The sequence below is a fragment of the Streptomyces sp. NPDC057280 genome, assembly GCF_042668605.1.
Taxonomy (GTDB): Bacteria; Actinomycetota; Actinomycetes; order Streptomycetales; family Streptomycetaceae; genus Streptomyces.
In genome coordinates this window covers 56,800-111,290 of the sequence record NZ_JBHUYR010000013.1, presented here as the reverse complement: position 1 = coordinate 111,290, position 54,491 = coordinate 56,800, and the positions used below count along the sequence as shown (strand labels likewise).

Annotated in this window: 55 protein-coding genes and 1 pseudogene (2 of these 56 only partly in view); 23 read left to right on the top strand and 33 right to left on the bottom strand. The window is 71.5% G+C overall.

Features of this window, described 5'->3' with window-relative positions:
* Window positions 1-753, top strand: the 3' portion of a protein-coding gene (locus ACFUO4_RS41420) for an SURF1 family protein (protein WP_079309369.1). 33 nt of this gene lie to the left of the window's left edge; the window shows 753 of its 786 coding nt (coding positions 34-786); the start codon falls outside the window, past its left edge; the stop codon is at window positions 751-753.
* An 86-nt stretch (window positions 754-839) separates the two neighbouring features.
* Here ACFUO4_RS41420 and ACFUO4_RS41415 read toward each other — a convergent pair whose 3' ends face one another.
* The 4 genes from ACFUO4_RS41415 to ACFUO4_RS41400 form a co-directional block, all read right to left on the bottom strand.
* Window positions 840-1,991 carry a hypothetical protein gene (locus ACFUO4_RS41415; RefSeq protein ID WP_383495255.1) on the bottom strand — a complete coding sequence of 384 codons (1,152 nt, stop codon included), beginning with the start codon at window positions 1,989-1,991 and terminating at the stop codon, window positions 840-842.
* A complete protein-coding gene (locus ACFUO4_RS41410; RefSeq protein WP_079309383.1) occupies window positions 1,988-2,563 on the bottom strand; it encodes a SigE family RNA polymerase sigma factor in 576 nt (191 codons plus the stop codon). The genes ACFUO4_RS41415 and ACFUO4_RS41410 overlap by 4 nt, the downstream gene beginning before the upstream one ends.
* Before the next feature lie 444 nt (window positions 2,564-3,007).
* On the bottom strand, window positions 3,008-4,066 hold the full coding sequence (locus tag ACFUO4_RS41405; protein ID WP_079309371.1) for an aspartate-semialdehyde dehydrogenase: 1,059 nt from the start codon (window positions 4,064-4,066) through the stop codon (window positions 3,008-3,010).
* Complete coding sequence (locus ACFUO4_RS41400; protein WP_079309372.1) at window positions 4,063-5,340, bottom strand: aspartate kinase; 1,278 nt, start codon at window positions 5,338-5,340, stop codon at window positions 4,063-4,065. Before ACFUO4_RS41400 ends, ACFUO4_RS41405 begins: the two co-directional genes overlap by 4 nt.
* Before the next feature lie 277 nt (window positions 5,341-5,617).
* On the opposite strand from ACFUO4_RS41400, the gene ACFUO4_RS41395 reads away from it, so the two are divergent.
* The 4 genes from ACFUO4_RS41395 to ACFUO4_RS41380 are packed head-to-tail and all read left to right on the top strand — an operon-like array spanning window position 5,618 to window position 9,622.
* Window positions 5,618-6,346: a tRNA-dependent cyclodipeptide synthase gene (locus tag ACFUO4_RS41395; protein ID WP_383495251.1), complete on the top strand. Its 729-nt coding sequence runs from the start codon at window positions 5,618-5,620 to the stop codon at window positions 6,344-6,346.
* A complete protein-coding gene (locus tag ACFUO4_RS41390; RefSeq protein ID WP_383495248.1) occupies window positions 6,336-7,523 on the top strand; it encodes a cytochrome P450 in 1,188 nt (395 codons plus the stop codon). The genes ACFUO4_RS41395 and ACFUO4_RS41390 overlap by 11 nt, the downstream gene beginning before the upstream one ends.
* 60 nt (window positions 7,524-7,583) lie before the next feature.
* Window positions 7,584-8,270: a response regulator transcription factor gene (locus ACFUO4_RS41385; protein ID WP_079309374.1), complete on the top strand. Its 687-nt coding sequence runs from the start codon at window positions 7,584-7,586 to the stop codon at window positions 8,268-8,270.
* Window positions 8,267-9,622: a sensor histidine kinase gene (locus ACFUO4_RS41380; RefSeq protein ID WP_383495244.1), complete on the top strand. Its 1,356-nt coding sequence runs from the start codon at window positions 8,267-8,269 to the stop codon at window positions 9,620-9,622. Before ACFUO4_RS41385 ends, ACFUO4_RS41380 begins: the two co-directional genes overlap by 4 nt.
* Here the strand turns inward: ACFUO4_RS41380 and ACFUO4_RS41375 are convergent.
* Window positions 9,588-10,097 (bottom strand): SgcJ/EcaC family oxidoreductase, encoded by a 510-nt coding sequence (locus ACFUO4_RS41375; RefSeq protein WP_383495241.1) that lies wholly within the window; start codon window positions 10,095-10,097, stop codon window positions 9,588-9,590. The genes ACFUO4_RS41380 and ACFUO4_RS41375 overlap by 35 nt on opposite strands.
* A 155-nt stretch (window positions 10,098-10,252) precedes the next feature.
* On the opposite strand from ACFUO4_RS41375, the gene ACFUO4_RS41370 reads away from it, so the two are divergent.
* Entirely contained in the window at window positions 10,253-10,981 is a 729-nt protein-coding gene (locus tag ACFUO4_RS41370; protein WP_383495238.1) for a sulfite exporter TauE/SafE family protein, read from the top strand.
* Window positions 10,982-11,029: 48 nt separating this feature from the next.
* Here the strand turns inward: ACFUO4_RS41370 and ACFUO4_RS41365 are convergent, their stop codons facing one another.
* The 3 genes from ACFUO4_RS41365 to ACFUO4_RS41355 form a co-directional block, all read right to left on the bottom strand.
* Entirely contained in the window at window positions 11,030-11,689 is a 660-nt protein-coding gene (locus tag ACFUO4_RS41365) for a DUF5063 domain-containing protein (RefSeq protein ID WP_079309377.1), read from the bottom strand.
* On the bottom strand, window positions 11,682-12,281 hold the full coding sequence (gene recR / locus ACFUO4_RS41360) for a recombination mediator RecR (protein WP_059194093.1): 600 nt from the start codon (window positions 12,279-12,281) through the stop codon (window positions 11,682-11,684). The genes ACFUO4_RS41365 and recR overlap by 8 nt, the downstream gene beginning before the upstream one ends.
* A gap of 91 nt (window positions 12,282-12,372) precedes the next feature.
* The gene (locus ACFUO4_RS41355) at window positions 12,373-12,711 is read right to left on the bottom strand and encodes a YbaB/EbfC family nucleoid-associated protein (protein ID WP_383495233.1); all 339 of its coding nucleotides are present in this window, start codon (window positions 12,709-12,711) and stop codon (window positions 12,373-12,375) included.
* 263 nt (window positions 12,712-12,974) lie between these two features.
* Here ACFUO4_RS41355 and ACFUO4_RS41350 point away from each other — a divergent pair, with 263 nt between their 5' ends.
* Window positions 12,975-13,727, top strand: a complete 753-nt coding sequence (locus tag ACFUO4_RS41350) for an SLATT domain-containing protein (RefSeq protein WP_383495230.1) — start codon at window positions 12,975-12,977, stop codon at window positions 13,725-13,727.
* Between the two features lie 90 nt (window positions 13,728-13,817).
* Here the strand turns inward: ACFUO4_RS41350 and ACFUO4_RS41345 are convergent, their stop codons facing one another.
* Window positions 13,818-14,444, bottom strand: a complete 627-nt coding sequence (locus ACFUO4_RS41345; protein WP_383495227.1) for a hypothetical protein — start codon at window positions 14,442-14,444, stop codon at window positions 13,818-13,820.
* Window positions 14,445-14,474: 30 nt separating this feature from the next.
* On the opposite strand from ACFUO4_RS41345, the gene ACFUO4_RS41340 reads away from it, so the two are divergent.
* Together ACFUO4_RS41340 and ACFUO4_RS41335 are read left to right on the top strand one after the other, a co-directional pair.
* Entirely contained in the window at window positions 14,475-15,653 is a 1,179-nt protein-coding gene (locus tag ACFUO4_RS41340; protein WP_383495224.1) for a sensor histidine kinase, read from the top strand.
* 112 nt (window positions 15,654-15,765) lie between these two features.
* Window positions 15,766-16,371, top strand: a complete 606-nt coding sequence (locus tag ACFUO4_RS41335) for a DNA-binding response regulator (RefSeq protein WP_383495221.1) — start codon at window positions 15,766-15,768, stop codon at window positions 16,369-16,371.
* A gap of 6 nt (window positions 16,372-16,377) precedes the next feature.
* On the opposite strand, the gene ACFUO4_RS41330 is transcribed toward ACFUO4_RS41335, so the two are convergent.
* Together ACFUO4_RS41330 and ACFUO4_RS41325 are read right to left on the bottom strand one after the other, a co-directional pair.
* Window positions 16,378-17,766, bottom strand: coding sequence for a M28 family metallopeptidase (locus ACFUO4_RS41330; protein ID WP_383495218.1), 1,389 nt, complete (start codon window positions 17,764-17,766; stop codon window positions 16,378-16,380).
* A 144-nt stretch (window positions 17,767-17,910) separates the two neighbouring features.
* Entirely contained in the window at window positions 17,911-20,052 is a 2,142-nt protein-coding gene (locus tag ACFUO4_RS41325) for a serine/threonine-protein kinase (RefSeq protein WP_383495215.1), read from the bottom strand.
* A 243-nt stretch (window positions 20,053-20,295) separates the two neighbouring features.
* Here ACFUO4_RS41325 and ACFUO4_RS41320 point away from each other — a divergent pair, with 243 nt between their 5' ends.
* The 3 genes from ACFUO4_RS41320 (at window position 20,296) to ACFUO4_RS41310 (ending at window position 23,240) form a co-directional block, all read left to right on the top strand.
* Complete coding sequence (locus ACFUO4_RS41320) at window positions 20,296-21,651, top strand: aspartate aminotransferase family protein (RefSeq protein ID WP_079310862.1); 1,356 nt, start codon at window positions 20,296-20,298, stop codon at window positions 21,649-21,651.
* Window positions 21,652-21,768: 117 nt separating this feature from the next.
* Window positions 21,769-22,464, top strand: a complete 696-nt coding sequence (locus tag ACFUO4_RS41315; protein ID WP_079310861.1) for a GntR family transcriptional regulator — start codon at window positions 21,769-21,771, stop codon at window positions 22,462-22,464.
* A gap of 125 nt (window positions 22,465-22,589) precedes the next feature.
* The gene (locus ACFUO4_RS41310) at window positions 22,590-23,240 is read left to right on the top strand and encodes a hypothetical protein (protein ID WP_059194100.1); all 651 of its coding nucleotides are present in this window, start codon (window positions 22,590-22,592) and stop codon (window positions 23,238-23,240) included.
* Window positions 23,241-23,252: 12 nt separating this feature from the next.
* Here ACFUO4_RS41310 and ACFUO4_RS41305 read toward each other — a convergent pair whose 3' ends face one another.
* A complete protein-coding gene (locus tag ACFUO4_RS41305) occupies window positions 23,253-23,543 on the bottom strand; it encodes a hypothetical protein (RefSeq protein WP_383495211.1) in 291 nt (96 codons plus the stop codon).
* A 161-nt stretch (window positions 23,544-23,704) separates the two neighbouring features.
* Here ACFUO4_RS41305 and ACFUO4_RS41300 point away from each other — a divergent pair, with 161 nt between their 5' ends.
* Window positions 23,705-24,553 carry an NAD(P)H-binding protein gene (locus tag ACFUO4_RS41300; RefSeq protein ID WP_383495208.1) on the top strand — a complete coding sequence of 283 codons (849 nt, stop codon included), beginning with the start codon at window positions 23,705-23,707 and terminating at the stop codon, window positions 24,551-24,553.
* Window positions 24,554-24,556: 3 nt separating this feature from the next.
* Here ACFUO4_RS41300 and ACFUO4_RS41295 read toward each other — a convergent pair whose 3' ends face one another.
* Both ACFUO4_RS41295 and ACFUO4_RS41290 read right to left on the bottom strand, forming a co-directional pair.
* Entirely contained in the window at window positions 24,557-26,353 is a 1,797-nt protein-coding gene (locus ACFUO4_RS41295; RefSeq protein ID WP_383495205.1) for a bifunctional metallophosphatase/5'-nucleotidase, read from the bottom strand.
* Between the two features lie 158 nt (window positions 26,354-26,511).
* Window positions 26,512-27,795, bottom strand: coding sequence for an adenylosuccinate synthase (locus ACFUO4_RS41290; RefSeq protein WP_383495202.1), 1,284 nt, complete (start codon window positions 27,793-27,795; stop codon window positions 26,512-26,514).
* A 219-nt stretch (window positions 27,796-28,014) separates the two neighbouring features.
* Here ACFUO4_RS41290 and ACFUO4_RS41285 point away from each other — a divergent pair, with 219 nt between their 5' ends.
* Both ACFUO4_RS41285 and ACFUO4_RS41280 read left to right on the top strand, forming a co-directional pair.
* Window positions 28,015-28,875 carry a diacylglycerol kinase family protein gene (locus tag ACFUO4_RS41285; RefSeq protein WP_079310858.1) on the top strand — a complete coding sequence of 287 codons (861 nt, stop codon included), beginning with the start codon at window positions 28,015-28,017 and terminating at the stop codon, window positions 28,873-28,875.
* Window positions 28,876-28,923: 48 nt separating this feature from the next.
* Complete coding sequence (locus tag ACFUO4_RS41280; RefSeq protein WP_383495198.1) at window positions 28,924-29,340, top strand: DUF6086 family protein; 417 nt, start codon at window positions 28,924-28,926, stop codon at window positions 29,338-29,340.
* 28 nt (window positions 29,341-29,368) lie between these two features.
* Here ACFUO4_RS41280 and eutC read toward each other — a convergent pair whose 3' ends face one another.
* Window positions 29,369-30,112, bottom strand: coding sequence for an ethanolamine ammonia-lyase subunit EutC (gene eutC, locus ACFUO4_RS41275; protein ID WP_383495195.1), 744 nt, complete (start codon window positions 30,110-30,112; stop codon window positions 29,369-29,371).
* Complete coding sequence (locus ACFUO4_RS41270) at window positions 30,109-31,494, bottom strand: ethanolamine ammonia-lyase subunit EutB (protein WP_383495192.1); 1,386 nt, start codon at window positions 31,492-31,494, stop codon at window positions 30,109-30,111. The genes eutC and ACFUO4_RS41270 overlap by 4 nt, the downstream gene beginning before the upstream one ends.
* Window positions 31,495-31,664: 170 nt before the next feature.
* Here ACFUO4_RS41270 and ACFUO4_RS41265 point away from each other — a divergent pair, with 170 nt between their 5' ends.
* Window positions 31,665-33,173, top strand: coding sequence for an APC family permease (locus ACFUO4_RS41265; RefSeq protein ID WP_383495189.1), 1,509 nt, complete (start codon window positions 31,665-31,667; stop codon window positions 33,171-33,173).
* Here ACFUO4_RS41265 and ACFUO4_RS41260 read toward each other — a convergent pair.
* The gene (locus ACFUO4_RS41260) at window positions 33,170-33,661 is read right to left on the bottom strand and encodes a GbsR/MarR family transcriptional regulator (RefSeq protein ID WP_383495186.1); all 492 of its coding nucleotides are present in this window, start codon (window positions 33,659-33,661) and stop codon (window positions 33,170-33,172) included. The genes ACFUO4_RS41265 and ACFUO4_RS41260 overlap by 4 nt on opposite strands.
* 73 nt (window positions 33,662-33,734) lie before the next feature.
* On the opposite strand from ACFUO4_RS41260, the gene ACFUO4_RS41255 reads away from it, so the two are divergent.
* The 3 genes from ACFUO4_RS41255 to ACFUO4_RS41245 are packed head-to-tail and all read left to right on the top strand — an operon-like array spanning window position 33,735 to window position 36,460.
* Window positions 33,735-34,625: an ABC transporter ATP-binding protein gene (locus ACFUO4_RS41255; RefSeq protein ID WP_079310853.1), complete on the top strand. Its 891-nt coding sequence runs from the start codon at window positions 33,735-33,737 to the stop codon at window positions 34,623-34,625.
* Window positions 34,626-34,684: 59 nt separating this feature from the next.
* A complete protein-coding gene (locus tag ACFUO4_RS41250; RefSeq protein WP_383495428.1) occupies window positions 34,685-36,193 on the top strand; it encodes an ABC transporter permease in 1,509 nt (502 codons plus the stop codon).
* A gap of 48 nt (window positions 36,194-36,241) precedes the next feature.
* Entirely contained in the window at window positions 36,242-36,460 is a 219-nt protein-coding gene (locus tag ACFUO4_RS41245; RefSeq protein ID WP_079310852.1) for a hypothetical protein, read from the top strand.
* Here ACFUO4_RS41245 and ACFUO4_RS41240 read toward each other — a convergent pair.
* Window positions 36,450-37,652, bottom strand: a complete 1,203-nt coding sequence (locus tag ACFUO4_RS41240; RefSeq protein WP_383495182.1) for a cytochrome P450 — start codon at window positions 37,650-37,652, stop codon at window positions 36,450-36,452. The genes ACFUO4_RS41245 and ACFUO4_RS41240 overlap by 11 nt on opposite strands.
* A 146-nt stretch (window positions 37,653-37,798) precedes the next feature.
* Here ACFUO4_RS41240 and ACFUO4_RS41235 point away from each other — a divergent pair, with 146 nt between their 5' ends.
* From ACFUO4_RS41235 to ACFUO4_RS41225, 3 genes are read left to right on the top strand one after another with little or no spacing between them, the layout of a single operon-like run.
* Window positions 37,799-38,263, top strand: coding sequence for an SRPBCC family protein (locus tag ACFUO4_RS41235; protein ID WP_383495180.1), 465 nt, complete (start codon window positions 37,799-37,801; stop codon window positions 38,261-38,263).
* Entirely contained in the window at window positions 38,260-38,652 is a 393-nt protein-coding gene (locus ACFUO4_RS41230; RefSeq protein ID WP_383495177.1) for an ArsR/SmtB family transcription factor, read from the top strand. The genes ACFUO4_RS41235 and ACFUO4_RS41230 overlap by 4 nt, the downstream gene beginning before the upstream one ends.
* Window positions 38,645-39,085 (top strand): SRPBCC domain-containing protein, encoded by a 441-nt coding sequence (locus ACFUO4_RS41225; protein WP_079310848.1) that lies wholly within the window; start codon window positions 38,645-38,647, stop codon window positions 39,083-39,085. Before ACFUO4_RS41230 ends, ACFUO4_RS41225 begins: the two co-directional genes overlap by 8 nt.
* Before the next feature lie 20 nt (window positions 39,086-39,105).
* Here the strand turns inward: ACFUO4_RS41225 and ACFUO4_RS41220 are convergent, their stop codons facing one another.
* The 8 genes and pseudogenes from ACFUO4_RS41220 to ACFUO4_RS41185 all read right to left on the bottom strand — a co-directional run bounded on the left by ACFUO4_RS41220 (window position 39,106) and on the right by ACFUO4_RS41185 (window position 47,292).
* On the bottom strand, window positions 39,106-39,678 hold the full coding sequence (locus ACFUO4_RS41220; RefSeq protein WP_383495174.1) for a dihydrofolate reductase family protein: 573 nt from the start codon (window positions 39,676-39,678) through the stop codon (window positions 39,106-39,108).
* Window positions 39,679-39,805: 127 nt separating this feature from the next.
* Entirely contained in the window at window positions 39,806-40,471 is a 666-nt protein-coding gene (locus ACFUO4_RS41215) for a response regulator (RefSeq protein ID WP_383495171.1), read from the bottom strand.
* Window positions 40,468-41,829 carry a sensor histidine kinase gene (locus ACFUO4_RS41210; protein WP_383495168.1) on the bottom strand — a complete coding sequence of 454 codons (1,362 nt, stop codon included), beginning with the start codon at window positions 41,827-41,829 and terminating at the stop codon, window positions 40,468-40,470. Before ACFUO4_RS41210 ends, ACFUO4_RS41215 begins: the two co-directional genes overlap by 4 nt.
* A 112-nt stretch (window positions 41,830-41,941) precedes the next feature.
* A complete protein-coding gene (locus tag ACFUO4_RS41205; protein WP_079310844.1) occupies window positions 41,942-42,619 on the bottom strand; it encodes a response regulator transcription factor in 678 nt (225 codons plus the stop codon).
* Window positions 42,616-44,012: pseudogene (locus ACFUO4_RS41200) on the bottom strand (sensor histidine kinase). The gene ACFUO4_RS41205 and the pseudogene ACFUO4_RS41200 overlap by 4 nt, the downstream one beginning before the upstream one ends.
* On the bottom strand, window positions 44,005-45,207 hold the full coding sequence (locus ACFUO4_RS41195) for an acyltransferase (RefSeq protein ID WP_383495163.1): 1,203 nt from the start codon (window positions 45,205-45,207) through the stop codon (window positions 44,005-44,007). The pseudogene ACFUO4_RS41200 and the gene ACFUO4_RS41195 overlap by 8 nt, the downstream one beginning before the upstream one ends.
* The gene (locus tag ACFUO4_RS41190; protein WP_383495425.1) at window positions 45,200-46,189 is read right to left on the bottom strand and encodes an alpha/beta hydrolase; all 990 of its coding nucleotides are present in this window, start codon (window positions 46,187-46,189) and stop codon (window positions 45,200-45,202) included. Before ACFUO4_RS41190 ends, ACFUO4_RS41195 begins: the two co-directional genes overlap by 8 nt.
* Window positions 46,190-46,380: 191 nt before the next feature.
* Window positions 46,381-47,292, bottom strand: coding sequence for an alpha/beta hydrolase (locus ACFUO4_RS41185; protein ID WP_079310842.1), 912 nt, complete (start codon window positions 47,290-47,292; stop codon window positions 46,381-46,383).
* 208 nt (window positions 47,293-47,500) lie between these two features.
* Here ACFUO4_RS41185 and ACFUO4_RS41180 point away from each other — a divergent pair, with 208 nt between their 5' ends.
* Window positions 47,501-48,139: a TetR/AcrR family transcriptional regulator gene (locus ACFUO4_RS41180; RefSeq protein ID WP_383495160.1), complete on the top strand. Its 639-nt coding sequence runs from the start codon at window positions 47,501-47,503 to the stop codon at window positions 48,137-48,139.
* On the opposite strand, the gene kynU is transcribed toward ACFUO4_RS41180, so the two are convergent.
* From kynU to ACFUO4_RS41145, 7 genes are all read right to left on the bottom strand, one after another.
* A complete protein-coding gene (gene kynU, locus ACFUO4_RS41175; RefSeq protein ID WP_383495157.1) occupies window positions 48,136-49,323 on the bottom strand; it encodes a kynureninase in 1,188 nt (395 codons plus the stop codon). The two genes, ACFUO4_RS41180 and kynU, sit on opposite strands and share 4 nt — an antisense overlap.
* The gene (locus tag ACFUO4_RS41170; RefSeq protein WP_079310840.1) at window positions 49,316-50,155 is read right to left on the bottom strand and encodes a tryptophan 2,3-dioxygenase family protein; all 840 of its coding nucleotides are present in this window, start codon (window positions 50,153-50,155) and stop codon (window positions 49,316-49,318) included. Before ACFUO4_RS41170 ends, kynU begins: the two co-directional genes overlap by 8 nt.
* 158 nt (window positions 50,156-50,313) lie before the next feature.
* Window positions 50,314-50,727 carry a DUF3151 domain-containing protein gene (locus ACFUO4_RS41165; protein ID WP_059194130.1) on the bottom strand — a complete coding sequence of 138 codons (414 nt, stop codon included), beginning with the start codon at window positions 50,725-50,727 and terminating at the stop codon, window positions 50,314-50,316.
* Between the two features lie 78 nt (window positions 50,728-50,805).
* Window positions 50,806-52,254 (bottom strand): MFS transporter, encoded by a 1,449-nt coding sequence (locus tag ACFUO4_RS41160; RefSeq protein WP_383495153.1) that lies wholly within the window; start codon window positions 52,252-52,254, stop codon window positions 50,806-50,808.
* Between the two features lie 68 nt (window positions 52,255-52,322).
* Entirely contained in the window at window positions 52,323-53,345 is a 1,023-nt protein-coding gene (fbaA, locus tag ACFUO4_RS41155) for a class II fructose-bisphosphate aldolase (protein WP_079310838.1), read from the bottom strand.
* A gap of 166 nt (window positions 53,346-53,511) precedes the next feature.
* On the bottom strand, window positions 53,512-54,060 hold the full coding sequence (pyrE, locus tag ACFUO4_RS41150) for an orotate phosphoribosyltransferase (protein ID WP_079310837.1): 549 nt from the start codon (window positions 54,058-54,060) through the stop codon (window positions 53,512-53,514).
* A 10-nt stretch (window positions 54,061-54,070) separates the two neighbouring features.
* Window positions 54,071-54,491: the 3' portion of an aldose 1-epimerase gene (locus tag ACFUO4_RS41145; RefSeq protein WP_383495149.1), read on the bottom strand. Its footprint extends 377 nt past the window's final position; 421 of the gene's 798 nt are visible here — the last part of the coding sequence; the start codon falls outside the window, past its right edge — the gene reads right to left on this strand; the stop codon is at window positions 54,071-54,073.

The window sequence follows — 54,491 nt, the reverse complement described above, 5'->3', positions numbered from 1 at the left end:
GGGATCAACGTCTTCGTGCTGCTCGCCATCCCCTTCTGCGTGTTCATGGGGTCCTGGCAGCTGAGCCGCTTCGAGGAGCGGATGCAGGACCACGACCGGGCGACCACGCAGGCCGCGGCCAATGAGCGGGAGGCCGCCGCGCCGCTGGCCGAGCTGCTGCCGGTGGACCAGGAGACCTCCGGACGGCAGGCCACGGTGAGCGGGCGATACGGCAAGCAGTTGCTGGTGCCGGGCCGGGAGCTGGACGGCCGGCGCGGGTTCTATGTGCTGACGCTGCTGCGCACCGACGGGGGCAAGGCGCTGCCGGTGGTGCGGGGCTGGCTGCCGGGGGACGCCGACCCGGCGAAGGCGCCGGCCGCGCCGAAGGGTGAGGTCACCGTCACGGGCGCCTTGCAGGCGTCCGAGCAGCCCGGTGAGAACGGGGTCAGCGCACGGGGCGGGCTGCCCGCGGGGCAGACCTCGGCGATCAGCGCGGCCTCTTTGGTGAACCTGGTGTCGTACGACGTGTACGACGCCTGGGTCACCCTGGACAAGGCCGATGCCGGGATGAAGGCGGTGCCCGCGAGCGCGCCGGCCGACAGCGGGCTGAACCTGAAGGCCTTCCAGAACCTCGGCTACACCGGCGAGTGGTTCGTGTTCGCCGGGTTCGTCGTCTTCATGTGGTTCCGGTTGCTGCGGCGCGAGGTCGAATTCGCCCGGGACGCGGAGCTGGGCCTGGTGCCCGAGGTGAGCGAGCAGCGAGCGGCTGTCTGACGCCGACCGGCATCAACCACGATCACCGGCATCGTCAAAGGCCTCCGCGGACCACGCGCATACGCACGCGCAGGCCGTCGGCGACGTCACGACGCCGCCAGCACGCCCGTCCAGTAGACCGTCCCCGCGCACGCGTTGTTCACCGTCGTCGTGGCCGCCGCCACCCCGCCCTCGGCGGAGTTGGTGATGGTCACGCTGCCGTCCGCTGTGCCGCCGTCCTCCCTGACGAGCTGGGTGGTGGTGCCGGTGTCGCCGCCGGTGGAGGTGCCCTCCGTGGTGGTGCCGGTCTCGCTCGGGGTCGGGTCCGGGGTCGGGTCGGGATCCGGGGACGGGTCGCCGCCCTCGACGGGGCAGGTCTCCGAGGGGACCCAGGCGAACTTCACGTCGTAGGAGGCGCCGGGCTGGAGGACCAGGGAGGCGAGTTCCGTGGACGGGTCCGGGAGGGAGGCCGCGGCGTCACCGGCGGTGTGCCGGGCCTGGCCGACCTTGGAGTAGTCCGCCGCTCCCGCCACCGCGAGGGTGATCGAGCCGGGGCCCGCGATCGTGCAGGCGGCCGTGGCGGTGTTGGTGTAGCGGAACGTGCCGTAGACCACGCCGGAGGCGTCCGGGGCGGCGGAGGTGGCCGTCGCCGAGCCGAGGTCCGTGGCCGTACAGACGGGGACGCCGACGGTGCTGGCCGCGGACGGGTCGCCGGCGCCGGCGCTGCCGCCGCCGGTGGAGGAGCCCTTGCTGTCCTTGTCGCCCTTGTCCTTGTCCTCGGCCTTGCCGGAGCCGCCTCCGGAGGTGGACTCGCCGCCGTCGGGGTTCTTGCCCTGGCTCGCGCCCCCCTGGGCCTGTGAGGAGAGGCCGGCGTTCTGCGGGTCGGCGCCGGAGCCGGTGGCCCCGGAGACGTGCAGCAGGGCCGGGACGGCGGTGCCGATGAAGAGCGCCGCGGCGGCCATGCCCACGAGGGCCTGTCGCTTGCGGGCCCGGCGGGCGGGCACCGCCAGCCGCAGATGGTCCAGCGTGCCGTCGCGCGGTTCGATCTCCTGGACCGCCTGGTGCAGCATGCGGCGCAGTGCCAGCTCGTCCGAGTCGAACCCTTCGTGGGGGCTCTGGTCGTCGAGGCCGTGGTTCACAGTTCCGTTCCCAGCGTGTGATTGCTTCGGGGTGTCCTGCCCGTCCCCGCCCGGCTCGTGCCAGTCGAAGGGGCGGTGCAGGTGGCGCCGCCCGTCCCGGCCTTCGTGGTCCCCGCTCATGCCGGTGCCTCCATGGCGACGCGCAGCGCGGCGATGCCGCGGGAGCCGTACGCCTTCACCGAGCCCAGGGAGATCCCGAGGGTCTCGGCGACCTGTGCCTCGGTCATGTCCGCGAAGTAGCGCAGGACGAGGACCTCACGCTGGCGGCGCTGGAGTCCCTTCATCGCCTTGATGAGGGAGTCGCGCTCCAGCTGGTCGTACGCCCCCTCCTCGGCGCTCGCCATGTCCGGCATCGGCTTGGACAGCAGCTTCAGTCCGAGGATGCGGCGGCGCAGGGCCGAGCGGGAGAGGTTGACGACCGTCTGGCGCAGGTACGCGAGCGTCTTGTCGCGGTCTCGGACGCGTTTGCGCGCGGAGTGGACGCGGATGAAGGCCTCCTGGACGACGTCCTCGCAGGAGGCGGTGTCGTCGAGGAGGAGGGCGGCGAGACGCAGCAGGGAGCTGTAGTGCGCCCGGTAGGTCTCGGTGAGGTGGTCGACGGTCGTGCCGGCCGCCGTGACGTCCTCGGCGCCGTCGCGCTGGTTCGGAATGCGGGCGGGCCGCGCTGCGGGCATGGGCGCGATCACCGGCATGCCGCCGGGCGCGCCGGGCATGCGGGGTCGTAGGGCTGCGGGGCGGGGCCGAAGGGCCGTACCGCCACGTGCCGCGCTGAAGTCGAGTACCTCTGCCACGCCAGTTGGACACGCTTCCCCCCGGCAGGGTTGTACGTGCCGCGTGTCACTTTTGCGTCATCTCTCGCGACCGGCCCTCTGGTGTCAGGCAGCACAACCGACCGTGCCTCGAACGCCCTCATGCCTACCCGCTCTTCCCCTGTGTCCCGAATGATCGAGGTGTCCCCACACCCCGTACCGCATCCCCGCAACCCCTGAAGGGCGTTCGCAAAGACGCTCCCCGCCCTGCACGCGGTTGCGGAGGGCGGGGAGGAAAATCTTCGGACGACAACGACGTCCGCAGCAAGTGGTCCGGACCATCGACCGGCTCACACTTGGTTCACAGATCTTACAAACGGGTCGGCTTCAGCGGCCCGTGAATTCGGCCGCGACCAGCTCGGCGATCTGTGCGGTGTTCAGCGCCGCGCCCTTGCGCAGGTTGTCGCCGCACACGAAGAGTTCGAGGGCGGTGGGGTCGTCGAGCGCCCGGCGCACCCGCCCCACCCAGGTGGGATCGGTGCCGACGACGTCGGCCGGCGTCGGGAACTCCCCGGCCGCCGGGTTGTCGAACAGCACGACGCCCGGCGCGGTGGCGAGGATCTCCCGCGCCTTGGCGACTGTGACCTCGCCCTCGAAGCGGGCGTGGACGGTCAGCGAGTGCGTGGTGACCACCGGGACCCGCACACAGGTGACGGCGACGGGCAGTTCGGGCAGGCCGAGGATCTTGCGGGACTCGTCCCGCACCTTCATCTCCTCCGACGACCAGCCGTCCTGGCGCAGCGACCCGGCCCACGGCACGACGTTCAGCGCGACCGGCTCCGGGAACGGGCCGGTGTTGTCGCCCACGGCCCGGCGTACGTCCCCGGGGTGCGTCCCCAGTTCCGTGCCGGCGACCAGGGCGAGCTGCTGCCGCAGGGTCTCCACGCCGGCGCGACCGGCCCCGCTCACCGCCTGGTACGACGACACCACCAGCTCGCGCAGCCCGAACTCGGCGTGCAGCGCGCCCAGGGCGACGATCATCGACAGCGTGGTGCAGTTCGGGTTGGCGATGATGCCGCGCGGCCGCACCCGGGCGGCGTGCGGATTGACCTCGGGGACGACGAGGGGCACCTCCGGGTCCATCCGGAAGGCGCCCGAGTTGTCCACGACGATCGCCCCGCGCGCCGCGGCGATCGGCGCCCACTGCGCGGAGACCTCGTCGGGTACGTCGAACATGGCGACGTCGACCCCGTCGAAGGCCTCCTCGGTGAGGGCCACGACCTCGACCTGCTCGCCGCGCACGGCCAGCTTGCGGCCGGCCGAGCGCGGCGAGGCGATCAGGCGGATCTCGCCCCAGATGTCCGCGTGCTGGGACAGGATCTGGAGCATGACCGTGCCGACGGCTCCGGTCGCTCCCACGACCGCGAGCGTCGGGGGGCTGGTCATCGCCCGGTGCCTCCGTAGACGACGGCCTCGTCGCTGTCGGAGTCGAGCCCGAAGGCGGTGTGGACGGCACGGACGGCCTCGTTGACGTCGTCGGCGCGGGTGACGACCGAGATGCGGATCTCGGAGGTGGAGATCAGCTCGATGTTCACGCCCGCCTCGGACAGTGCCTCGAAAAAGGAGGCGGTGACGCCCGGGTTGGTCTTCATGCCGGCGCCGACCAGGGAGATCTTGCCGATCTGGTCGTCGTAGCGCAGCGAGTCGAAGCCGATGCCCGCCTTCTGCTTCTCCAGCGCGTCGATGGCCTTGCGGCCCTCGGTCTTGGGGAGCGTGAAGGAGATGTCCGTCAGGCCGGTGGAGGCGGCGGACACGTTCTGCACGATCATGTCGATGTTGATCTCGGCGTCGGAGATCGCCCGGAAGATCGTCGCGGCCTCGCCCGGCTTGTCCGGCACGCCGACGACCGTGATCTTGGCCTCGGAGGTGTCGTGCGCGACACCGGAGATGATGGCCTGCTCCACCTTCTTGTCCCCTTGCTCGATGGGCTCGCTGCTGACCCAGGTGCCCTGCAGCCCGCTGAAGCTGGACCGGACGTGGATCGGGATGTTGTACCGGCGGGCGTACTCCACACACCGGTGGAGCAGCACCTTGGAGCCGGACGACGCCAGCTCCAGCATGTCCTCGAAGGAGATCCAGTCGATCTTCTTCGCCTTCTTCACCACGCGCGGGTCGGCGGTGAACACGCCGTCCACGTCGGTGTAGATCTCGCACACCTCGGCGTCGAGGGCGGCGGCCAGCGCCACGGCCGTGGTGTCGGAACCACCGCGGCCGAGCGTGGTGATGTCCTTCTTGTCCTGGCTGACGCCCTGGAAGCCCGCGACGATGGCGATGTTGCCCTCGTTCACCGAGTCGCGGATGCGGCCGGGCGTGACGTCGATGATCCGCGCTTTGTTGTGGACCGAGTCGGTGATGACACCCGCCTGGCTGCCGGTGAACGACTGGGCCTCGTGGCCCAGGTTCTTGATCGCCATGGCCAGCAGGGCCATGGAGATACGCTCTCCGGCGGTCAGCAGCATGTCGAACTCACGCCCGGCAGGCATCGGGGATACCTGCTCGGCGAGATCGATCAGCTCGTCCGTCGTGTCGCCCATCGCGGAAACGACGACGACCACCTGGTGGCCGTTCTTCTTCGCTTCCACGATCCGCTTGGCGACGCGCTTGATGCCCTCGGCATCGGCTACGGAGGAGCCTCCGTACTTCTGCACGACAAGGCCCACGTGCGCTCCTCGCTCAGTCAGTCACTATCCGCACATACGTATATGTACTGCGGTCGGCTCAGTCTAACGAGCGTCCGAAATCGACCTTCGTGAAACCACATGGTGAGACCCGGACGCCCAGCACGACCCTGCCCACCCGGACGATGAACACTCGGCAAAGTGGGCCAGGTCACCCGTTGACGCTCTCCGTAGCCGGGCGCTAACTTCGCGTCGTCGTCGCCACACCAGGAGCACGAGGCTCCATCGGGACTAGCGACGCGCGAAGGATTCCCTTCCCTTGACGACTGCGACCGTCTCCGAGATCCAGCACGTCACTCCCGCCGGCCTCTTCGAGGTCCGCCCCTTCACCCCGCACTGCGAGGTCATCCGCGCGGCCGGCGACCACGCCGTGATCGGGGTCTCCCCCGGCAACAGCTACTTCTCCGCCCGCCGGGTCCTGGACCTGGCCCGCTGGGCGCTGGCCCGCTTCGACCGGGCCGACTTCGTCTACACCGACCTGTACGTGGCCGAGATGTACGAGGCCTCCGGCTATCCGGCCGACGACGCGCGCCGCAAGGCGGTGAAGAACCTGCGCGGGGTGCGCGCGAAGGTGCAGGCCGCCGTCCAGGCGGCGGACCCCGGCGGAACCCGGCTGCACGCCCACGCCATGTCGGACCTGCGGGCCGTGCCCGCCTACCGCGACCTGCACACCCATCTCACCGCCCGCCTCACCACCGACGACGAGTTCCGCACGACCTGCGAACAGCTCGTCGGCACCTTCCTGGCCGGCAAGGTGACGGAGGTGACCGAGGCGCAGCGCCAGGTCTGCATGGCGTACGTCTGCGCCGAGGCCCCGCTCTTCCTGGACACCCCGGCGATCCTGGGCGTCCCGTCCTCCCTGAACTGCTACCACCAGCTGCTGCCGATGGCCGAGCTGCTGTACGCGCCCGGCGCCGGCCTGCGCGCCTCCCGCAACCAGGGCCACGCGATCGTGACGCCCGCCGAGGAGGTGCGCGTTGTCCGCTGACACCCTCATCGACTTCCCGTTCTCCTGGCGCGGCGACCGACTCCCGTCAGAGGTGGCGGAGTTGCGGTCCACGGCCCCGGTGCGCCGGGTCCGCACCATCGCCGGTGACGAGGCCTGGCTGGTCTCGTCGTACGACCTCTGCAAGCAGGTCCTCGAAGACCCGCGCTTCAGCCTCAAGGACACCTCGGCGCCCGGCGTGCCCCGGCAGTACGCGCTGACGATCCCGCCCGAGGTCGTCAACAACATGGGGAACATCACCGGCGCCGGGCTGCGGAAGGCCGTACTGAAGGCCCTCAATCCGAAGTCGCCGGGACTGGTCGACTGGATGCGGGCGTACGCCGGTCAGCTCGTCGACGGGCTGGTGCGCGAGGGCGCGCCCGTGGATCTGCGGGGCCGTTTCGCCGACCCGTACTCGGCCGGCATGCACTGCCGCGTCCTCGGCATCCCGCAGGCGGACGCGCCCCGGCTGATGCGGAGCCTGGACATCGCGTTCATGAACTCGGCGTGCCCGGTGGCCGGGGCCCGGCTCAACTGGGACCGGGACATCGCGTACATGACCGAACGGCTGGACGACCCGGCGACGACCGGCCTGATGGCCGAACTGGCGGCCCTGCGCACCGCCCCCGACTACGCGCACCTCACCGACGAGATGCTCGCGACCGTCGGCGTCACGATGTTCGGTGCGGGGGTCGTCTCCACGGCCGGGTTCCTGACCATGGCCCTGGTCTCGCTGCTCCAGCACCGGGAGCTGCGGACCGAGCTGCTCGCCGACCCCGGGAAGATCCCGGCGGCCGTGGAGGAGCTGCTGCGGATCAACCTGTCGATCGGGGACGGGCTGCCGCGGCTGGCGCTGGCGGACGTGCGGCTGGGGGAGGTGGACGTGTCCGCGGGTGAGCTGGTCCTCGTCCTCGTCGAGGGCGCGAACTTCGACCCGGCCGCGTTCCCCGACCCGCACACCGTCGACCTCACCCGGCCCAACAGCGCCGCGCATCTGTCCTTCGGCGGCGGCCGGCACTACTGCCCCGCCACCGCGCTCGGCCGGCGGCACGCCGAGATCGCCCTGGAAGTACTGCTGGAGCGGATGCCACAGTTCCGCCTGGCGGTGCCGATCGAGCAGTTGGTGTGGCGGACGGGCTTCATGAAACGCCTGCCGGAACGGCTCCCGGTCATGTGGTGACCGTGTGCTGAGCGGCTCGGTGACCGGCCGTCTTTAAACTTCAAGCACTAGGGTGCGGCTGTGCGCGTACTGCTGGTGGAAGACGATGAGCCGGTCGCCGAGTCGCTCCGGCGCGGACTGCTGCGTTACGGCTTCGAGGTGGCCTGGGTCACCACGGGCGGAGCGGCCCTCGGGCACGAGGAGCCCTACGACGTCGTACTCCTGGATCTCGGTCTGCCGGACACCGACGGCCTCGACGTGTGCAAGGCGCTGCGCGAGCGCGGGAACGTGCCGATCATCGTGATCAGCGCGCGCAGCGACGAGACGGACCGGGTGGTCGGCCTGGAGCTCGGCGCGGACGACTACGTCTCCAAGCCGTTCGGGGTGCGGGAGGTCATCGCGCGGATAAGGGCGGTGATGCGCCGCGTCCAGCCGCGCACCGAGCCCGCGGCGGCCGGTCCCGACCGCTACGGCACCCGCCTCACCATCGACCGCAAGGCGGCCCGGGTCCGGCTGGACGGCGAGGAGGTGGCCCTCACCCCCAAGGAGTACGACCTGCTGGCCTTCCTCACCGAGGAGCCGGGCGCGCTGATGTCGCGCGAGCAGATCATGGAAGCGGTCTGGGACGCGAACTGGTTCGGCCCGACGAAGACCCTGGACGTCCATGTGGCGGCCCTGCGCCGGAAGTTGGCGGGTGCCGTCACCATCGAGGCGGTGCGGGGCGTCGGCTTCCGGCTGGAGATCGCGCGGGACTCCGCGGCCTCATGAACCGGCAACTGATCCGCAGTTACATCCTGCTCGTCGCGGTGGCGATCCTGCTGTTCACGGTGCCGGTGGCCTTCACGCTCACCAGCCAGCTGCGGGACGACACCAAGCAGTCCGTCCTGCGTGAGGCGAACACCATGGCGCTGCTGCTGGGCAACGGGGACCGGATCTCGTGCGAGGCCCTGTCCGAGGTGGCCAAGGCGTACGGCCGCAAGACCCCGGGCCGGGTCCAGGTGACGCCCACCAGCGCCTGCGTCCCGGATCTGCCGGAGCCCGTCGCGGACACGGCGCTGTCGCAGGCCGTGGAGCACAACAGGACGACCACCGACTGGGGTTCGGACTTCATCTGGGGCACGCATCTGACGGTCACCGTCCCCGCGCAGGGCGAGGCGGGCGTACGGATCGTGTACTCGACCTCGGACATGACGCGGCGGCTCTGGCAGATCTGGGGCTTCCGGGCCGCGCTGGCGGTCCTGGTGCTGGCCGCCGCGGCCGCGATCGGCGCGTACGCCGCCCGCCGGATCACGGCGCCCCTGCGCCAACTCAACGACATGGCGAGCAAGTTCAGCGACGGCGACCTGACCGCGCGCTCGCCGGTGACGGGCCCGCCGGAGACCCAGACGCTGGCCCGCACCCTCAACCAGGGCGCGGAACGCCTGGACACCCTGGTCGCCTCGCAGCGCATCTTCGTGGCAGACGCCTCCCACCAACTCCGCACGCCCCTCACGGCGTTGCGGTTGTCCCTGGACAACATCGCGGACGGCGTGGACGACGAGTTCGTACGGGAGGACGTGGAGCAGGCGACGGCCGAGGTGGTCCGGATGAGCCGCCTGGTGAACGGACTGCTGGTGCTGGCGCGGGCCGAGGCGAAGGTGTCGGCCGCGGAGCCGCTGCCGCTGCGGGACATCGTGGCCGAACGGCTCGCGGTGTGGAGGCCGGCCGCCGACGAGCGCGGAGTCACCATCGCGCTGGGGGAAAATTCCGTCGACGGCCGGCTGCTTGTGCTGGCCAGTCCCGGCCATCTGGACCAGGTCCTGGACAACGTGCTCTCCAATGCCCTGGAGGTGTCGCCGGACGGGGCCACGATCACGGTCTCCTACGAGCCGCAGGGCGACGAGATCCTGCTGACCGTGCGGGACCAGGGCCCGGGCATGTCCGACGCGGAGAAGCCCCGCGCCTTCGACCGCTTCTGGCGCGGCCAGGGTCTGACGGGGCGCTCCGGGTCAGGGCTCGGCCTTGCCGTCGTGAAGCAGTTGGTGACGGACGACGGCGGGACCGTGGCTCTGGCGGACGCGCCTGGTGGTGGACTGGAGGTCCGGCTCACCCTTCGGGCATCACCGAAGAGTGGTGGTTGACGATCTTCCACGTGCCGCCGCGCTTCTCGTACTCGTACGTGTAGCGGGCCTTCACGAGGCGCTTGGCGCCGGTGTCGGGATCGGTGAGCGTGAACTCGTACACGCCCGCGTCGAGGGCGGAGTCGGAGTCGAGGACGTTGATGTGCGTCTCGACCTTCTTGCCGACCGGCTTGTTCTTGAGGAAGTGCTCGAAGTAGTCGACGATGCCGGCGTGGTCGGTGCGGACCTTGTTGGAGACGGTGGGCAGAAGGACGGCGTCCTTGGCGTACCGGTCCGCGACCACCTCCGGGTCGCCGGTCTTCAAGGCCGCGTTCCAGCCGTCGAAGAGGGCGGCGATCTCGGCCGTGGCGGGCTTCTTGCCGTACCTCTGCTTCTCCGGCCCGGCGACCCCGACCCCGGCGGCGAAGGTGCCGACGGCGACGAGGGCACCGGCGGTGATGACGGCGACACGCTTGGTTATCGGGCGAGGGGTCATCTCATCTCCAGTGCGGGCGAGGGGGGTTGGCTTCCGGTGCGGGTTCGGTTCCCCGCTTCGGAAGTGACTCCAGATTCGCCCGGCACCGGTTAGGGTCCGTGCAGCCGTCGTACAGGGGAGATCCAGAAATGACCCAACTCACGCAGGGTGCTTGATTGATCACGTGTGGCGTGCTGGCCGGCATCGTGCTGCTCGGCTCCTCCGTCCAGTGGCTCACCGGCATGGGCTTCGCCCTGGTGGCCGTGCCCGCCCTGATCCTGCTGCTCGGACCGGCGCAGGGGGTGGTGCTCGCCAACTGTGCGTCGGGGGTCATCTGTGTCGTGGGGTTGGTGGGCGGGTGGCGGCGGGTGCGCCCGGCCGCGATGGTGCCGTTGTGCGTGGCGGCGGCCTGCACGGTGCCCGCGGGCGCCTGGCTGACCCGCCAACTCCCGCCCCCCGTCCTCCTGTTGGTCATGGGCGCACTGGTGACCGTCGCCGTCCTGCTCGTCATGCGCGGCGCTCGCCTCCCCGCCCTGCGCGGCACGAAGGGCGCCGTGGCCGCGGGGGCGGCGGGCGGGTTCATGAACTCCGCGGCGGGCGTCGGCGGACCGCCGATATCCCTGTACGCCCTCAACGCGGAGTGGACGGTACGGGAGTTCGTGCCGAACGCGATGTTCTACGGCGTGGTCGTCAACGCCTTCTCGGTGGCGGCGAACGGGGTCCCGGAGCTGAGCCCGCCCAGGTGGGTCGCGGTGGTCGCGGCCATGGGAGTGGGCGGAGTCATCGGCAGGACGCTCGCCTCCCGCATCCCCGAGCGGCGGGCCCGGCAGCTGGTGCTGCTGCTCGCGCTGACGGGCGGGGTGACAGCGGTGGGCAAGGGGTTGTGGGGGTTGTGGGGGCTGTGATCAGCGAACTGCCGGCGGACGAGCCTCCCCCCACGTCCTCCACGTCCCCTACTTCCCCGGGCGTACCCCCAGCGGTGCCCCGATCTCCTCCGCCATCACCTTGCCCGCCTCGAACTCCAGCGTCTCGTCGCCCATGCTCTGGTCGGTGTCCAGGCCGTCCAGTTCCTCCAGGGGCTGGTTCAGGCGGACGTGGGCCAGGACCGAGTGGAGGGCGCGCAGGGTCGCGGATGCCGTCGTGCCCCAGTTGGAGAAGTAGGAGAACTGCCACCACCACAGGGCCTCCGTGGTGCGGCCCGCGCGGTAGTGGGCCATGCCGTGGCGGAGGTCGGTGATGACGTCGGTGAGGTCGTCGGAGATGCGGGCCGGGACCGGGGACTTGCGCGGCTCGTAGGGGTCGAAGACCTCCGAGTACACGTCGATCGGCTCCAGCAGGCGGGCCAGGTTCTCGCGGAGTTCGTCCACGTCCGGCTCCGGGCCCAGGTCGGGCTCGTACCGCTCGTCCGGCACGATGTCCTCGTGCGCGCCCAGCCGGCCGCCGGCCAGCAGGAGCTGGGAGACCTCCAGGAGGAGGAAGGGGACGGCCGAGTCGGGCTCGTCGCCCTTCGCCACCTCGGTCACCGCCACCAGGAAACTCTCCACCTGGTCGGCGATCTGGACCGCGAAGTCGTCGGGGTCCTGCGCAGTGGCGTGCAGTGTGGCGTCAGACATCTAGGAGTCGTCTCCCCTCGAAGGCGCGGCCGAGGGTCACCTCGTCCGCGTATTCCAGGTCGCCACCCACCGGGAGGCCGCTGGCCAGGCGGGTGACCTTGAGGCCCATGGGCTTGATCATGCGGGCGAGGTAGGTGGCGGTCGCCTCGCCCTCCAGGTTGGGGTCCGTGGCCAGGATCAGTTCCGTGACCGTCCCGTCGGCCAACCGCGCGAGAAGTTCTCGTATACGCAGATCGTCGGGACCCACGCCCTCGATGGGGCTGATCGCGCCGCCCAGGACGTGGTACTTGCCCCGGAACTCCCGGGTGCGCTCGATCGCCACCACGTCCTTCGGCTCCTCCACCACGCAGATGACGGAGGGATCGCGGCGGGGGTCACGGCAGATGTTGCACAGTTCCTCCTGCGCCACGTTGCCGCAGGTCGCGCAGAAGCGGACCTTCGCCTTGACCTCCATCAACGCCTGCGCGAGACGCCGTACGTCCGTCGGTTCCGCCTGCAGGATGTGGAAGGCGATCCGCTGGGCGCTCTTGGGACCGACGCCGGGCAGCCGCCCCAGTTCGTCGATGAGGTCCTGCACCACGCCTTCGTACACGGACTGCCGTCCTTCCCGGGGTTCCTTACACGTACGTACGGTAGTTGGCGGACCGCCCTCTGAGGAAGGCGGGCTCGGTCCTGGTCCTGTCCTAGAACGGCAGGCCGGGGATGCCGCCGCCCAGGCCCTGGGCCAGCGGGCCCAGCTTCTGCTGCTGGAGCGTCTGCGCGTTCTCGTTGGCCGCCTGCACGGCCGCCACGATCAGGTCGGCGAGGGTCTCGGTGTCCTCCGGGTCCACCGCCTTCCGGTCGATCTTCAGCGCGCGCAGCTCACCGGAGCCGGTGACCGTCGCCTTGACCAGGCCGCCGCCGGCCTGGCCGTCGACCTCGGTCCTCGCCAGTTCCTCCTGCGCGTTCGCCAGGTCCTGCTGCATCTTCTGGGCCTGCTGGAGCAGCTGCTGCATATTGGGCTGGCCACCACCGGGGATCACGATCAGCTCCCGCTCTTTCGGTCTGTGTCTTGTCCTCTGTCACGAGCCTACGTGCTCCACGCAGGCATCGCTCCAGCACTCTTTCGAGTGAGATGACGCCGTGTCCTATACCTGATCAAGGCCCACTTCCGGGCGGAAAAGGAGCGAAAGCCGTCCCTTCGCCACCCATTGGGAGGTAGGAAAGGTCCGGCACGTCGGCATCATGCGTCACACGTGCATTACGCAGCGTGGTCGGTCGTGTTCGGTCGTGGAGGGAGTGCCGGGTGGGTCAGCCGGAGATGCAGCCCGAGGGTCCGCCTCAGGACGAGCGGGGTGGGGAGGCGGCCGGGCTGCGGCCGGGCGACCTGACGGGACGGACGTTCCCCCTCGGGGACTGGGGCGAGCCCGCGCCCCGGCTGGACGAGCTGTACCGGTGGGTGGAGCGCGGGGCGCTCGACACCGCCGCCTGGTATCTCGCGGACCGGGTGTGGAAGCGCCGGGGCGCGCGGGCCCTGCGAGGCGGGGCGGCGGCCGGCGCCGTCGCCGGGGCCGCGCTGCCGCTGCTCGACCTCGCCGGGGTGGTCGGCGGGGTCGCGGCCTGGGGGTATCTCGCGCTGCTGCTCGCCGTCGCGTGCGTCGCGGTTGACCGGTTCTTCGGGGTCACTTCCGGGTGGATAAGGGACGTGGCCACCGCGCAGGCCGTGCAGCGACGGCTCCAGGTACTCCAGTTCGACTGGGCCTCGGAGAGTGTGCGCGAGGTGCTCGGGCCGACCGAGGGGACCGCCGGGGAGGCCGCCGAGCGGTGTCTCGGGGTGCTGCGCCGGTTCTCGGAGGACATCACCGAGCTGGTGCGGGTGGAGACGACCGACTGGATGGTGGAGTTCCGGACCGGGTCCGCGCCGCTGGGGATCCAGACGGCGGTGGCGGGGGCGCCGCGGGCCGACGCGAACGTGGTGCAGGGGAGGTTTCCGTTGCCTCCGGGGGCGGGGGGTACGCGGCCCAACATGCCTCGGCAGCGGCCGCCGGAGCCCAGGTGACGGGGGGTGCCGTAGGGGCTGGTCAGGTCATGTGGGTGCGGGTCGTCTGCGGCTGATCGCGCGGTTCCCCGCGCCCCTGGGGCGTTGCAGTCAGCCCAGGAGCGACAACTCGGCCCCTACCAGCACGTCCACCACCGCACACCACTCCGCGAAGCTCGGCGCCACCACTCCCTTCAGTCGCTCCAGCGTCAGATGCGCCAAGTCCCACAGCCCATGGCAGAACCACCCCGCCGCCACCAGCCACCGCCCCACCTCCGGGTCCACCGCCAGGCCCGCCACCGCCAGCGCCCCGAAGACCACCACCCCCGCCGCCTGCACACCCCACACGCGCGGCGCGCCCCGCAGCAGCCCCCACAGCAGCACCGCCAGCGCGATGCCGATCATCACGCCCGCCGGTGAGACCAGGTCCAGGGCCTGGAGGCCGAAGACGAGGACCATGCCCCCGCCCAGCACCGGCCAGGTCGCCCGCGGGGTGCCCAGTTGGTTGATCACCACGTACAGCAGGGGCAGCAGGGGCAGGACCTGGCCGAAACCCTCGACCGAGTCCGCCACCGTGTCGGACGCGCTCGCCGCCGCCTGGGCGGCAAAGATCGCGATCGCCGCGAGCGTCGGCCAACGGCGGGTCAGGGGTGCGGTGTTGATGTGCGTCATGGCGTTCAGGGTCGCGGCGGGCGGAAAACGGCAGTAGTGCCGGGAGCGCACGTCGTCGTATGACATCTGTCATCTCCCCGCTGCCACAATGACCGCGTGGACGAGGGGGCGGGGCTCGCGGGTTTCCGGCGGTACACGTGGTGGGCCGTGCCGGGGACCGTGCTGTGTGTGCTGGTGGTGGCGTACGGGGCCTGGGCGTTGGACGGGGACGTGCCGCTGTGGGCGCGGGTGTCGGTCGTGCCGGCGCTGGCCGTGCACGCCGTGGCCGCGGTCGTGCTGCTCGGCGGGTCGATGGAGGAGCGGGAGCCCGCCGGGCGGGCGCGTGCGGGATGGGTCGTCACCGCCTGTCTCGCCGCCGCCGTACTCGCCGTACCGCCGCTCGCGCGGCACGACTACGGGCTGTGGGCGGTCGCCCCGGCCGTGACCGTGGCGATCGTCGCCGCCGGTCTGCCCGCCGCGCCCCGCAGACGGTGGCTGGTCGGGGGTGCCGTCGCGCTCGCACCGCTGCCCGGTGGCGCGGTGAGTCTGGCCGCAGGCGACGGCGAGTTGGCGTACGCGGCGCTGTTCCCGGCCTGTCTGACGGCGTTCACGGTGTGGACCGTGCTCGGACCGCTGTGGGCGTGGCGGATCGCGGGGCGGCTGGACCGGGCGCGGCGGCTGGAGGCGGAGCTTGCGGTCAAGGACGAGCGGCTGCGGTTCGCCTCCGACCTCCATGACATCCAGGGGCATCACCTCCAAGTCATCGCCCTGAAAGCTGAGTTGGCGTCGCGGCTCGCCGAGTCCGATCCGCCCCGCGCGGCCGCCGAGATGCGGGAGATACGGCAGCTGTGCGCGGACGCGCTGCGGGACACTCGGGCCGTCGTGCAGGGCATACGCCGTACGACGCTCGACGACGAGATCGCCAACGCCACCCGGGTGCTCGCCGCGGCCGGCATCGACGCGCGGATGACGCTCGAAACGGATCCGAGGCAGGGGACGTTGGACGATCCCACCCGCAGTCTCCTGGGCCTCGTCATGCGCGAGGCCACCACCAACGTGCTGCGCCACAGCCAGGCCCGCACCGCCGAGGTCGACTACCGGCTCGTCGACGACCGGGCCCGGCTGCGGATCGCCAACGACGGGGCCGTCACCCGTCCCGGCACCGCCGACGGCACCGGACTGCGGGGGCTCGCCGAGCGACTGCGGGGCGCGGGCGGGGAGTTGACCTGGGAGCGGGCGGACGGCGACCGTTTCACGGTGACCGCGACTCTCCCCGTCCACGGGACCGCCGAGTGAACCATCCCGACACCGCCCGCCCAGAGGACCGCCAAGCCAACCGGCCCGACACCACCCCCCTCAAGAGCCACCGACCGACCAGGCCCGACACCGCCCGCCCAGGGGCCGCCGCGTGATCCGGGTCCTGCTCGCCGACGACGAGGACCTGCTGCGCGGTGCGCTGGCCGCCCTGCTCTCCCTGGAGGACGACCTCACCGTGGTCGCGGAGGCCTCGACCTCCACCGACGCCGTGCGCCTCGCCCTCGAACACCGGCCCGACATCGCCGTACTGGATCTCGAGATGCCGCCCACGGACGGGCTGCGGGCCGCCGAGGAGATCCGTGCCGGGCGGCCGGGCACCCACGTCGTCCTCGTCACCCGGCACGCCCGGCCCGCCGTGCTGCGCCGCGCGCTGGCCGCCGGGGTGCGCGGGTTCGTGCCCAAGACCACCCCCGCCGCCCGGCTGTCCGAGATTCTCCGGGACATCGCCGCCGGGCGCCGCTACGTCGACCCGGAGATCGCGGCGTCCGCGCTGGCCGAGGACGACTGCCCGCTCAGCGCACGGGAGTTGGAGGTGCTGCGGGTGGCCCGCACGGGGGCGTCGGTTGCGGACATCGCGGAGCAGGTGCATCTGGCGCCGGGGACCGTGCGCAACTACCTCTCCGCCGCGATGTCCAAGCTGGGGGCCACGACACGGCATGCCGCGGCCCACCGCGCCTGGCAGCAGGGCTGGATCTAGCGGCGGTCAGGCCTGCGGGTCGGGGAAGGCGACCGGGCTTGCCAGTCCCTTCGTGTTCACCGCCCGCACCCCGAAGAAGACGTTGTCCTTCGACAGGTCGATCTCGTACGTCGTCACGTCGCCGACCGGGACGACATGCGTCCACTCGGGCGCCGTCGTCTCCCGCCACACGATCTCGTAGCCGGCGAGGTCCGGTTCCGTGCCCCGCGTCCACACCAGCCGGGTGGAGTTGGTGAGCAGGGTGGTGACGATCTTCGCGCCCCTCGGGGTGCCCGGGGCCTGCGCCAGCGTCCACAGGGCGGCGCCGTTGACCTTGGCGACGCGGGCGGTGAAGTCGAAGTCGCAGAACTCGGGCAGGTCGCCGTACTGCTTGCCGTCCTCGACGCGGACGTCCTGGTGCTGGTGGGCGAAGTCCTCGGCGGGCTCGGTGAAGCGGGCGGCGGGGTAGGCGCGTTCGAGGAACGGGATGTGGTCGCCGCCGCGGCGGTACCGGTCGTGGCGGTAGACGACGCGGACGTGCATGCCGGTGGCGTCGTTGTCGGCGACGTCCCGGACGAAGCGGGCGAGCTGGCGGGTGGCCGAGTCGTTCTCGCCGCCCACCGAGCGGCGGACCGCGGCCTGTTCGGCGGTCTCGGAGGACGGCACGCCTTCCGCGAAGAGGCGGATGGTGTACGGGTCGCGCGTGCCGTCGTCCGCCGTCGAACTGCCGACGATGTCGTTGGTGAACATGCCCTGCACGTCCGCCCCGGCGGACTTGAACTGCTGGGCCAGGTGGGCCGATCCGAACAGACCCTGCTCCTCCCCCGCCACCGCCGCGAACACGATCGTCGCGGCGGGACGCCGTCTCGCCATCACCCGCGCCAGCTCCAGGACCACCGCGACCCCGGACGCGTCGTCGTCCGCGCCCGGGGCGTCGGAGGTGGCATCCATGACGTCGGTGACCCGGGAGTCGTAGTGCCCGGAGACGACGTAGATCCGCTCCGGCGTCACCGCGCCGCGCAGGGTGGCGATGACGTTGGTGATCCGGGTGGGCGTCGGGATGCGCGGGCCCGGTTCCTGGACGTACGACTGGAGTTCCGCCGTCATCCGGCCACCGGAGCCGGCGGCGTACGAACTCAGCTCCGCCAGCAGCCAGTCACGGGCGGCGCCGATGCCGCGGGCCGGGTCGTCCTGCGCGGAGAGGGTGTGGCGGGTGCCGAAGGAGACGAGCTTGCGGACCGTGGCCTCGATGCGGGCCGGGTCGATCTCCCGTAACAGCGCCCGGAGTTCGCGGGTGGGGGGCTGTGCGGTGGCCGGTGGCCGGGCGCCCGACGGTGCCGCCTCGGCCGTGCCGGTCCCGGCGGCCAGCGTGGCCCCTCCCGTCGCGGTCAGGACCGTTCTTCTGCTGGGACGCATGCGCTCTCCCGGGGTCGGTGGGTGCGGTGGGTCAGGTGCTGTCACCCACACAACTCCTCCTGCCGCTCGCACGGAAGACGGCCGTACCGCCGGATCCGTACGAGCGAGCGACCTCAACGCCCCCACTGCGGCGCGCACTTCGCGTCACTGCTTGGTGTACGTCAGCTTCTCGCCGTTGCCGGTGTTGACGCGCTCCAGGGTGCCGTCCGGTTTCAGGGTGATCTCGGTGGCTCCGCCCGGGGTGCAGGAGGTCGCGGGCTCGCCGACCGTCACCGTGGAGGGGCCGATCTCCAACGGGCCGTCGCTGCCCGGCGACGCGGTGAGCGGGGCCTCGAAGACGCAGTGGTAGTCGGGGCCGTCGGCGACGAGCGAGAGCACCGTGTCGCCCACCTCGCCCTGCTGGATGGTGAGTTGGCGGGTGTGGTGGCCGTCGGCGTTGTCGATGCCCGCGGTCCAGGTGCCGAGGTAGCCGGCGGGGACCGTGCCGTCCGCCGGGGCCGAGGTGGTGGGCGTCGGCGAGGGCTCCGTGGGGGTGGGCGAGGGGCCCGGTGTGGTGGGCGCGCTGGTGGTGGGCGTGGGCGTGGGGTCGGCCTGGTCGTCGCCGCCGCTGCTCATCAGCGCGTAGACCGACCCGCCGGCACCGAGCGCGACGACCAGCGCTACGGCGACGAGCGCGGCCGTGGACCGGCCGCCGCGGCGCGGGGGGTCCGGCTGCGGGTGCGGCTGGTGCGGGAATGCGGTGCCCCCTGGGCCGTAGGGCGGTGTTGCCCCTGGGCCGTACGGCGGGGTGGCGCCTGGGCCGTAGGGCGGGGTGGTGCCTGGGCCGCCGCTGTACGGGTTGTACTGCGCGGGGACGCCGGGCGCCCAGGGCTGCTGTGGGTGGCCGTAGGCGGGGGTGGACGGGGGCGGCGGCGCGTACTGCTGAGGCGGCTGCTGCGGGTAGCCGTACGCGGGATGGGCGGGCGGGGCCGGCGGAGGGGTCGCCCCGCCGTACTGCCCGACGGCCGTGGGCAGGTGATTCAACGGCGCCCCGCCCCCGGGCTGCCCGGGCACGGGCGGCGCGTCCTCGGCAGCGGCCGCGGCATGCTCGGGCGCCACCTCACCGCCCCCGCCCTGAGCGCCTCCCACACGCGCAGCGCCCTGAGCGGCCCCGGCGGCTCCGGCCGGCCCGGCGACCCCGGCCTGCCCGGCAGCCCCAGCGGCCCCGGCACCCGCAGCGGCTCCCGCGCCTCCAGCAGCGCCGGCACCGGCCGCGAGTCCCGCGCCTCCAGCTACCCCAGCAGCCGCAGCGATTCCCACGCCCCCGCCGCCAACGCCACCCCCGGCACCGCCGGCACCCCCGCCGCCAACGCCATCCCCATCCCCCTCCGGATCCTCCGTCTCCAGCAACTGCACCGCGTGCCGCCCGAGTTGCGCCACCAGGGCGCTCGGCAGCCACGGGTCGCGGGAACGGCCGCCGGAGACCGTGTCCTCGGCGCCGGTGCGGTCCAGGACCTGGTCCAGGGTCGGGCGGGCGGCCGGGTCCTTCTTCAGGCAGGCCCGGACGAGATCGGCGAGGCCCTCCGGGACCCCCTCCAGGTCGGGTTCCTCCTGGGCGATCCGGAACATGAGCGCGTGCACGCCACTTCCCCCCGCGCCGAAGGGAAGCTTGCCGGTGGCGGCGTAGGCGAGCACGGAACCCAGGCAGAAGACGTCGCACGCCGACGTGATCCGGTCGCCCCGCACCTGCTCGGGCGCCATGAAGCCGGGCGAGCCGACCAGCGCGCCGGTTCTCGTCAGACCCCCGTCGGTCACCGTCTCCAGGGCCCGCGCGATACCGAAGTCGATGACCCGCGGCCCGTCGATGGTCACCAGCACGTTGGAGGGCTTCAGGTCCCGGTGGATGATTCCGGCGGCGTGGATGTCCTTCAGCGCGTGCGCGAGCCCGGCGGCGAGAATTTTCACCGACCGCTCGGGCAGCGCCCCGTGATCATGGCCGACGACCTGCTGGAGGCTCGGCCCGGCGACGTACCCGGTGGCGACCCAGGGCACCGCGGCCTCGGTGTCGGCGTCGAGGACGGGCGCCGTCCAGTACCCGCCGACCTGCCGGGCGGCCCGCACCTCCTGCCGGAACCGCGCCCGGAACTCCTCCTGCGCGGCGAGCTCCTCCCGCACCAGCTTCACGGCGACGGTCCGCCCCCGCTCCGACCGGGCGAGGTACACCTGCCCCATCCCACCGGCCCCGAGCCGCGCCAGCAGCCGATACGCCCCGATCCTCTGCGGATCCCCGGCCCCCAGCTTCTCCATCGCAGGCCCTCCCCGTACTCCCCCGACACGTGCCCGTGCGTGAGGCTCACGATAGTGCGGTCCTACGAGGTGACGGCCGCCCCGGGGTCGACGGTTCCGTAACGCCGAGCCCGCCCACCTGTGGTTCCGACGGGCTTCGACAGGTTCCGTGACGCCAAGCCCGACAACCTGTCGCGGAAACCCCCCGTCCACAGACAGGACGCCGATACCGCTTCCGCATCGCGGACATTTACGCTCACCCGCATGACCCCTCAGCCAAACCCCGAGGTCGGCGCCGCCGTGAAGGCCGCGGACCGTGCTCATGTGTTCCACTCCTGGTCCGCGCAGGAGCTCATCGACCCGCTCGCCGTCGCCGGCGCGGAGGGGTCGTACTTCTGGGACTACGACGGCAAGCGGTACCTCGACTTCACGAGTGGCCTCGTCTACACGAACATCGGCTACCAGCACCCGAAGGTCGTCGCCGCGATCCAGGAACAGGCCGCAACCCTGTCCACGTTCGCGCCCGCCTTCGCGATCGAGGCGCGGTCGGAGGCGGCGCGGCTGATCGCCGAGCGGACGCCCGGTGACCTGGACAAGATCTTCTTCACCAATGGTGGGGCCGACGCCGTCGAGCATGCGGTGCGCATGGCACGGCTGCACACCGGGCGGCCCAAGGTGCTCTCCGCGTACCGCTCGTACCACGGCGGTACGCAGCAGGCGATCAACCTCACCGGCGACCCGCGCCGCTGGGCCTCCGACAGCGCCTCCGCCGGCGTCGTGCACTTCTGGGCGCCGTACCTGTACCGCTCCCGCTTCTACGCTCAGACCGAGGAGCAGGAGTGCGCGCGGGCCCTTGAGCACCTGGAGACGACCATCGCCTTCGAGGGGCCGGGCACCGTCGCCGCGATCATCCTGGAGACCATCCCCGGCACCGCCGGGATCATGGTCCCGCCGCCCGGCTATCTCGCGGGCGTCCGCGAGATCTGCGACAAGTACGGGATCGTCTTCGTCCTCGACGAGGTCATGGCCGGGTTCGGGCGCACCGGTGAGTGGTTCGCCGCCGATCTGTTCGGGGTCGTGCCCGACCTGATGACCTTCGCCAAGGGCGTGAACAGCGGGTACGTCCCGCTCGGCGGTGTCGCCATCTCCGGCGCGATCGCGGAGACCTTCGGCAAGCGCGCCTACCCGGGCGGTCTGACGTACTCCGGGCATCCGCTCGCCTGTGCCGCCGCCGTGGCGACGATCAACGTGATGGCGGAGGAGGGCGTGGTCGAGAACGCCAGGAACCTCGGTGCGGCGGTGGTCGAGCCCGCCCTGCGCGAGCTCGCCGAGCGGCACCCCTCCGTCGGCGAGGTCCGCGGCGTCGGCATGTTCTGGGCGCTGGACCTGGTCAAGAACAAGGAGACCCGCGAGCCGCTGGTGCCGTACAACGCGGCCGGGGAGGCGAACGCCCCGATGGCCGCGTTCGGCGCCGCCGCCAAGAAGCACGGCATCTGGCCCTTCATCAACATGAACCGCACCCATGTGGTGCCGCCGTGCAACGTCTCCGAGGCCGAGCTGAAGGAGGGCCTGTCCGCACTGGACGCGGCGCTCTCCGTGGCGGACGAGTACACGGAGTAGCCGCCGGTCCTTCCCGGCGCTACGCGGGTCAACACCGGGAACCCGAACGCGTAAGGTGGCGTGCCCGTAGAGATATACGTGCACGCCACCCGACCGCCATCAGGGAGAGGCCCGACCATGCCCGGCAACGGCGCCGTGACCCGCAACACCCTGCGGCAGCAGATCGCCGACGCGCTGCGCGACGAGGTGCTGGGCGGACGGCTCCAGCCGGGGCAGGAGTTCACGGTCAAGGAGATCGCCGAGCAGTACGGGGTGTCGGCGACGCCGGTCCGCGAGGCCCTGGTCGACCTCGCCGCGCAGGGCCTCCTCGAAGCCGACCAGCATCGCGGCTTCCGGGTCCACGAGTACTCCGTCGCGGACTACCGCGGCATCATCGAGGCCCGCGCCCTCGTCATCGACGGCATGTTCAAGGCGCTCGACGACGGCCATCTGGGCCTGGTCGACGAGCCGGACGCCACCCGCATCCCGGCCCTGCTCGCCGGTGTGCGGCGCCGCGGCGAGGAGGCCCAGCGGGCCGCCGGGGCCGGTGACCTGACCGTCCTGATCGGCTATGACCTGCGGTTCTGGCGCGAGTTGAGCGCCCTGTTCGGCAACCCCTACCTCTCGGACTTCCTGCACCGGCTGCGGGTGCAGTCCTGGGTGTGCGCGGTGCAGCACCTGCGCCGGATCGACGACCTGCGCGGGGAGCTGTGGGCCGACCACACGGGGCTGGTCGACGCGCTGGTCCGCCGGGACACCAAGGCCGCGCGGGAGATCGTCGCCGCGTACAACGCGCAGTCGCTGGCGGTCATCGAGCGCATGGCCGGGGAATGAGCCTCCCGCGATGAGCGGGGTACCCGGGGTGTGGGTATGGGGACTTCACGACTACTCTTCCCTGACCACTCCGCTACACGGAGCTATGTCCGTCGTGCCGCACCGAGCTATCCGAGGAGCCCTCTTTGGCCTGTGACCTGTGGCTGGTACCGCTCGTCGACGTGTTGTGCCACACGCCCGACAACCCGTTCGCCGAGGAACTCGCGCAATACAACAAGGTGCTCGCCGAGGCCGGGCTGCCGCCGGTGCCGGTGTACCAGTACATGCCGGGCCTGTCCGGCGAGGTCGCCCCGGTGGCCGGCTTCGACTACGACGCCCTGCACTTCCTGCGCCGCGCGTATCTGCTCCAGGTCTGCGGGCTGCCGGTCACGCCGGTCGACGAACTCGGCGGGGACTACGAGCAGTTGCTGGAGATGTTCGAGGCGACGGCCCAGCAGTCGCACCTGGTCTGGCACTACGACCACGCGGGCGCCTACGTCCCCGTCGACTTCCCGCACCCGCTGGCCAACGACGAACTCCTCGCGGGCGGCGGCCCCTTGGGCTCCTCGCAGACCCTGCTGCGGGAGCTGGCGCTGGTCGGCCCGTCGATCGGCATAGACCCCGCCAACCCCCCGGCGGCCCCGCAGCCGCCGCTCGGCCCCACGGAGCTGGAGGAACCCGCCGTCCCCGCCCCGTACGACCCCAGTCCCTTCGCCCGGGAACGGCATGTCTGGCTGGGCCTGCACGCGGCGGCGACCCGGAGCCTCGCGCAGGGCTCGATGATCATCTTCAGCTGAGACGACAGGGGTTCAGCGCAGCTGGGACAGGCCCTTCTGCAGGTCCTCGGCGTTCATGACCGGCGTCAGCTCCAGCTCGGCGTCGAGGTCCATGAAGAAGGGCTCGCCGGTCGGCGGCATCTGGGAGCTGTCCTGCATGTCGAAGACCAGGTAACAGGTGCGGACCCCGTGGTCGAGCGTGAAGTAGGCCGCCTCGGGCTTGAGGTGCTCCATGGTCTCCTGCATCAGCTGCGGCATCTTGCCGCTGCGGATGTACTCGTTCGCCTTCTCGGTGTTCATGGACGCCTTGAGCAGGACGCGCATCGCACTCACCTTCTTCTGTCGGCTGACACGCGCACCTTCACATCGTATGCCCGATATGCCCGTTCCCGTACTCCACCGGAAGCACACCGAGCGCCTCCCCCGGTGCGACGCGCCCCGCCGCCGCCCGGAGCACGCTGGAACCCACCTGAGGGGAGACGGCGATGATCCTGGTGACCGGTGCGACAGGGCACGTGGGCAGTGAACTCGTACGACGGCTGGTGGCGTCCGGCGTGCCCGTGCGGGCCATGACGCGGCGCCCGGACGAGGCCCGCTTCCCCGCCGGTGCACAGCCGGTGTACGGCGACGCGGGCGACCCGGCGAGTCTGCCGGCGGCGTTCGCGGGCGTCTCCGCGGCCTTCCTGATGTCGGCCCAGCCGGTCGGCACGGCCCCCGCCCCGACCCACGACCTGGCACTGGCGGAGGCTGCCCGCACAGCAGGAGTACGACGGCTGGTGAAGCTCTCCGTCCTGGACGGCGGCGCGGGCAGCGACCCGATCGCCCGCTGGCACGCCGCGGCGGAGGCCGCGGTCGTCGACGCGGCCCCCGTCTGGACCCTGCTGCGCCCCGGCCGCTTCATGTCCAACGCCCTCCAGTGGACGGGCCAGTTGAGCGTCGGCGACGAGGTGGCGATCCCGTTCGCGGACCGCCCGGCGGCGAGCATCGACCCGGCGGACCTGGCGGAGATCGCGGCGCAAGCCCTGACGACCGACGACCACGCCGGCATGACCTACGAGTTGAGCGGCCCCGAGTCCCTGACCCCGACGCAGGAGCTGCACCTCCTCGGCGGGGTCCTGGACCGCGCCCTGCGGGTCCGTCCCGTACCGCCCGAGGCGGCCCGCGCGGGCATGGAGAGGTACGGCTTCCCGCCCGAGGTCGTCGACGCGATCATGCGCCGCACGCTGGACGACGACCGCGGCGCGGTCGTCGTCCCGACGGCGGCGAAGGTGCTGGGCCGCCCGCCGCGGACGTTCGCGCAGTGGGCGGCGGCACATGGGGAGGCCTTCCGCTGAGGTTCAGAACACCGGCGTCCCGGCCTGCGTCAGCTTCCAGTTCGTCACCGCGAAGTCGGCCGGGTCCAGCGCTCCCTTGGCCGTCACGTAGTCGATCATCAGCTGACGGATCTCGTTGGTGGAGCTGTAGGCGATGTCGGCGGTGGCGATGTGCGGATACCCCGAACCGCCGTTGGCCCGGTAATTGTTGACGGCGACGACGAAGACCTGGTCGTCGGCGACCGGGGTGCCGTTGTACGTGAGGTTCTTGATCCGGGAGCCCTCGGCCTGCGCGATGTCGATCTCGTAGTCGACGCCCGCCGCCGTGTCGTACATGTAGTCCCAGAACTTGTTGGCGTTGGTGAGGGTCGCGGTGTCGACCTTGGTGCCGGCCGGGACCTGGTAGTAGTACTTCGCCGCGAACTCGAGGTAGTCCTTGAGCTGGGCGCCCGTCAGCTTCTTGCCGTACAGGGTGTTGTCGTAGATGTAGAGCCCGGCGATGTCCTTGATGGTGACGCTGCCCTGGGGGATGTCGGCCGTGCGGCTGAAGGGCGCGGCGACCGAGATCAGCGGCAGCGCCGCGTCGGACGCCGAGAGCCCGGCCTTCACCGTCTCCATCTGGACCTTGTGGATGAAGTCCATGATCGGCACGTCCTTCCAGCAGGACTCCGCCGCGGAGAGGTCCTGCCTGCAGGTGCCGACCGCCGTGTTCACGTACTTCACGACCAGCTCGTGGTCGGCCTCGAGGAGCTTCTTGATCTCCGGGTCCTCGTCCACGTCCTTGGGGTCGAGGGTCTGCGCGGTCTTGCTCGTCACCTTCCACCGGCCGTGGTGGAGTTCGAGTTCGAAGTCGAAGACGCTCAGCCGGTAGCCCCAGCAGTACGGCTCGGACAACAGCACCTCGTCGCCGGTCTCCGCGTTCTTCACCGTGTACGAGGGCACCTCGACGTGCGTGTGGCCCACCAGGATCGCGTCGATGCCCGGCACCTGCTCGGCCACCAGGTTCGAGGCGTTCTCGACGTACGGCAGCGAGTCGCCCCAGGACGAGGAACCGTCGAGCCCGGAGTGATCGGTCAGGAACACCACGTCGCACCCGAGGGCACGCAGCCGCGGCACGTACTTCTTCGCCTGCTCGACGAGCCCGGGGAAGACCATCTTCCCGCTCACGTTGTCCTTGTCCCACAGGGCGATACCGGGGTTGGTGAGACCGAGGATGCCCACCTTGATGTCCGGCGCGCCCGGCACACGGATCCGCTTCACGGTGTAGGGAGGAAAGGCGGGCTTCAGGGTCTTCGCGTCCAGCGCGTTCGCGCCGAGCAGCGGGAAGTGGCACTCCTGCTCGAACTTCCGGAGCACCTCGATGCCGTAGTTGAACTCGTGGTTGCCGAGGGCGGCGGCGTCGTAGCGCATGTGGTTCATGGCGACGGCCATCGGGTGCTTCGGCGCGCCCTTGTCGGTGATGGGCTGCACGCGCGCGAAGTAGTAGGCCAGCGAGGTGCCCTGGATGATGTCACCGGCGTCGACGAGCAGCACCCGGTGCTCGCCCTTGGCCGCGCGCTGCTGCTTGATGAGGGTGGCGACCCGGGCGACCCCGACGGAGTTGCCGGCCTTGTCGCTGTAGGCGGCGTCCTTGTAGTAGTCCCAGTCGAAGACGTGGCTGTGCAGGTCGGTGGTGCCGAGGATGGAGAACGACCAGGTGCGGGGCCGCTGCTCGGCGGCATCCGCCTCACCGGCGGTGAGGGCTCCGGCCACGGCGACGGCGGCACCGGTGACGGCCGACTTCTGCACGAACTCACGGCGGTTCATGGGACTGACGGGCATCGAGGACTCCTGGGACGGGAGAGGGGAGGAGGGGCACAACTACCCGCGTAGATAGTTGCCTTCCGCCACTTCCCGACGGAACCAGGAAAAGGCCATGGGCCGGTCAAGGAAATCCTTGACCGGCCCATGCGCGGCAGGACCCGGAGGCCCCGGAGGACCTACAGGAACGAGTTGATCTCGATCGTCTCGTCGCGGCCCGGGCCCACGCCGATCGCGGAGATCGGGGCGCCGGACATCTCCTCCAGCGCCTTGACGTAGTTCTGGGCGTTCTTCGGCAGGTCGGAGAAGGACTTCGCCTTGGTGATGTCCTCGGACCAGCCCGGGAGGGTCTCGTAGATCGGCTTCGCGTGGTGGAAGTCGGTCTGCGAGTAGGGGAGCTCCTCGACTCGCTTGCCGTCGATCTCGTAGGCGACGCAGACGGGGATCTGCTCCCAGCCGGTCAGCACGTCCAGCTTGGTGAGGAAGAAGTCCGTCAGGCCGTTCACGCGGGTCGCGTAGCGGGCGATGACCGCGTCGAACCAGCCGCAGCGGCGGTCACGGCCGGTGGTGACACCCCGCTCGCCGCCGATGCGGCGCAGCGCCTCGCCGTCCTCGTCGAAGAGCTCGGTCGGGAACGGGCCCGAGCCGACGCGGGTCGTGTAGGCCTTGAGGATGCCGATGACCCGGCTGATCTTCGTGGGGCCGACGCCGGCGCCGGTGCAGGCGCCGCCCGCGGTCGGGTTCGACGAGGTCACGAAGGGGTACGTGCCGTGGTCGATGTCCAGGAGGGTGCCCTGGCCGCCCTCGAACAGGACGACCTTGTCCTCCTCCAGTGCCTGGTTCAGCACCAGGACCGTGTCGGCGACGTACGGCTTGAGCCGGTCCGCGTAGGACAGCAGCTCCTCTACGACCTGCCCGGCCTCGATGGCGCGGCGGTTGAAGACCTTGGTCAGGAGCTGGTTCTTGCCGTCCAGCGCCGCCTCGACCTTCTGCGTCAGGATCGACTCGTCGTAAAGGTCCTGGATGCGGATGCCGACGCGGTTGATCTTGTCGGCGTAGGTCGGGCCGATGCCCCGCCCGGTGGTGCCGATCTTCCGCTTGCCGAGGAAGCGTTCCGTCACCTTGTCGACGGTGACGTTGTACGGCGTGATGATGTGAGCGTTACCGCTGATCAGGAGCTTGGACGTGTCGACGCCTCGCTCGTTCAGCCCGTTCAGCTCGGAGAACAGGACCGACGGGTCGACGACGACACCGTTGCCGATGACCGGAGTGCACTCCGGGGAGAGGATTCCGGAAGGGAGCAGGTGCAGGGCATACTTCTGATCGCCCACGACCACCGTGTGACCGGCGTTGTTGCCGCCCTGGTAGCGCACCACATAGTCGACAGACCCGCCTAGCAGGTCCGTCGCCTTTCCCTTGCCTTCGTCACCCCACTGAGCACCGAGCAGCACAAGTGCGGGCACGCGCGTACACCCCTTCCGGGCGGGGCATGTCCAAGGTCAGGGGCGTACACGGCACAACTCTGTGCTGCGTACACCGGCGACCTTCTTCGGCCACCGTCGGCCGTGGTCGGCCGCGAACCCGTCGGACCCGGATGCCCCGGAATAGACGAAGCCCCTGGCGCAATAGCGCAAGGGGCTCTTGCACAAAGATGCTACCCGAGGAAGCGAGGCAGGACCGAGGTGGCGACTTCAGCGACTTCCGATCAGCTGCTGGTGGTCATCGATCCGGTCGCCCGGAGGACCGACGGCGAGTCGGTCCGGATCGCGAAAGACGTGCTCAGCGCGGGTGCGACCACGAAGGTCTGCATGCCGGAGGGGCCTGAGGAATTCGCTCGGGTGCTGGCTCGCCGGGGTTCGCGGCGGCCGGTGGTGGTCGGCGACGACCGGGCGCTGCTGCGCGCGGTGTCCCTGCTGCACCGGCAGCGGGAGCTGGCCGGATGTGCGCTGTCCTTCGTGCCGGTGGGCGGTGCGCTGTCGGTGGCCCGTTCCCTGGGGGTGCCGACGGGCGCGGTGGCCGCCGCGCGGACGGTCCTGGACGGCGTGGAGCGCCGCCTCGACCTGCTCGTCGACGACAGCGACGGGGTGGTGCTGGGCGCGCTGCGCATCCCCGCGCCGGCTCCGCAGCCGCCGGAACCGGAGCTGGAGGCGGCGGGGGTGGCGGGTGCCGGGCACCCCTGGCTGCGGACCTGCCAGACGCTCGTGCGGACCCTCGTCCCGGCCCGCCCCGTCCGGGAACCCGCGCCGCCCGCGCCCGGGCCCTCCCGGCTCCGGGTGGAGGTGGACGGGGTGACGCTGGTCGACCTGGGCCAGCCGGTGGAGGCGGTGTCGGTGACGCCGGGCGCGGCGGGGCTGGCCGAGGTGGAGGTGCGGCCGGTGTCGGTGGGCGCCGAGGCCCTCCCGCTGCGGGCCTCCGGCCGCACGGTGACGGTCACGGGCGCGGACTTCCGCTACGGCGCGGACGCGGGCGTGGCGGGCCCGGTACGGCGCCGGACGTGGACGGTGTGGGAGGGGGCGCTGGGGCTGACGCTGCCGGGGCGGTGATCCGGCCATTGCTACCGTGCGGGTCCGCCGATCACACCGGGAAGGCGCATGAGCCAGTACTTCGACGTGGGCGACGAGACCCTCTGGAACCCCTCCAACGGAGCCGCCCGTCTCTTCCTGCGCCATGTGCGGCTGTACGAGGAGGAGCTGGGCGTTCCCTCCGGGTTCGGGCCGATGGAGAACGACGAGTGCAAGATCGACCCGGCAGCCTTCGCGACGTACGTCGACGCCCTCCTCGACCTGCACGACCGCACCCGGCACTCGGTCATCGACGCGCTCTCCGAAGGCTTCGTCGCGACGGTGCTGGTGCTCGCCGGGCGGGCCGGCATCGAGCCGGGGCGCCCCGCACCCACCGACCGGCCCTCCGGGCTCACCGACGTCCAGGTGCCCGTGCCGGACGCCCAGGACAGGACCGTACGTCTGCGCGAGCGGGCGGATCTGCTGCGGCGCGGGATGCCGGTCTAGACGCCGGCGCCAGTCGTACGCCCCGGTCCTACACCGGCAGCGCGTCCGACTCGTCCTTCAGGCCCACCCCGGTCGCCCCCAGTTCCCGCGCGCGCCCCATCAGCGTCGCCAGCTTGCCCGCCGCGCCTTCGTAGGACAGGCCCAGGGGCGGTCTGATGTTGGACAGGCAGTTGCGGTCGGCGTCGGTCGTGGCACCCGGCTCCGGGCGGTACGTCAGATACGCGCCCAGCGAGTCCGCCGCCGACATGCCCGGCCGTTCGCCGATCAGGACGACCACCATCGCCGCCCCCATGGCCGCCGCCACCGCGTCTCCCAGCGCCACCCGCGCCTGCTCGGCCAGCACGACCGGTGCGATCCGCCACCCGGGCAGCCGGGTCACCGTCTCCGTCACCACCGTCGCCGCGTGCTCGTGCACCGCCCGGCTGGACAGCCCGTCGGCGACGACGAACACCACGTCCCACTCCCCCGTCGGCAGATGCGCCCGGTCGGTCGCGTCCAACCGGCGTCCCAGGTCCGGGCGTTGCAGATACGTCAGCCGGTCACCGGCCGCGCTGCGCACCCGTACCGTCGGCATCCCCGGCAGCCCCGCCGCGACCCGGTCGGGCTCGAACGGCGAGTGCACCGCGTCCCGGGCGGCGGCGTGCGCGGCCTGGAGTTCCAGCCGGTGCCGGGTGGGGAGTGCGGTGCCCGCCCGGCCGAGGCCGATGCGGGCCTGGGTGCGGCGGCGCAGCGACTGCCACAACTCGCCTTGCCCCAGGGCAAGTTCACTCATGCCGCGAGCTCCCTTCCGGCGATCTCCGTCAGTGCGTGGGCGTCGACCTCGCGGATGCCGCCCCGTTCGTCGAGCAGCCCCATCGTCGCCAGCCATGCCTCGAACTCCGGTGCCGGGCGCAGCCCGAGGACCTCGCGGAGGTACAACGCGTCGTGGTAGGAGGCGGACTGGTAGTTGAGCATGATGTCGTCGCCGCCCGGCGTGCAGATCACGAAGGACGCGCCCGCGACGCCGAGCATGGTGAGCATGGTGGCCACGTCGTCGTCATCGGCGTCCGCGTGGTTGGTGTAGCAGATGTCCAGGCCCATGGGCAGGCCGAGCAGCTTGCCGCAGAAATGGTCCTCCAGGGCCGCCCGGAGGATCTGGCGGCCGTCGTACAGGTACTCCGGGCCGATGAAGCCCACCACCGTGTTCACCAGCAGGGGGTCGTAGCGCCGTGCCACCGCGTACGCCCGTGCCTCCACCGTCTGCTGGTCCACTCCGTGGTGCGCGTCGGCGGAGAGGGCGCTGCCCTGCCCGGTCTCGAAGTACATGACGTTCCGCCCGACCGTGCCGCGCTCCAGCGTCAGGGCCGCCTCGTACGCCTCGTCCAGCAGCCCGAGCGTGACGCCGAAGGAGGCGTTGGCGGCCTGGGTGCCGGCGATCGACTGGAAGACCAGGTCGACGGGGGCGCCGCGTTCCATCAGGTCCACGCTGGTCGTGACGTGGCAGAGGACGCAGGACTGGGTGGGGATGCCGTACCGCTGGATGACCCCGTCGAGGAGGTCCAGCAGGTCCCGTACCGCCTTCGGGCTGTCCGTGGCCGGGTTGATGCCGATGACCGCGTCGCCCGAGCCGAGCAGCAGCCCGTCCAGCAGGGCGGCGGCGACGCCCGCCGGGTCGTCGGTGGGGTGGTTGGGCTGGAGGCGGGTGGCGAGGCGTCCCGGCAGGCCGATCGTCGAGCGGAACGCGGTGACGACCCGCACCTTGCGCGCGACGGCCACCAGGTCGGCGTTGCCCATGAGTTTGGAGACGGCCGCCACCATCTCCGGGGTGAGCCCGGCGGCCACGGCGGTCAGGGCCTCGCCGTCGGCCGCCAGCAGCCACTCCCTCAGCTCCCCCACCGTCATCCCCGCCACCGGCGCGAACGCCGCCGCGTCATGCGTGTCCAGGATCAGCCGGGTGACGTCGTCGCTCTCGTACGGGATCAGCGGCTCGGTCAGGAACGTCGTGAGCGGCACCTCCGCCAACGCCCAGCGCGCCGCGACCCGTTGCCGGGCCGACTCGGCCGCGAGCCCGGCGAGGCGGTCGCCGGAACGTTCCGGGCTCGCGGCGGCCAGCAGCCGGGCGAGGGACGTGAAGCGGTGGCGCTCGCCGCCGACGGTGGAGGTGTGGACGCTCATGGCGGCGACCGTACGAGCCGCGTGTTGCGAAGAGATTTCCGCAGATTTCCTCGGACTTCTAAAGGTCTGGTTGACAAACATTTAACGCATCGAGACCCTTGGCCGACTCATTCGGCCGACAGAGTCCAGCCCGGTACACCAGCGCGTCAGCAGGAGAGGGGCCCAGCCCGATGGCAGTGGACGAGGGAGTCGCCCCAGCGGCGAGGACAGACGAGACAGGCACGGTTCACCGGCTCAAGCCCAACGCCGTGGGCTTGCTGGGCGTGGTCTTCATGGCCGTCGCGACGGCCGCGCCGATCACCGCGATGACGGGCAACGTGCCCTTCATGGTGTCGGCGGGCAACGGCATCGGCGCCCCGGCGAGCTACCTCGTCGCAATGGTCGTACTGGCAATCTTTTCCGTCGGCTTCACGTCGATGGCGAAGCACATCACCTCGACCGGAGCCTTCTACGGCTTCATCTCCTACGGCCTCGGACGCACCGTCGGACTCGCCTCCGGACTGCTCGCCACGTTCGCGTACGTCGTCTTCGAGCCGGCCCTGATCGGCATCTTCTCGACCTTCGCGACGGAGACGCTGAAGGACCAGACGGGCACGGACATCCCCTGGTGGGCGTTCGCGATCCTGATGCTGGCGATCAACGCGACCGGCACCTGGTTCGGCGTCTCGGTCGCCGAGAAGCTGCTCGTCGTCCTGCTCGCCACCGAGGTGACGATCCTCGCCGCGATGGCGATCTCGGTCGCCTTCCACGGCGGCGGCCCGGACGGCTTCAGCATCGACCCGGTGAACCCGGTCAACGCCTTCAAGGGCACCTCCGCCGGTCTCGGCCTCTTCTTCGCCTTCTGGTCATGGGTCGGCTTCGAGTCGACGGCGATGTACGGCGAGGAGTCCCGCAACCCGAAGAAGATCATCCCCAAGGCGACGATGATCTCGGTGCTCGGCGTCGGCGTCTTCTACGTCTTCGTCTCCTGGATGGCGATCACCGGCACCGGCCAGTCCAAGGCCGTCGAGGTCTCCACCGCCAACCCCCTCCAGCTGTTCTTCGGCCCCACCGAGCAGTACGTGGGCCACTGGGCGGTCGTCGTCATGCAGTGGCTGATGATCACCGGCTCGCTGGCCTGCGGCATGGCCTTCCACAACTGCGCCGCCCGCTACATGTACGCGCTGGGCCGCGAGGGCGTCCTGCCCTCCCTGAAGAACACCGTCGGCCGCACCCACGCCCGGCACGGTTCCCCGCACATCGCGGGCCTGGTCCAGACGATCGTGACCGCGCTGCTCCTGCTGGCCTTCGCGGCCGCCGGCAAGGACCCGTACACCGGCACGTACGTCCTGCTCGCGATCCTCGGCACCATGGCGATCCTGGTCGTGCAGGCGGTCTGCTCCTTCGCGGTGCTGGTCTACTTCCGCCGCAACCACCCCGAGAGCCGGCACTGGTTCAAGACGCTCACCGCCCCGCTGGTCGGCGGCGTGGCGATGCTCGCGGTGGTGGCGCTGCTGGTGTCCAACATGGGCGCGGCGGCCGGTACGGAGTCCGGTTCGCTGGTGCTGAAGGCGACCCCGTGGCTGGTGGCGCTGGTCGCGGGAACGGGCATCGGGTACGCGCAGTACCTCAAGCGCCGGGACCCGGCCCGCTACCAGCTCCTCGGCCGGACGGTCCTGGAGGAGACCAAGGAGCGCTAACGGTCCCCGAACAGCTCCGCGCGGCGGACCTGCCAGCGTTCCATCATCTCGGCGAGGTCCTTCTCGATGAACTCGAAGAAGGCGAGCGTCTCGGCCAGTCTGCGGCCGGCCGGAGTCTCGGCCCCCAGGCTGGCCACACCTTCGCGCAGGGCGTCCTCCCAGCGCTTGATGATCGCCTCGCGGTTGGTGAGGGCCTGGTACCACTGGTCGCTGTGCACCCGGTACCGCTCGCGTCGTGAGCCGGGCTCGCGCTCCCGCGACAGCATGTGCACCTGGGACAGATAGCGCACGGCGCCCGAGACCCCGGCCGGACTGACCTGGAGCCGTTCGCCCAGCTCGGCGGAGGTGAGGGCGCCGCTGTCGGAGGCGAGCAGCGCGGCGAAGACCCGGGCCGGCATGCGCGCCAGCCCCGCCTCGACAAGCTGAGCCGCGAACCGCTCCACGAACCTGGACACCACTTCGGGGTCCCGACCTGCCACGTCACTCATCCCCTCAGCCTAACCGGAGTTCACTCTCTTCCTTAACTTCACAATTTTCTGAAAGAAGCGTACGTTCTGAAGAATGACGAAGGCAATCAGCGTCTCCGGCCTGCACAAGGCTTTCGGCAGGACGCAAGCGCTCGACGGGCTGGATCTCACGGTCGAGACCGGCGAGGTGCACGGCTTCCTGGGCCCCAACGGCGCCGGCAAGTCCACCACCATCCGCGTCCTGCTGGGCCTGTTGCGCGCCGACGCGGGCGCCGCGCAGGTGCTCGGCCGCGACCCGTGGGCGGACGCGGTCGAGGTGCACCGCAGGATCGCCTACGTCCCCGGCGACGTGACGCTGTGGCGCAACCTCTCCGGCGGAGAGGTCATCGACCTGTTCGGCAGACTGCGCGGGGGCCTGGACCCGGACCGCCGCGCCGAGCTGATCGACCGCTTCGAACTCGACCCCACCAAGAAGGGCCGCACGTACTCCAAGGGCAACCGCCAGAAGGTCGCCCTGGTCGCCGCGTTCGCCTCGGACGTCGACCTGCTCATCCTGGACGAGCCGACCTCGGGCCTGGACCCCCTGATGGAGGAGGTCTTCCAGCGCTGCGTGGAGGAGGAGCGCGACCGGGGCCGCACGATCCTGCTCTCCTCCCACATCCTCAGCGAGGTCGAGGAGTTGTGCGACCGCGTGAGCATCATCCGCAACGGCCGTACGGTCGAGACCGGCTCGCTCGCCGACCTGCGCCACCTGACCCGCACCAGCGTGACGGCCGAACTCGCGGGCGCCCCCAACGGATTGGCCTCGCTCCCCGGCGTCCATGACCTGGACGTCCAGGGCCACCGGGTCCGGCTCCAGGTCGACACCGACAAACTCGACGCCGTACTGCGGCAGTTGAGCGAGTCGGGCGTGCGCTCGCTGACGTCGACGCCGCCCACCCTGGAGGAGCTGTTCCTGCGCCACTACCAGGAGGCCGCGTCGTGACGGCCTCCCTCGCGGGCACCGGCGTACTGCTCCGCTTCTCGCTGCGCCGCGACCGGCTGATGATCCCGGTCTGGGTCGCGGTGAACGCGCTGATGGTCCTCTCCATGCCCGCCTCCCTGAAGGGCCTGTACGGCACGGACGCCGAACGGGCCGACCTGATCCACCAGGTGGAGACCAACGCGTCCTTCCGCGCCCTGATCGGCCCGGTCTTCGACACCGACCTGGGCGCGCTGACCGCCTGGCGGATCGGCGTCTACGCCGGGCTGGTCGCGGCGGCGATGAGCCTGCTGATCGTCGTACGGCACACCCGCGACGAGGAGGAGAGCGGCCGCCACGAGCTGCTGGCGTCCGGGATGGTGGGCCGCAGGGCGTCCCTGACGGCGGCGCTGCTGGCGGCAGGGGTCGCGAATGCCGTGTTGGCGGTCCTGGTGACGGCGGGCCTGGCGGGCCAGGGAGTCGTGGGCGCGCTCGCCCTCGGCCTGGGACTCGCGGCGGTCGGCATGGTCTTCGCCACGATGGCGGCGATCGTCGCACAGCTGACGGAGAGCGCACGGCTGGCCCGCGGCCTCACGTCGGCCGTCCTCGGCGCGGCCTTCGTCCTGCGCGCGGCGGGCGACTCGGCCTCGGACGACGGCAGTTCACCCCTGACCTGGATCTCCCCGCTGGGCTGGCTGGAGAACCTGCGCCCCTACGCGGACGAACGCTGGTGGTTGCTGCCGCTGTTCACGGTGGCAGCGGCCGGACAGGCGTGGCTGGCCTACGCGTTGGCGGGCCGCCGGGACGTCGGCATGAGCTTCTTCCCGACCCGCCCGGGCCCGGCGACCGGCGGCCTGGGCAGCCCGGGCGCACTGGCCTGGCGGTTGCAGCGGGGCGCCGTCCTCGGCTGGTCGATCGCCTTCTTCCTGGTGGGTGTCGTCTACGGCGGCCTCACCGACGGCGTGGCGGACCTGGTCGGCGACAACGCGAACGCGCGCGAGATCTTCGAGCGAATGGGCGGCCAGAGCGGCCTGGAGGACGCCTTCCTGGCGTCGATGGTCGGGATGATGGGCCTGATCGCGGCGCTGTACGTCGTCCAGAGCGTGCTGCGCCTGCACGGCGAGGAGACGTCGGGCCGCGCGGAACCGCTCCTGGCGAACGCGGTGAGCCGTCTGGGCTGGGCCGCCGGTCATCTGGTCGTCGCCTTCGGCGGGGCGGTGCTGCTCATGCTGCTCACCGGTCTGGGCTTCGCCGTGGGCTACGGCGAGGAGATCGGCCCGATCCTGGGCGCGTGCCTGGTCCAGGTGCCCGCCGTGTGGGTGATCGGCGGCCTGGCGGTCGCCCTGTACGGGCTGCTGCCGCGGGCGGCGATGGCGGCGTGGGGTGTCGCCGGGGCCGTCCTGCTCATCGGCTGGGTGGGCCCGGCGCTGGATGCTCCGCAGGTGGTGCTGGATCTGTCCCCGTTCGGGCATCTGCCCAAGCTGCCGGGTGGGGAGATGAGTTGGGGACCGGTACTGGTCCTGCTGGGGCTTGCCGTGGTGCTGGTGGGCGGTGGACTGGCCGGGCTGCGCCGACGGGACCTGACCACCTGACGGGAGCGCCGGGAACCTCTTCGCGGTCTGCCCGCGTCCGTACCGGGCATGGGAGAACGCGCGCGGGCCGCGGCAGGGTGCCTGACCGCGGCCGCAGGTGCCGGAGCGGGGCTCGGGTTCTGGTCCGTGGGCGTCCGCGGACGCTTCCGGCGCTTCGAACAGGGCCCCGACTGGAGCGTGCTCTTCGCCGAGCTGCCGCTCGCGGTCCTGGGCGGCGTGGCCGCCTCCCTGGTGGTGTGGGCCGTACTGCGCTCGCTCAGACCGTGACGCTGAGCCCCTCCAGCCCCCTGATCACGAAGTTCGGCTTCCGTACCGGCTCCGCCGCGAGGCTCAGGTACGGGGCGCGGTCGAGCAGCGCCGTCATCGAGGCGGCCAGTTCGATACGGGCCAGGGGTGCGCCGATGCAGTAGTGGATACCGGCACTGAAGGAGATGTGCGGGTTGTCCGCACGGGTGAGATCGAGGCGCTCGGGGTTCTCGAACACCGCCGGGTCGTGGTTGGCGGAGCCGAAGAGCATGGCGATCTCCGCGCCCCTCGGGACGGTGGTGCCGTCGATCTCGATGTCGTCCAGCACCCAGCGCTCGAAGAGCTGGAGCGGGGTGTCGTAGCGCATCAGCTCTTCGACGGCGGTGGGGACGAGGGAGTGGTCGGCGCGGAGTGCCGCGAGCTGGTCGGGGTTGCGGAACAGGGCGTACCAGCCGTTGACGGTGGCGTTGACCGTCGCCTCGTGCCCGGCGTTCAGCAGCAGCACGCAGGTCGAGATCATCTCCTGCTCGGTGAGCCGGTCGCCCTCGTCGTGGGCGGCGATGAGACCGGAGACGAGGTCGTCGCCGGGTGCCCCACGCCGCTCGGCGATGAGCTCCCGCAGATAGTCGGAGAACTCCACGGAGGCGCGTACGGCCTTGGCGGCCACCTCCTCGGACGGGTTCAGCTCGTACATCCCGCAGATGTCCGCCGACCAGGGCCGCAGCGGGCCACGGTCGGCCTCCGGGATGCCCAGCATCTCGGCGATGACCGCGACGGGAAGCGGCTCGGCGACGTCGGCGAGGAGATCACCGCCGCCCTTCTCGACGAGCCCGTCCACCAACTCCCCGGCGAGCTGGGCGACATACGGCTTGAGGCGCTCGACCGTCCGCGGCGTGAACGCCTTCGACACCAGACGCCGGATGCGGGTGTGGTCCGGCGGCTCCAGGTCGAGCATGCCGTGGTCGTTGAGCGTGTGGAACGGCTCGTGTTCGGCGGGCGGCGGGGTGCGGTTGAAGTCCTCGTGGGTGAAGCGGTGCTGATAGGTGCGGCCGAGGCGGCGGTCCCTGAGCAGCGCCGAGACATCCGCGTGCTGCGGGACCAGCCACTGGTTCGTGGGCTCGTAGTACTGGACGCGCCCCCTGGCACGCAGGTCGGCGTAGGCGGGGTAGGGGTCGGCGAGGAAGTCCGGGTCCCACGGGTCGAAGGCTGCCATGCCCGGACGCTAGCCCGACTCTCCGCCTTCTGACCAGGGGTGTCTCAGCGGCACCACCGCCACACGCAACCGATGGTTGCGCATCACCGCCGCCGGGGCTTACAGTGATACGCAACCAAAGGTTGCGAAAGGGCCGGGTGACACCCATGGAGTACGGCAGCATCGAGCGGGAGATCCACATCGACGCCACACCCGAGGTGGTCTACGAGGTCGTCAGCCGGCCCGAGCACCTGAGGGAGTGGTGGCCCGACGAGGCCGAGCTCAAGCCCGTGCCCGGCGGCACCGGGGTCATCTCGTTCGGGGACAGGAACTCACCGGACGCGAAGGTCGAATCGCTGACCGTCGTGGACGCCGATCCGCCCCGGCGGTTCTCCTTCCGGTGGGTGTACGACGAGGGCGAGACCCCGACACCGGCCAACTCCCTCCTGGTGACCTTCGACCTGACCCCGTCCGGCTCGGGCACGCTGCTGCGCTTCAGCGAGGCGGGGTTCCGGGAACGGGGCTGGGAGGCGGCCGTCCTCGAGAACGCCTACCGCGAGCACGTCACCGGCTGGGACCACTTCCTGCCGCGTCTCGTCGCCTACGTGAACCGGCTGGTGTCCACGCCGTGAGCGTCACCGTCGACGACGAGCTGTGGTCCGCCGTCGGAGATCCCACCCGGCGCCGGATGCTCGACCTGATGCTGGCCGACGGCTTCGGCACGGCGACCTCACTCAGCGACCGACTGCCGGTCACCCGCCAGGCGGTCGCCAAACACCTCGGCGTGCTCCACCGGGTCGGGCTGGTCCACGCGACCCCGTCCGGCCGCGAGCGCCGCTACGAGGTGGACGAGGAACAACTGGCCCGCGCCACCGCCCAGTTGGCCTCGGTCGGGGCGAGCTGGGACGCCCGGCTGCACCGCATCAAGCGGATCGCCGAGGCGATCCAACGGGACCGGGAGAACTCACCCCAGGCCCACCCGGAGAACACGACATCGAAGAGAGGTACCGACAATGCCTGACATCCTGCACAGGATCGGAGTCACCTCGTCCCCCGACGCCGTCTACACAGCCCTGACCACGGTCGACGGGCTCGCGAACTGGTGGACCCAGGACACGGAGGGCGACCCCCGTGTCGGCGGCGTCATCAAGTTCCGCTTCGTACCCGGCGGGTTCGACATGAAGGTCCTGGAGGCCCAGCCCGCCGAGCGCCTGGTCTGGGAGGTCGTCGACGGGCCCGAGGAATGGATCGGCACCCACGTCCGCTTCGAGCTGAAGCAGGAGGACGACTTCACCATCGTGCTGTTCCGGCACGAGGGCTGGAAGGAGCCGGTGGAGTTCATGTACCACTGCAGCACCAAGTGGGCGACCTACCTGATGAGCCTCAAGAAGCTCGTCGAGACCGGCAAGGGCGAGCCCGCGCCGGACGACGTCCAGATCAGCAACTGGCACTGAACGCCCCGCCGGAAGCGCCGTCAGCGGACCACGTCGAAGACGTTCTTCTGCAGGCCGTTCGCGTACGCCTCGTGCTCGACCAGCTTCAGGCGCTGCTTGTCCTTGTCCGTCGTCGAGAACAGGCGCTTGCCGGCGCCGAGGAGGACCGGGAAGACCAGCAGGTGGTAGCGGTCGATCAGGTCGGCGTCGGCGAGTGACCGGTTCAGGGAGGCGCTGCCGTGGATGATGATCGGCCCGCCCTCGGTCTCCTTCAGCTCGGCGACCTCGTCGAGGGAGCGCAGGATCGTCGTGTCGCCCCAGTTCGAGACGAGGTCGTCGTCCTTGAGGGTCGTCGACACCACGTACTTCGGCATCACCTTGTACTCGGCGAACTCCTCCATGTCGGGCCACACCGGGCTGAACGCCTCGTAGCTGGTCCGGCCGAGCAGCATGGCGCTCGCTTCCTGCTGCTCGCGGCCCTTGATCTCGAACGCCTCGGGGAGGAACTCGATGTCCTTGAACGTCCATCCGGCGTTCCGGTAACCGGGCTCACCGCCCGGCGCCTCCACGACGCCGTCGAGCGAGATGAAGGCGGTGCTGATGAGGGTGCGCATGTCGGTTCCTCCGTTGTGTCTCTGTCCGTCCGGTGCTGTCTCGTGTCCAGCTGTCATCTACGACCGCTGATCACGGAGAAACTCATCGGCTGACACCCACCCTATTTTTCAGATCCTTCTGCGGCCCCTATCCCGGCGTCACCAGCCGCGCCTCGTACGCGAACACCGCCGCCTGCGTCCGGTCCCGCAGCCCCAGCTTCACCAGGACGCGGCTGACGTGGGTCTTGATGGTCGACTCCGCCACCACCAGCCGCCCGGCGATCTCCGCGTTCGACAAGCCCTGCGCGATCAGGACCAGCACCTCCGTCTCGCGTTCGGTGAGGTCGCCGTAGGCCGCCTGGGCGGAGACCATCAGATGGGGGCCGTCGGAGAGCCGCGAGAACTCCGTGATGAGGCGCCGGGTCACGGAGGGGGCGAGGAGGGCCTCGCCGGACGCCACCACCCGTACTCCGTCCGCGAGCTGGCGGGCCGAGGCGTCCTTCAGCAGGAAGCCCGAGGCACCTGCCTTCAGCGCCTGGTAGACGTATTCGTCGAGGTCGAACGTCGTCAGCACCAGCACCTTCGCCGCGCCGTCCGCCGCCACGATCTCGCGTGTCGCCTCGATGCCGTTCAGCTCCGGCATCCGGATGTCCATCAGGACCACGTCCGGGCCCAGCTCGCGGACCTTCGCCACCGCCTCACGGCCGTTGACCGCCTCGCCGACGACCTCGATGTCCGGCATCGCGTTGAGGAGCACCGAGAAGCCCTCGCGCACCATCATCTGGTCGTCCGCGATCAGTACGCGGATCGTCATGCGTCACCCTCGCTCGCACTCGTACTCGGCACCGGCAGGTACACCGCCACCTCGTAACCCCCCTCGTCCGTCGCGCCCGCCGTCATCTCGCCGTTCAGCATCGAGACGCGCTCCCGCATCCCCGTGATGCCGTGGCCGGCGCCGGGAGACGGCTTGAGCAGCGCCCCGGCCGGTGGCGGACCGTTGACTATGCGCAGGCCCAGCCCGCCCAGGACGTAACCGATCTCCACCTGCGCGGCCGCGCCCGGCGCGTGCCGCAGCGTGTTGCTCAGCGCCTCCTGGACGATGCGGTACGCCGACAGCTCCACCCCCTGCGGCAGCTCACGCACCGCGCCCGTCACCGTCTTCCGCACGCTCAGTCCCGTGTCCCGCACGTTGGCCAGCAGCCCGTCGAGGTCGGCGAGCGTGGGCTGCGGGGCGTCCGGGGCCTCGTAGTCCTCGGCGCGGACCACGCCCAGCACACGGCGGAGTTCCGTGAGCGCCGCCACCGCGTTCTCGCGGATCGTCGCGAACGCCCGCTCCAGCTCCGGCGGCGGGTTCTCCACCCGGTAGGGCGCCGCCTCGGCCTGGATGGCGACCACCGACATGTGGTGGGCGACCACGTCGTGCAGCTCGCGGGCGATCGTGGAGCGCTCCTCCAGCAGGGTGCGCTTGGACCGCTCGTGCGCCGTCACCGTCTGCTGGGCGGTCACCTCCCGCTCGGCGGTCCGGCGTATCTGCCAGACCGTGACGACGAGCAGGGCCATCGCGGAGACGACCAGCATGGGGCCGGTGTTCGTGGCGTAGTGGCCCCAGCCGAAGACGGTCTCGGAGACGAAGCCGTACACCGCCGTCAGCACCCACATCCATGCCGCCGTGCGCGGCCGGGTGCGTATCGCCACGACCGTCAGCACCGTCAGATGGGAGATGAAACTGCCCGGCAGCCAAGGCCAGTTGGACCAGGATGTGCCCAGCACGGCGACGGCGGTCGTCGAAGCCAGCGAGAGCCAGAACGCGCCGACCGGCCTGATCAGCGTGACCAGCACCGGCGCCAGCGCGAACAGGCCGCACAGCATCGCCGACACGGTGCCCTGGCCGCTCGCCCAGGCACTGAACAGGGCCATCACGCCCGCCGCCGCCACCACCGCGTGCGGGCTCCAGGCCGCGTACTGCCGCACCCTGCCGGACAGCCGGCGGGTGAGCGGGCCGTCCACCGCCATGCGGGGCAGCGGGCGGTAGGCGAAGGCGTCGTGGAACAGGTCCTGGCGCAGGCCCCGCAGGGCGTCCAGGGCGGCCCGCACCTCAGGGCTGCGTGGCTTGTACGCGTCGTATCCGCCCCCGTGCGGCGGCGTCGTGTGCGTCTCGGTCGTCTCGGTCACGATGAAAACGGTAGGCGTGGGCGGGGGTGCACGTCGTCACCAGTGAGAGGGGTCCCTGCGCCTCCCCCTCAAGTACTACGGGTGGCGAAGAGCCACCCGCCGCCGGTGCCGGTCAGTACCCCGACGGCCGCACCAGCCCCGACTCGTACGCGAACACCGCCGCCTGCGTCCGGTCCCGTAGCCCCAGCTTCACCAGAATCCGGCCCACGTGCGTCTTCACCGTCTGCTCGGCCACCACCAGCCGCTGCGCGATCTCCGCGTTCGACAAACCCTGCGCGATCAGCGCCAGCACCTCCGTCTCCCGCTCGGTCAGATCACCCACGCGTTCCTTCAACGGGGGCCTGGGGCGGTTGTCGAGACGGGAGAACTCGGTGATCAGCCGTCGGGTGATGCCGGGCGCGAGCAGCGCGTCACCGGCCGCCACCACCCGCACCGCCTCCGCGAGCTGGTCGGCGGAGGCGTCCTTCAGCAGGAAGCCCGAGGCACCCGCGCGCAGCGCCTCGTACACGTACTCGTCGAGGTCGAACGTCGTCAGCACCAGCACTCTGATCTGCGGGGTCGCCTCGGTGATCCGGCGGGTGGCCTCGATCCCGCCGAGCTCCGGCATCCGGATGTCCATCAGCACCACGTCCGGGGCCAGCTCCGCGACCTGCTTCACCGCGTCCAGACCGTCGACCGCCTGTCCGACCACCTCGATGTCGGGCTGGGTGTTGAGCAGCACGGTGAAGCCCTGCCGGACCATCTGCTGGTCGTCGGCGATGAGGACACGGATGGGGCTGCTGCTCGTCATACGGTGCCGTCCTTGGGGTCGGGGGAGGGGGCGGAGGCGGAGCCGACGGCGGAGGCCTCGGCCCACGGGGGTGACGTCGGCAGGTACGCGGCGACCTCGAAGCCGCCGTCGGGTGCCGCCCCCGCGCGCAGCGTGCCGCCGAGCATCGCGGCCCGCTCCCGCATGCCGAGCAGGCCGTGGCCGGCACCGCGGGAGAGCGGGACCCGGCCGGTGGGCGGCGAGTTGGTGACCCGCACGTCCACGCCGTGCTTGTGGTGGACCAGCCGCACGGCGGCCGTCGCCCCGGGGGCGTGGCGCAGGACGTTGCTCAGCGCCTCCTGCACGATCCGGTACGCCGACAGCTCCACGCCCTGCGGCAGCTGCCCGCGGGTGCCCTGGACCTCGACCCGGACGGTCAGCCCGGCCGCCCGGGTGTTCTCCACCAGGGCGTCGAGCCGGTCGAGGGTGGGCTGCGGGGTGTGCGGGGCGGTGCCGGTGTCGGTGCCGGGCGCGCCGACGGGGTCCGGGGTGTCGGGGTGCTCGGAGCGCAGCACGCCCAGCACCCGGCGGAGTTCGGTGAGCGCCTCCAGCGCGTTCTCCCGGATGCCCTCCAGGTTCTCCTTGAGCTCGTCGGACGGGTTCTCGACCAGGTGCGGGGCGACCTGGGCCTGGATGGAGATCACCGACATGTGGTGGGCGACCACGTCGTGCAGCTCGCGGGCGATCCGGCTGCGCTCCTCCAGCAGTGTGCGCCGGGCGCGTTCCTCGGCGGTGAGCGACGTCTGCTCGACGAGCTGCGCGCGGGCCTCGCGGCGACCGCGCAGGGCGGCGCCGAGAAGCACGACGATCCCAGAGAGGATGACCGCGATCACACCGGTGGGCGTGTAGTCCGGACCGCCCCACAGGCCTTGCAGGACATAGGTGGCGAGTACGGTCAGCGCCAGCGCCTCCATGGCGACCCGGGTGCGGACGCGCAGGGTCAGCAGCAGGAGCACCAGCAGATGGGCGATGATCCCGGCCGCCGTCCAAGGCCAGGTGAAACCCCCCGCCGGGCCCCCCAGCTTGCCGTGCACGGCCACGGCACCCACCACGGTGGCCACCAGGGACAGCCACCACGCCGGTATCGGGCGCCACATCGCGAGGACGACCGCGCCGCCCTGGGCGAGCCCGATGACGAACGCCCAGGTGGACTGCAACGAGCCCTGGTCGCCGAGCTGGGCGACGGCGCCGAGCGTGACGCCGAACGCGGCCAGCCACAGCAGCCCGTGCGGCAGCCAGCGCACCCAGACCGAGGGGGCAGCGGATCCGCGTGGGTGGTCCGCAGGTCGTCGCGCAGTGTGCGCAGCCAGCGCAGCGCCCAGCCCCTGACCACGTGTTGGATCCCCGTCTCCGTCACGCGGCTCAGCCTAGACATGCCGTATCTCCCTCGCCGTACCCCGCTCGGACGGGTGGCCGGTCCGCACCACCCGGGTTCTCGCACCCCGCCGTCGCCCCTGCTCGTAGCCTCGGAACGCCGTCCAGCAGACGACGAGGACGGCGGCGAACACCGGCAGCCAGGCCACCCGCGCCGCGACCCAGCCGAGGCCGTCCGGGACGGTGTGCAGGCCCGGGAGGCGCCCGGCGAGGCGCCCGGTGGCCGTGGTCGCCATCAGCGCCGTCTGATGCCACAGGAAGATCGTCATCGCGGAGAGGTTCACCAGGGCGACCGCCGCCCAGCCGAACGGCCGGCGCATCGCCGTGCGCAGCCGGTCGCGCAGCAGCAGGGCCAGCCCGCACTGGGCCAGACCGAAGGTGACGGCGGCCAGCGTCGGCGGGCTCAGGTTGGACACCGCGGCGCCGGGCACGCCGACCATCGACGCCGGGTATCCGGCCCACGCCACGAGTGCCGCCGTCGCCGCCGCGCCGCCCGCCAGCAGGATCCACCCCGCCCGGCGCCGCTCCAGCTCACCGCGCGTCCAAGCCGCGCCCAGCGTGAACGGCACCAGCCAGCCCGCGGCCTCGTTGACCCAGCCGAGCCAGGACGGGCCGCCAAGGCCGAAGCGGATCAGGTCGACGTGGAGGACGACGGCGAGCGGCCACAGCGGGCTCAGCCGGGTCAGCAGCGGGGTCGCCGCCGTCAGCGCGGCGAACACCAGGAGGAACCACAGGGGCGACAGCGCCAGTTTGACGAGGGTGTGGACGGTGCCGAACTCCGCGCCGGTCAGGAGCAGTCCGGCCGCCGCCACCGTCCACAGGGTGAGGACGGCCGCGACCGGCTTGAACAGCCGGGACAGCCGAGCGGTCAGCCAGGCGCCGTACGTCGTCCCGCGGGCTCTGGCGGCGGCGAGACTCCTGGTCGCCACATGCCCGCCGACCAGGAAGAACACCGCCAGCGTCTGGAACGCCCAGGAGATCGGGGCCAGCCAGGGCATGTGCTGCAACGGGCTCGCCGTGCGCAGGCTCCGGCCGTCCGCCACCAGGGCGGTCACCAGCCAGTGGCCGAGGACCACGCCGAGGATCGCGAGGGCCCGCAGGGCGTCCACGGCCCTGTCCCGGTCGGTGGGGGTCGCTGCGTGAACGCGGGCGGCGCCGTCCTTGAGTGCCTCGCGTATCTGGGGCAGGTCACGCATGGGTCACCTCCGAGGTCTCGCCCAGGACGATCCGGGCCAGGTTGGTCAGCGAGGACGAGCCGGGGTCGAAGTAGTCGCTGTGGCCGCCGTCGCCTGCCTCGAAGCGGTTCGCGCCGAAGGACGGGGACATGGGGTCGGTGCCGAAGCCGACGGTCGTGCCGAAGAGGTCCGTCTTGATGTGCGGTACGTCCGCCACCCAGTCGTCGGTGCCGCGGGCCGCCCAGACGCGGGCGCGGGTGTGCAGGGCGGCGGCGGTGCCGGCGCCGGCGCCGGGACTGCCGAGGAGGACGAGGTCGGTCGCGTCCAGGTCGGTGGCGGCGCGGGCGCAGACGACCGAGCCGTAGGAATGGCAGAGGAGGGAGACGGTGCTGTGCGGGCCGACGATGCCTCGGAGCCGGCGTATGAACTGCCGTAGCCGCGGGGCCGCTTGGTCGGCCCTGCCGGTGGTCGTGACCGTCGTGCTGATGGTGTCCGGGGTCTCGTAGCCGAGCCAGGCGATGACGGCGGTGCGGGGGTCGGTGCGGTTCAGCTCGTGTTGGAGGGCGGTCGCTTCGGCGCGGAAGCGGTCGTAGGTGTCGAGGGAGGTGTCGGAGCCGGGGACGAGGACGGCGATGTGGTCGGCGTGGGGCAAGTCGCCGAAGACCTCGGTGACTTGGCCCTCGCCTCGGCCGTCGAAGCGGAGGAGGTGGCGGGTGGGGGCGGCCAGGGAGCGGTCGGCTGCGGCGCGGTGCGTGTCGCCGTGGGCGGCGGCCATGCGGGACGCTTCGGCGGCGTTGGCTCTGTTGGCCGCGTAGGCGGTGTCCAACGTCGACGCCGTCAGTGGGGGGAGCGTTGCAGGAACCGGTGCCGGGATCTCCGGGCGAGCCGCGGCGGAGAGAGGCAGTACCACGGCGGCCGTGATGAGGGTCGCGAGGATGCCTCGGCGCCAGGTGTGGGTGCGGCGGGGCGGGGGTGCGGGCAGGGGCGTTACGCCCGCCCGCAACCTCCGCCGGTTGATCGAAAGCCCCACGTCCGTCTCCCCCTCCCGGTCCGCCCGTCCCTCGGGCCCGACTGACTGGGAAATTACGGATCCGGACGCATCGTCCGCGTCCCGCCGGGGAGCTCACCTCCGGCGTAGCTCTCAGGTACTACGGGTATGAAAGGGAACCCCTCACCACATCCCGCCGCCTCCCGTCACCACGCCAACTGCGCGATCTCCTCCGCCACCACCGCACACGCGTCCGCCGCCGGATCGATCAGCGGGAAGTGGCCGACGTCCTCCAGCAGCGTCACCCCCACCACCTCCCCCGCCTTGGCCGCCGCGTCCGCGTACGCCTCGGCCACCGCCTGCGGCACCACGTCGTCCGTACGCCCCTGCACCAGGGTCGTCGCGATGCCCGTCGGCAGCAGCAGGGCCGGATCGGCATACGGCTGGCGGGACGCGAAGTGGTCCTCGCCGCCCAGGAGTTGCAGCGAGGCGCCACCGCACACGCCCAGCTTCTCCGCCATCGTGAAGTCCGCGATCGGGGCCAGCGCCACCACACCGCGCAGCGGCGGGGGCCGGTCCACGCGCCACCCGGAGTCGGGCGGCAGGACGTGCCGGGCCGCGGCCCACAGCGCCAGGTGACCGCCCGCCGAGTGCCCGGTGATCACCGTGCGCCGCGGGTCGGCCTGCGGGAGGGCGTCCCGTACGAGCCCGGGAAGCGCGTCCAGCGCCGCGGCCACGTCGTCGAACGTGTCCGGCCACCGTCCGGCCACAGGACCACTCGCGGGACCGCCCGCAGGACCACCGGAGGCGTCCTGCCCTGGCAGCAACGCCCCCCGCCGGTACTCCACGTTCGCCACGGCGAACCCCCGCCGCGCCAGATAGTCGGCGAACGGGGTGATGTGCCGCCGGTCGTACGGCGCCCGCCACGCGCCGCCGTGCAGCACGACGACCAGGGGGGCCGGGACCCCGGCCGGGAGCTCGCTCCTCGGGGCGTAGAAGTCGATCACCTGGTCGGGGTGGTCGCCGTACGCCGAGCTGACGTCGGGGTCGACGGGCGGGTGGGAGAACGCCGACTCCTCCTCGGCGGCGGCCCGGGCTGCTGCGGAGTCGTCGGGCATGCTCCAACCTCTCAGCGATGAAACGCAATTGAATGAGAATTCACGGGAATTCGACTGTTGGCGGGGACGGTATCAGGCCCGTGACGTGCGCGGACACAGGGATGTCACGCTCGGTGAGGGTTAAACGGTTCTGCTGTTTCGTTACGCTGAGCCCCTATCGCAGGACATCCCCCACCCCAGTCCCCACAACCGCCCCATGGAGGCCGATATGTCCGCCGAACCCGGCACCGTCCGTCCCGGAGGGCGTACCGCCCGTGTCCGCGCGGCCGTGCTGCGGGCGGCCGGCGACGTCCTCGCCGAGCACGGGTTCGCGCATCTCGACCTCGCCGACGTGGCCCGCCGCGCCGAGGTCGGCAAGACGACCGTCTACCGGCGCTGGGGCTCGGTGACCGGCCTGGTCGCCGATCTGCTCGCCGACATGGCCGATCAGTCGCTGCCCCGCGAGGAGACCGGCACCGTGCTGGGCGACCTCCGCGCCAACGCCCGCCTCGTCCAGCGCACCCTCGCCGACCCCCGCCAAGGCGCCCTGTTCCGCGCGGTGATCGCCGCGGCCACCTGCGACGAACGGACCGCCCACGCCCTGCGGCGGTTCTACGACATCCGGGTCGCCGAGTGGGCCCCCTGCGTCCACCAGGGCGTCGCACGCGGGGAGTTGCCACCGGACACGGACGCCGAGGAAGTCGTACGAGCCGTGTCCGCACCGCTCTACTACGCGCTGCTGACCACCGGAACGCCCCCGACCCCCGCCGCCGCCGACCGCGCGGCACGGGCCGCGCACGCCGCCGCGACAGCAGGGGTCTACACGCACGACCAACGGGCCGGCGCATCCCCCGACACGCACGACTAACGGCCCAGCACATCCCCCAACACCCGTGCCGCCCGCTCCACGTCACCGAAGCCGACATACAGCGGCGTGAACCCGAACCGCAGCACATCCGGATGCCGGAAGTCGCCGACCACGCCCCGCGCGATCAGCTCCTTCATCACGTCCCCGGCGTCGTCGCACCGCAACGCCACCTGGCTGCCGCGCTCCGCGTGCGCCTCCGGCGTCACCGACTCCACCCGGTCCGCGGGCGCGTAGGCGGCCACGCACTCCAGGAAGAAGTCGGTCAGAGCAAGGGACTTGGCCCGCACCGCCTCGATCGACACCCCGTCCCAGACGTCGAGTGCCGCCTCCAGGGCCAGCATCGAGAGGATGTCCGGCGTACCGACCCGCCCGCGCAAGGCGCCCGCCGCCGGTTCGTACGAATCCCGCATGCCGAAGGGCTCGGCGTGCGAGTTCCAGCCGGGCAGCGGGGAGTCGAAGCGGTCCTGCAGCTCCCGGCGCACATACAGGTACGCCGGTGAACCCGGGCCGCCGTTCAGGTACTTGTACGTGCAGCCGACCGCGAGGTCGACCCCGTGCTCGTCGAGCCCGACCGGCAGCGCGCCCGCGCTGTGGCACAGGTCCCAGACCGCCACGGCCCCCGCCGCGTGGACGGCGGCCGTGAGCGAGGGCAGGTCGTGCAGGCGGCCTGTGCGGTAGTCGACGTGGTTCAGCAGCACGGCCGCCGTACGCTCGCCCAGCACGCCCGGCACCTCGGCCGGCGTCACCGGACGCAGCGTGCACCCGGTCATCCGCGCCGCCGACTCGGCGATGTACCCGTCCGTCGGGAACGTCGTCGCGTCGACGACGATCTCATCCCGACCAGCCCCAGCCAGCCGTACCGCCCCCACAAGTGCCTTGAACACGTTGACACTTGTCGAGTCGCCGACCACGATCTGCCCGGCCGCCGCACCCACCAGCGGAGCGATCCGGTCGCCGATCCGCTCCGGCGCCGTCCACCAGCCGCTCTCGTCCCAGGACCGGATGCGCAGCTCGCCCCACTGCCGCCGGACCACGTCCTCGACGCGCCCGGGGACGGCGGCGGGCAGCGCGCCCAGCGAGTTGCCGTCGAGGTAGACAACCTCGTCGAGCACGAACTTCCCGCGCACGCCCGCCAGTTCGTCGCCGGCGTCGAGCTTCTCAGCCCTGATCGCAAACTCAGACATGCGACCGCGCCGTCCACAGCTCGGGGAACACGTTCTTCTGCGCCCGCTTCTCCAGCCAGGCCACCCCGGCGGAGCCGCCCGTGCCCGCCTTGGCGCCCATCGCGCGCCGCGTGGCCACCAGATGGTCGTTGCGCCAGCGCCACACCAGCTCGGCGACATCGGTCAACGCCTCGCCGAGCCGGGCGAGTTCGTCGTTCGGGTCACCGGAGTAGAGGGCGGTCCAGGCGGCCTCCACCTCGGGCGACGGCTCGTACCGCCGGGACACGTCACGCGTCAGCACGGCGTCCGGGATGGCGTGCCCGCGCCGGGCCAGCAGCCGCAGCACCTCGTCGTACAGGCTCGGCTCGTGCAGCGCCTTCTCCAGCTCGGCGTGCACGCGCGGGGCACCCCGGTGCGGGACGAGCATGGACGCCGACTTCTCGCCGAGCAGGAACTCCATCCGCCGGTACATCGCCGACTGGAAGCCGGAGCCCTCGCCCAGCGCGGCCCGGTAGGAGTTGAACTGCGCCGGGGTCAGCTGGCCGAGCGGCCGCCAGGACGCGTTCAGCGCCTCCAGCTCCCGTACGGAACGCTTCAGCGCGTCGACCGCGACCGGCACGTCGTCGGAGCGCAGCGCGCGGGCCGCGGTCTCCCACTCATGGACGATGACCGTGAACCACAGCTCCATCACCTGGGTCGTGACCAGGAAGACCATCTCTCCGGGATCGTCGGAGAGGGTGTGCTGGAGGTGGGTGAGCACGTCCGCCTTGACGTAGTCCTCGTACGGCGTCGTGCCTTCGAAGTCGAGATGCGGGGTCTCGGGCTCCAGGTTCTCGTGAGCCTCGTGGGACATCGCTGTCTCCTGTTGTGTACTCCGGGTAGCGGTCCGCCCCTGCCGTTACCGACACGGGGGCCCCGGTCCCCACCCGAATCCTCAGCCGTCACCCCCGGCGTGCGCAAGGCCCGACTGCATCACAGCCGGGCCCGCACACGTCTCACCAGGTCCAGGTCCTAGCCCAGCGTCTGGGCCGCCGTCGGCGAGGAGTCCTTCAGGAACTGGCTGCAGCGCTCGTACTCCTCCTGCTCGCCGATCGACCCGGCGGCGCGGGCGAGGGCGTGCAGGGCGCGCAGGAAGCCGCGGTTCGGCTCGTGCTCCCAGGGGACCGGGCCGTGGCCCTTCCAGCCGTTGCGGCGCAGCGCGTCCAGGCCGCGGTGGTAGCCCGTACGGGCGTAGGCGTACGACTCCACGACGCTGCCCCGCTCGAACGCCTCGTCGGCCAGCTGGGCCCAGGCCAGGGAGGAGGTGGGGTACTTGGCGGCGACGTCGGCGGGTGCCGTTCCGTTCGCCAGGAGCTCACGGGGCTCCGGGTCGTCGGGGAGGTGGGTCGGGGGCGGGCCCCCGAGGAGGTTCTCGTGAATCGACATGGCTCCAGTCTCCTCCATGGCCCACGCCGGCCGCCCCCGCGGCCAGGCCCCCACCGACCGCCCCCTCGGCCAGGCCCCCTACGCCAGCTTCCCCCGTGTCCGCTGCCCCTCCAGCGGCGGAGCCGTGACCGAGCCGTGGTGCAGGCATTCGGGACGGGTGCAGTCCGGCGGCAGCGCCCGTACGGTCGTGAAGGCCACCGCCGCCCCCACCACCATCGCCCCCGCGCACACCACCATCGCCCGCCCGAACGCGTCGTCGAAGGCGCTCGGTGTGCGGTAGGCCTCCTCGCCCATTCCGGCGATCATCGGGAGCGCGGCGACCGCGATGAGGCCGGCCGCGCGGGCCGCCGCGTTGTTGATGCCGCTGGCCAGGCCGGCCCGGGCCACGTCCACCGAGGCCAGCACGGTCGCGGTGAGCGGGGCGACCAGGGTGACCAGGCCCAGGCCGAGGACGACGAGCGCGGGCAGCACGTCGGCGAAGTAGTTCGCGTCCGGCCCGACCCGCAGCATCAGCAGCATCCCGACCGCGCACAGCAGGGGCCCGGCCGTGAGCGGGACGCGCGGGCCGATGCGGTCCGCCAGTTCGCCGGACCGGGCCGAGAACAGCAGCATCATGACGGTCGTCGGCAGCAGGGCCGTACCGGCGCCCAGGGCCGAGTAACCGGCGACGACCTGGAGCTGGAGCGCGGCGAGGAAGAAGAAGCCGCCGAGGGCCGCGTAGACGCACAGGGTGACCAGGTTGACGGCCGTGAACTGCCGGGACGCGAAGATCCCGAGCGGCATCATCGGGTCGGGGCGCCGCTTCTCGACGTACCCGAAGGCGACGCCGGTGCCCACGCCGAGCACCGCCGTGATCCAGTCCGCCTCGATCAGCGCGTACGTCACCAGCGCCAGCGCCAGCGCCCCCAGCAGCGCACCCAGGACGTCGAAGCTGGTGTGCTTGCGGCCGTCCCCCGACTCGGGCACGTGCCGTACGGCGATGGGCGCGCACACCAGGGCCAGCGGGACGTTCAGCAGGAACACCCAGCGCCAGCCGGGCCCATCCACCAGCCAGCCGCCCAGGAACGGCCCGACGGCCGCGCCGATGCCCCCGAAGCCCGACCACAGCCCGACCGCCCGCCCCCGGTCGTCGGGATGGAAGGAGGCCTGGATGAGCGCCAGCGAGCCGGGCGTGAGGAGTGCCCCGCCCACGCCCTGCAACGCCCGCGCCCCGATGAGCACCCCGGCGTTCGGCGCGAGTCCGCACAGCAGGGAGGCGGCGGCGAACCACACCACACCGATGACGAAGACCTTGCGGCGCCCGTACCGGTCCCCGAGCGAACCGCCCAGCAGGATCAGCCCGGCCAGCGTCAGCATGTACGCGTTGACGGTCCACTGCAGCGCGCCGAGATCGGCGTCGAGGTCCCGCCCGATACGCGGGAGCGCCACGTTGACGACGGTCGAGTCCAGCATCGCCATGCTGGAGCCGAGGACGGTGGTGAGCAGGATCCATTTGCCCTGCGGCGAGGCCAGCCGGACGTCAGCCATGCCCCCAAGTAAACAGTGAGCCCGGCGCCGAAGCACCGGGCTCACAGAACACGACGTGGAACTACGGGTTACTTGATCTTCGTACCCGTCGACCGCAGGTCGGCGCAGGCCTGCGTCACGCGCGCGGCCATGCTGCCCTCGGCGAGCTTGCCCCAGGTGCGCGGGTCGTAGGTCTTCTTGTTGCCGACCTCGCCGTCGACCTTCAGGACGCCGTCGTAGTTCTGGAACATGTGGGCCGCCACCGGACGCGTGAAGGCGTACTGGGTGTCGGTGTCGATGTTCATCTTGACGACGCCGTTGTCCAGCGCGGTCGCGATCTCCTCGGCGGTGGAGCCGGAGCCGCCGTGGAAGACGAAGTCGAACGGGGCGGTCTTGCCGTACTTGGCGCCGACGCCCTCGTTGAGGTCCTTCAGCAGCTCGGGACGCAGGACGACGTTGCCCGGCTTGTACACGCCGTGCACGTTGCCGAAGGACGCGGCCAGCAGGTAGCGGCCCTTCTCGCCGAGGCCGAGGGCCTCCGCCGTGCGCAGGGCGTCGTCGACCGTGGTGTAGAGGGAGTCGTTGATCTCGTGCGAGACGCCGTCCTCCTCGCCACCGGTCGGGGTGATCTCGACCTCGAGGATGATCTTCGCGGCGGCGGCGCGGGCCAGCAGCTCCTGCGCGATCGCCAGGTTGTCGGCCAGGGTCTCGGCCGAGCCGTCCCACATGTGCGACTGGAAGAGCGGGTTCTCGCCGCGGGCGACGCGCTCCTCGGAGACCGCGAGCAGCGGACGTACGTACCCGTCGAGCTTGTCCTTCGGGCAGTGGTCCGTGTGCAGCGCGACGGTGACGTCGTACTTCTTGGCGACGATGTGCGCGAACTCGGCCAGGGCGACGGCGCCGGTGACCATGTCCTTGTTGTACTGACCGCCCAGGAACTCGGCGCCACCGGTCGAGATCTGGACGATGCCGTCACTCTCGGCCTCGGCGAAGCCGCGCAGTGCCGCGTGCAGGGTCTGCGTCGAGGTGACGTTGATGGCCGGGTAGGCGAACTTGCCTGCCTTCGCCCGGTCGAGCATCTCGTTGTAGACCTCGGGGGTTGCGATGGGCATCTGTCCGCTCCTTGGAGTGTGCGGGTTGGCGTACTACGTGCTGACGGCCCTGACCTAGACCTTGTGTGGGGGTTGCGACGTCGTCGTCGGGCCCCATCTTTCCAGACGTACCGGGATGCTCCGAGCGGCCATAAGTCCCAGTTCTCGGAGCTTTCGGGCGCCCTTGTCAGTCCAGGCCCAACTCGTCCTTGGAGAAGGCGAAGCGGTACGGCACACCGGCGCCCTCTTCGATCTTCTCGGCGGCGCCGGTGGCCCGGTCGACGATGGTGGCGACGGCGACGACCTCGGCCCCCGCCTCCCGCACGGCCTCGACGGCGGTCAGCGGAGAACCGCCGGTGGTGGAGGTGTCCTCGACGACGAGGACGCGGCGGCCCGCGATGTCCGGGCCCTCGACGCGGCGCTGCAGCCCGTGCGCCTTGGCGGCCTTGCGCACGACGAAGGCGTCGAGCTTCCGCCCCCGCGCGGCGGCCGCGTGCAGCATGGCGGCGGCGACCGGGTCGGCGCCCATGGTCAGGCCGCCCACCGCGTCGAACTCCAGGTCGGCCGTCAGGTCGAGCAGCACCTGGCCGACCAGCGGGGCGGCCTCCCCGTCGAGGGTGATGCGCCGCAGGTCGACGTAGTAGTCCGCCTCCAGACCCGACGACAGGGTCACCTTGCCGTGCACCACGGCCTTGTCCTTGATCTGCTGCAGCAGCGCGCCGCGTACATCCGTCATGCGAGTCAGCTTAAAGCCGACGCCAGGACCAGGTCGTCGAGGCCTCCAGCGGCTCCAGCAGCGTGACCAGGCGCGGCAGCGTGTTCAGCCCGTTGGGCGGCCCGGTCTGCGGCTCCACGCAGACGGCCTCGGCCTGCTCGTCGTAGACGACGACCCACTCCTCGCGGGAGCCGACCTTCAGCTCCAGCTGCCCCGGCCAGGTCAGCGTCACGTCGACGCCGCCGGGCATTCCGAAGCAGTCGTCCCAGGGCCCGGGCTGGGGGTCGATCCGCCGCCCGGTGGGCAGATGATCGTCCCCGCGCTCCTCCTGCCAGGCCGCCTCGAAGGCGACCCGCACGTCCTGCGCCCCCGCGCCGCCGAGGTTGCGGTTGAACCACGGGTGCCAGCCGATCTGGGCCGGGAAGGAGGAGTCGTACGTCTCGACGGACATG

What these genes read in the sequence shown, in the direction of transcription:
- ACFUO4_RS41245 (WP_079310852.1), top strand. Translation starts at nt 36,242, where the DNA reads ATGGGAGAACGCGCGCGGGCCGCGGCAGGGTGCCTGACCGCGGCCGCA.
- ACFUO4_RS41170 (WP_079310840.1), bottom strand. Translation starts at nt 50,155, where the DNA reads ATGTCCCACGAGGCTCACGAGAACCTGGAGCCCGAGACCCCGCATCTC.
- ACFUO4_RS41280 (WP_383495198.1), top strand. Translation starts at nt 28,924, where the DNA reads ATGAGCCAGTACTTCGACGTGGGCGACGAGACCCTCTGGAACCCCTCC.
- ACFUO4_RS41240 (WP_383495182.1), bottom strand. Translation starts at nt 37,652, where the DNA reads ATGGCAGCCTTCGACCCGTGGGACCCGGACTTCCTCGCCGACCCCTAC.
- ACFUO4_RS41365 (WP_079309377.1), bottom strand. Translation starts at nt 11,689, where the DNA reads ATGTCTGACGCCACACTGCACGCCACTGCGCAGGACCCCGACGACTTC.
- ACFUO4_RS41405 (WP_079309371.1), bottom strand. Translation starts at nt 4,066, where the DNA reads ATGACCAGCCCCCCGACGCTCGCGGTCGTGGGAGCGACCGGAGCCGTC.
- ACFUO4_RS41250 (WP_383495428.1), top strand. Translation starts at nt 34,685, where the DNA reads ATGATCCCGGTCTGGGTCGCGGTGAACGCGCTGATGGTCCTCTCCATG.
- ACFUO4_RS41380 (WP_383495244.1), top strand. Translation starts at nt 8,267, where the DNA reads ATGAACCGGCAACTGATCCGCAGTTACATCCTGCTCGTCGCGGTGGCG.
- ACFUO4_RS41305 (WP_383495211.1), bottom strand. Translation starts at nt 23,543, where the DNA reads ATGCGCGTCCTGCTCAAGGCGTCCATGAACACCGAGAAGGCGAACGAG.
- ACFUO4_RS41300 (WP_383495208.1), top strand. Translation starts at nt 23,705, where the DNA reads ATGATCCTGGTGACCGGTGCGACAGGGCACGTGGGCAGTGAACTCGTA.
- kynU (WP_383495157.1), bottom strand. Translation starts at nt 49,323, where the DNA reads ATGTCTGAGTTTGCGATCAGGGCTGAGAAGCTCGACGCCGGCGACGAA.
- ACFUO4_RS41215 (WP_383495171.1), bottom strand. Translation starts at nt 40,471, where the DNA reads ATGACGATCCGCGTACTGATCGCGGACGACCAGATGATGGTGCGCGAG.
- ACFUO4_RS41225 (WP_079310848.1), top strand. Translation starts at nt 38,645, where the DNA reads ATGCCTGACATCCTGCACAGGATCGGAGTCACCTCGTCCCCCGACGCC.
- ACFUO4_RS41165 (WP_059194130.1), bottom strand. Translation starts at nt 50,727, where the DNA reads ATGTCGATTCACGAGAACCTCCTCGGGGGCCCGCCCCCGACCCACCTC.
- fbaA (WP_079310838.1), bottom strand. Translation starts at nt 53,345, where the DNA reads ATGCCCATCGCAACCCCCGAGGTCTACAACGAGATGCTCGACCGGGCG.
- ACFUO4_RS41315 (WP_079310861.1), top strand. Translation starts at nt 21,769, where the DNA reads ATGCCCGGCAACGGCGCCGTGACCCGCAACACCCTGCGGCAGCAGATC.
- ACFUO4_RS41260 (WP_383495186.1), bottom strand. Translation starts at nt 33,661, where the DNA reads ATGAGTGACGTGGCAGGTCGGGACCCCGAAGTGGTGTCCAGGTTCGTG.
- eutC (WP_383495195.1), bottom strand. Translation starts at nt 30,112, where the DNA reads ATGAGTGAACTTGCCCTGGGGCAAGGCGAGTTGTGGCAGTCGCTGCGC.
- ACFUO4_RS41220 (WP_383495174.1), bottom strand. Translation starts at nt 39,678, where the DNA reads ATGCGCACCCTCATCAGCACCGCCTTCATCTCGCTCGACGGCGTCGTG.
- ACFUO4_RS41270 (WP_383495192.1), bottom strand. Translation starts at nt 31,494, where the DNA reads ATGAGCGTCCACACCTCCACCGTCGGCGGCGAGCGCCACCGCTTCACG.
- ACFUO4_RS41195 (WP_383495163.1), bottom strand. Translation starts at nt 45,207, where the DNA reads ATGCGTGACCTGCCCCAGATACGCGAGGCACTCAAGGACGGCGCCGCC.
- ACFUO4_RS41235 (WP_383495180.1), top strand. Translation starts at nt 37,799, where the DNA reads ATGGAGTACGGCAGCATCGAGCGGGAGATCCACATCGACGCCACACCC.
- ACFUO4_RS41375 (WP_383495241.1), bottom strand. Translation starts at nt 10,097, where the DNA reads ATGACCCCTCGCCCGATAACCAAGCGTGTCGCCGTCATCACCGCCGGT.
- ACFUO4_RS41265 (WP_383495189.1), top strand. Translation starts at nt 31,665, where the DNA reads ATGGCAGTGGACGAGGGAGTCGCCCCAGCGGCGAGGACAGACGAGACA.
- ACFUO4_RS41295 (WP_383495205.1), bottom strand. Translation starts at nt 26,353, where the DNA reads ATGCCCGTCAGTCCCATGAACCGCCGTGAGTTCGTGCAGAAGTCGGCC.
- ACFUO4_RS41330 (WP_383495218.1), bottom strand. Translation starts at nt 17,766, where the DNA reads ATGCGTCCCAGCAGAAGAACGGTCCTGACCGCGACGGGAGGGGCCACG.
- ACFUO4_RS41160 (WP_383495153.1), bottom strand. Translation starts at nt 52,254, where the DNA reads ATGGCTGACGTCCGGCTGGCCTCGCCGCAGGGCAAATGGATCCTGCTC.
- ACFUO4_RS41410 (WP_079309383.1), bottom strand. Translation starts at nt 2,563, where the DNA reads ATGCCGGTGATCGCGCCCATGCCCGCAGCGCGGCCCGCCCGCATTCCG.
- ACFUO4_RS41325 (WP_383495215.1), bottom strand. Translation starts at nt 20,052, where the DNA reads ATGGAGAAGCTGGGGGCCGGGGATCCGCAGAGGATCGGGGCGTATCGG.
- ACFUO4_RS41345 (WP_383495227.1), bottom strand. Translation starts at nt 14,444, where the DNA reads ATGTCATACGACGACGTGCGCTCCCGGCACTACTGCCGTTTTCCGCCC.
- ACFUO4_RS41205 (WP_079310844.1), bottom strand. Translation starts at nt 42,619, where the DNA reads ATGACGAGCAGCAGCCCCATCCGTGTCCTCATCGCCGACGACCAGCAG.
- ACFUO4_RS41255 (WP_079310853.1), top strand. Translation starts at nt 33,735, where the DNA reads ATGACGAAGGCAATCAGCGTCTCCGGCCTGCACAAGGCTTTCGGCAGG.
- ACFUO4_RS41180 (WP_383495160.1), top strand. Translation starts at nt 47,501, where the DNA reads ATGTCCGCCGAACCCGGCACCGTCCGTCCCGGAGGGCGTACCGCCCGT.
- ACFUO4_RS41185 (WP_079310842.1), bottom strand. Translation starts at nt 47,292, where the DNA reads ATGCCCGACGACTCCGCAGCAGCCCGGGCCGCCGCCGAGGAGGAGTCG.
- ACFUO4_RS41320 (WP_079310862.1), top strand. Translation starts at nt 20,296, where the DNA reads ATGACCCCTCAGCCAAACCCCGAGGTCGGCGCCGCCGTGAAGGCCGCG.
- ACFUO4_RS41415 (WP_383495255.1), bottom strand. Translation starts at nt 1,991, where the DNA reads ATGAGCGGGGACCACGAAGGCCGGGACGGGCGGCGCCACCTGCACCGC.
- pyrE (WP_079310837.1), bottom strand. Translation starts at nt 54,060, where the DNA reads ATGACGGATGTACGCGGCGCGCTGCTGCAGCAGATCAAGGACAAGGCC.